The 56,618-nt window shown below is 73.9% G+C and carries 62 protein-coding genes (2 of these 62 cut by a window edge); 20 read left to right on the top strand and 42 right to left on the bottom strand.

Annotated features, from left to right (window positions below; translation table 11 throughout):
* The 5 genes in view from RM445_RS16025 to RM445_RS16005 are tightly spaced (at most 32 nt apart) and all read left to right on the top strand, a layout consistent with a single transcriptional unit that may run on beyond the window.
* Positions 1-95 carry the end of a DUF427 domain-containing protein gene (locus tag RM445_RS16025; RefSeq protein ID WP_311557148.1) on the top strand. 679 nt of this gene lie to the left of the window's left edge, so 95 of the gene's 774 nt are visible here — the last part of the coding sequence; the start codon falls outside the window, past its left edge; it ends in the stop codon at positions 93-95.
* A 32-nt stretch (positions 96-127) separates the two neighbouring features.
* Complete coding sequence (locus RM445_RS16020) at positions 128-592, top strand: RidA family protein (RefSeq protein ID WP_311557146.1); 465 nt, start codon at positions 128-130, stop codon at positions 590-592.
* Between the two features lie 4 nt (positions 593-596).
* Positions 597-1,796 carry an FAD-dependent monooxygenase gene (locus tag RM445_RS16015; RefSeq protein WP_311557144.1) on the top strand — a complete coding sequence of 400 codons (1,200 nt, stop codon included), beginning with the start codon at positions 597-599 and terminating at the stop codon, positions 1,794-1,796.
* 27 nt (positions 1,797-1,823) lie between these two features.
* The gene (locus RM445_RS16010) at positions 1,824-2,378 is read left to right on the top strand and encodes a toxin-antitoxin system HicB family antitoxin (RefSeq protein ID WP_311557143.1); all 555 of its coding nucleotides are present in this window, start codon (positions 1,824-1,826) and stop codon (positions 2,376-2,378) included.
* 24 nt (positions 2,379-2,402) lie between these two features.
* Complete coding sequence (locus RM445_RS16005; RefSeq protein ID WP_311557142.1) at positions 2,403-3,365, top strand: DUF4097 family beta strand repeat-containing protein; 963 nt, start codon at positions 2,403-2,405, stop codon at positions 3,363-3,365.
* A 7-nt stretch (positions 3,366-3,372) separates the two neighbouring features.
* Here the strand turns inward: RM445_RS16005 and RM445_RS16000 are convergent, their stop codons facing one another.
* Positions 3,373-4,638, bottom strand: coding sequence for a winged helix-turn-helix domain-containing protein (locus RM445_RS16000; protein WP_397469320.1), 1,266 nt, complete (start codon positions 4,636-4,638; stop codon positions 3,373-3,375).
* A 27-nt stretch (positions 4,639-4,665) separates the two neighbouring features.
* Entirely contained in the window at positions 4,666-5,535 is an 870-nt protein-coding gene (locus RM445_RS15995) for an AraC family transcriptional regulator (RefSeq protein WP_311557139.1), read from the bottom strand.
* Positions 5,536-5,561: 26 nt separating this feature from the next.
* Here RM445_RS15995 and RM445_RS15990 point away from each other — a divergent pair, with 26 nt between their 5' ends.
* Positions 5,562-6,029, top strand: coding sequence for a VOC family protein (locus RM445_RS15990; RefSeq protein WP_311557138.1), 468 nt, complete (start codon positions 5,562-5,564; stop codon positions 6,027-6,029).
* 9 nt (positions 6,030-6,038) lie between these two features.
* On the opposite strand, the gene RM445_RS15985 is transcribed toward RM445_RS15990, so the two are convergent.
* Positions 6,039-6,974, bottom strand: a complete 936-nt coding sequence (locus RM445_RS15985; RefSeq protein ID WP_311557136.1) for an EamA family transporter — start codon at positions 6,972-6,974, stop codon at positions 6,039-6,041.
* Positions 6,975-7,060: 86 nt separating this feature from the next.
* On the opposite strand from RM445_RS15985, the gene RM445_RS15980 reads away from it, so the two are divergent.
* Positions 7,061-7,597 carry a GNAT family N-acetyltransferase gene (locus RM445_RS15980; RefSeq protein WP_311557135.1) on the top strand — a complete coding sequence of 179 codons (537 nt, stop codon included), beginning with the start codon at positions 7,061-7,063 and terminating at the stop codon, positions 7,595-7,597.
* A 12-nt stretch (positions 7,598-7,609) separates the two neighbouring features.
* Here the strand turns inward: RM445_RS15980 and RM445_RS15975 are convergent, their stop codons facing one another.
* The 18 genes from RM445_RS15975 to rimP form a co-directional block, all read right to left on the bottom strand.
* Entirely contained in the window at positions 7,610-8,194 is a 585-nt protein-coding gene (locus RM445_RS15975; RefSeq protein WP_311557134.1) for a TIGR03086 family metal-binding protein, read from the bottom strand.
* A gap of 42 nt (positions 8,195-8,236) precedes the next feature.
* Positions 8,237-8,992, bottom strand: coding sequence for a 4-hydroxy-tetrahydrodipicolinate reductase (gene dapB / locus RM445_RS15970; RefSeq protein WP_311557133.1), 756 nt, complete (start codon positions 8,990-8,992; stop codon positions 8,237-8,239).
* 14 nt (positions 8,993-9,006) lie between these two features.
* Positions 9,007-9,498: a DUF456 domain-containing protein gene (locus tag RM445_RS15965; protein WP_311557132.1), complete on the bottom strand. Its 492-nt coding sequence runs from the start codon at positions 9,496-9,498 to the stop codon at positions 9,007-9,009.
* A gap of 73 nt (positions 9,499-9,571) precedes the next feature.
* Complete coding sequence (locus RM445_RS15960) at positions 9,572-10,915, bottom strand: M16 family metallopeptidase (protein ID WP_311557130.1); 1,344 nt, start codon at positions 10,913-10,915, stop codon at positions 9,572-9,574.
* A complete protein-coding gene (locus tag RM445_RS15955) occupies positions 10,912-13,209 on the bottom strand; it encodes a polyribonucleotide nucleotidyltransferase (RefSeq protein WP_311557129.1) in 2,298 nt (765 codons plus the stop codon). Before RM445_RS15955 ends, RM445_RS15960 begins: the two co-directional genes overlap by 4 nt.
* Before the next feature lie 198 nt (positions 13,210-13,407).
* Complete coding sequence (gene rpsO / locus RM445_RS15950) at positions 13,408-13,677, bottom strand: 30S ribosomal protein S15 (protein ID WP_311557128.1); 270 nt, start codon at positions 13,675-13,677, stop codon at positions 13,408-13,410.
* A gap of 143 nt (positions 13,678-13,820) precedes the next feature.
* Positions 13,821-14,399: an XRE family transcriptional regulator gene (locus tag RM445_RS15945; protein WP_311557127.1), complete on the bottom strand. Its 579-nt coding sequence runs from the start codon at positions 14,397-14,399 to the stop codon at positions 13,821-13,823.
* Between the two features lie 50 nt (positions 14,400-14,449).
* Positions 14,450-15,385 (bottom strand): bifunctional riboflavin kinase/FAD synthetase, encoded by a 936-nt coding sequence (locus RM445_RS15940; RefSeq protein WP_311557126.1) that lies wholly within the window; start codon positions 15,383-15,385, stop codon positions 14,450-14,452.
* A gap of 20 nt (positions 15,386-15,405) precedes the next feature.
* Positions 15,406-16,290, bottom strand: a complete 885-nt coding sequence (gene truB, locus RM445_RS15935) for a tRNA pseudouridine(55) synthase TruB (protein WP_311557125.1) — start codon at positions 16,288-16,290, stop codon at positions 15,406-15,408.
* A 27-nt stretch (positions 16,291-16,317) separates the two neighbouring features.
* Positions 16,318-17,667, bottom strand: a complete 1,350-nt coding sequence (locus RM445_RS15930; protein ID WP_311557124.1) for an MATE family efflux transporter — start codon at positions 17,665-17,667, stop codon at positions 16,318-16,320.
* Positions 17,664-18,263, bottom strand: coding sequence for a class I SAM-dependent methyltransferase (locus RM445_RS15925; protein WP_397469330.1), 600 nt, complete (start codon positions 18,261-18,263; stop codon positions 17,664-17,666). Before RM445_RS15925 ends, RM445_RS15930 begins: the two co-directional genes overlap by 4 nt.
* A 167-nt stretch (positions 18,264-18,430) precedes the next feature.
* Positions 18,431-19,438: a DHH family phosphoesterase gene (locus RM445_RS15920; RefSeq protein WP_311557122.1), complete on the bottom strand. Its 1,008-nt coding sequence runs from the start codon at positions 19,436-19,438 to the stop codon at positions 18,431-18,433.
* Positions 19,435-19,884 carry a 30S ribosome-binding factor RbfA gene (gene rbfA, locus RM445_RS15915; RefSeq protein ID WP_311557121.1) on the bottom strand — a complete coding sequence of 150 codons (450 nt, stop codon included), beginning with the start codon at positions 19,882-19,884 and terminating at the stop codon, positions 19,435-19,437. The genes RM445_RS15920 and rbfA overlap by 4 nt, the downstream gene beginning before the upstream one ends.
* A gap of 81 nt (positions 19,885-19,965) precedes the next feature.
* Positions 19,966-20,262 carry a DUF503 domain-containing protein gene (locus tag RM445_RS15910; protein WP_311557120.1) on the bottom strand — a complete coding sequence of 99 codons (297 nt, stop codon included), beginning with the start codon at positions 20,260-20,262 and terminating at the stop codon, positions 19,966-19,968.
* A 129-nt stretch (positions 20,263-20,391) separates the two neighbouring features.
* A complete protein-coding gene (gene infB / locus RM445_RS15905) occupies positions 20,392-23,610 on the bottom strand; it encodes a translation initiation factor IF-2 (RefSeq protein ID WP_311557118.1) in 3,219 nt (1,072 codons plus the stop codon).
* A 167-nt stretch (positions 23,611-23,777) separates the two neighbouring features.
* On the bottom strand, positions 23,778-24,119 hold the full coding sequence (locus tag RM445_RS32395; RefSeq protein ID WP_397469329.1) for a YlxR family protein: 342 nt from the start codon (positions 24,117-24,119) through the stop codon (positions 23,778-23,780).
* Positions 24,116-25,189, bottom strand: a complete 1,074-nt coding sequence (gene nusA / locus RM445_RS15895) for a transcription termination factor NusA (protein ID WP_311557114.1) — start codon at positions 25,187-25,189, stop codon at positions 24,116-24,118. Before nusA ends, RM445_RS32395 begins: the two co-directional genes overlap by 4 nt.
* A complete protein-coding gene (gene rimP / locus RM445_RS15890; protein WP_311557113.1) occupies positions 25,186-25,878 on the bottom strand; it encodes a ribosome maturation factor RimP in 693 nt (230 codons plus the stop codon). Before rimP ends, nusA begins: the two co-directional genes overlap by 4 nt.
* Before the next feature lie 157 nt (positions 25,879-26,035).
* On the opposite strand from rimP, the gene RM445_RS15885 reads away from it, so the two are divergent.
* Together RM445_RS15885 and RM445_RS15880 are read left to right on the top strand one after the other, a co-directional pair.
* Positions 26,036-26,647, top strand: coding sequence for a hypothetical protein (locus RM445_RS15885; RefSeq protein ID WP_311557112.1), 612 nt, complete (start codon positions 26,036-26,038; stop codon positions 26,645-26,647).
* Positions 26,644-27,099: a ferritin-like domain-containing protein gene (locus tag RM445_RS15880; protein ID WP_311557111.1), complete on the top strand. Its 456-nt coding sequence runs from the start codon at positions 26,644-26,646 to the stop codon at positions 27,097-27,099. The genes RM445_RS15885 and RM445_RS15880 overlap by 4 nt, the downstream gene beginning before the upstream one ends.
* Positions 27,100-27,115: 16 nt before the next feature.
* Here RM445_RS15880 and RM445_RS15875 read toward each other — a convergent pair whose 3' ends face one another.
* Positions 27,116-28,195, bottom strand: a complete 1,080-nt coding sequence (locus RM445_RS15875) for an aminotransferase class V-fold PLP-dependent enzyme (RefSeq protein ID WP_311557110.1) — start codon at positions 28,193-28,195, stop codon at positions 27,116-27,118.
* 35 nt (positions 28,196-28,230) lie between these two features.
* On the opposite strand from RM445_RS15875, the gene RM445_RS15870 reads away from it, so the two are divergent.
* Both RM445_RS15870 and RM445_RS15865 read left to right on the top strand, forming a co-directional pair.
* Positions 28,231-28,641, top strand: coding sequence for a secondary thiamine-phosphate synthase enzyme YjbQ (locus tag RM445_RS15870; protein WP_311557109.1), 411 nt, complete (start codon positions 28,231-28,233; stop codon positions 28,639-28,641).
* Between the two features lie 51 nt (positions 28,642-28,692).
* Positions 28,693-29,547, top strand: coding sequence for a hypothetical protein (locus RM445_RS15865; RefSeq protein WP_311557107.1), 855 nt, complete (start codon positions 28,693-28,695; stop codon positions 29,545-29,547).
* A gap of 9 nt (positions 29,548-29,556) precedes the next feature.
* Here the strand turns inward: RM445_RS15865 and RM445_RS15860 are convergent, their stop codons facing one another.
* Complete coding sequence (locus tag RM445_RS15860) at positions 29,557-31,305, bottom strand: proline--tRNA ligase (protein ID WP_311557105.1); 1,749 nt, start codon at positions 31,303-31,305, stop codon at positions 29,557-29,559.
* 126 nt (positions 31,306-31,431) lie between these two features.
* On the opposite strand from RM445_RS15860, the gene RM445_RS15855 reads away from it, so the two are divergent.
* From RM445_RS15855 to RM445_RS15835, 5 genes are all read left to right on the top strand, one after another.
* Entirely contained in the window at positions 31,432-31,791 is a 360-nt protein-coding gene (locus RM445_RS15855; RefSeq protein ID WP_311557103.1) for a VOC family protein, read from the top strand.
* 52 nt (positions 31,792-31,843) lie between these two features.
* On the top strand, positions 31,844-32,278 hold the full coding sequence (locus RM445_RS15850; protein ID WP_311557101.1) for a PPOX class F420-dependent oxidoreductase: 435 nt from the start codon (positions 31,844-31,846) through the stop codon (positions 32,276-32,278).
* A 53-nt stretch (positions 32,279-32,331) separates the two neighbouring features.
* Positions 32,332-33,081: a peroxide stress protein YaaA gene (yaaA, locus tag RM445_RS15845; protein WP_311557099.1), complete on the top strand. Its 750-nt coding sequence runs from the start codon at positions 32,332-32,334 to the stop codon at positions 33,079-33,081.
* A gap of 290 nt (positions 33,082-33,371) precedes the next feature.
* Positions 33,372-34,343: an RIO1 family regulatory kinase/ATPase domain-containing protein gene (locus RM445_RS15840; RefSeq protein WP_311557097.1), complete on the top strand. Its 972-nt coding sequence runs from the start codon at positions 33,372-33,374 to the stop codon at positions 34,341-34,343.
* Positions 34,344-34,710: 367 nt separating this feature from the next.
* Positions 34,711-36,057 carry a DEAD/DEAH box helicase gene (locus tag RM445_RS15835; RefSeq protein WP_311557095.1) on the top strand — a complete coding sequence of 449 codons (1,347 nt, stop codon included), beginning with the start codon at positions 34,711-34,713 and terminating at the stop codon, positions 36,055-36,057.
* An 81-nt stretch (positions 36,058-36,138) separates the two neighbouring features.
* On the opposite strand, the gene RM445_RS15830 is transcribed toward RM445_RS15835, so the two are convergent.
* Genes RM445_RS15830 through RM445_RS15820 form a run of 3 tightly spaced genes read right to left on the bottom strand, consistent with a single transcriptional unit; the run spans position 36,139 to position 38,203 of the window.
* Positions 36,139-37,245, bottom strand: coding sequence for a class I tRNA ligase family protein (locus RM445_RS15830; protein WP_311557093.1), 1,107 nt, complete (start codon positions 37,243-37,245; stop codon positions 36,139-36,141).
* 2 nt (positions 37,246-37,247) lie between these two features.
* Positions 37,248-37,724: a LapA family protein gene (locus tag RM445_RS15825; RefSeq protein WP_311557091.1), complete on the bottom strand. Its 477-nt coding sequence runs from the start codon at positions 37,722-37,724 to the stop codon at positions 37,248-37,250.
* Complete coding sequence (locus RM445_RS15820) at positions 37,721-38,203, bottom strand: GNAT family N-acetyltransferase (protein ID WP_311557089.1); 483 nt, start codon at positions 38,201-38,203, stop codon at positions 37,721-37,723. Before RM445_RS15820 ends, RM445_RS15825 begins: the two co-directional genes overlap by 4 nt.
* Before the next feature lie 24 nt (positions 38,204-38,227).
* Here RM445_RS15820 and RM445_RS15815 point away from each other — a divergent pair, with 24 nt between their 5' ends.
* On the top strand, positions 38,228-39,592 hold the full coding sequence (locus RM445_RS15815) for a mycothione reductase (protein ID WP_311557088.1): 1,365 nt from the start codon (positions 38,228-38,230) through the stop codon (positions 39,590-39,592).
* A gap of 13 nt (positions 39,593-39,605) precedes the next feature.
* Here RM445_RS15815 and RM445_RS15810 read toward each other — a convergent pair whose 3' ends face one another.
* From RM445_RS15810 to RM445_RS15785, 6 genes are all read right to left on the bottom strand, one after another.
* Positions 39,606-40,409 (bottom strand): lysophospholipid acyltransferase family protein, encoded by an 804-nt coding sequence (locus RM445_RS15810; protein WP_311557087.1) that lies wholly within the window; start codon positions 40,407-40,409, stop codon positions 39,606-39,608.
* 76 nt (positions 40,410-40,485) lie between these two features.
* Positions 40,486-41,061 (bottom strand): pyridoxamine 5'-phosphate oxidase family protein, encoded by a 576-nt coding sequence (locus RM445_RS15805; protein WP_311557085.1) that lies wholly within the window; start codon positions 41,059-41,061, stop codon positions 40,486-40,488.
* 25 nt (positions 41,062-41,086) lie between these two features.
* A complete protein-coding gene (gene map, locus RM445_RS15800) occupies positions 41,087-41,944 on the bottom strand; it encodes a type I methionyl aminopeptidase (protein ID WP_311557083.1) in 858 nt (285 codons plus the stop codon).
* 60 nt (positions 41,945-42,004) lie between these two features.
* Entirely contained in the window at positions 42,005-42,394 is a 390-nt protein-coding gene (locus RM445_RS15795) for a DUF3054 domain-containing protein (protein WP_311557082.1), read from the bottom strand.
* Positions 42,395-42,481: 87 nt separating this feature from the next.
* On the bottom strand, positions 42,482-44,287 hold the full coding sequence (locus tag RM445_RS15790) for a penicillin-binding transpeptidase domain-containing protein (RefSeq protein ID WP_311557080.1): 1,806 nt from the start codon (positions 44,285-44,287) through the stop codon (positions 42,482-42,484).
* 115 nt (positions 44,288-44,402) lie between these two features.
* The gene (locus tag RM445_RS15785; RefSeq protein WP_311557078.1) at positions 44,403-45,236 is read right to left on the bottom strand and encodes a GNAT family N-acetyltransferase; all 834 of its coding nucleotides are present in this window, start codon (positions 45,234-45,236) and stop codon (positions 44,403-44,405) included.
* Positions 45,237-45,380: 144 nt separating this feature from the next.
* Between RM445_RS15785 and RM445_RS15780 the strand changes: the two genes are divergently transcribed.
* Entirely contained in the window at positions 45,381-46,772 is a 1,392-nt protein-coding gene (locus tag RM445_RS15780; RefSeq protein ID WP_311557076.1) for an FUSC family protein, read from the top strand.
* Here RM445_RS15780 and ispG read toward each other — a convergent pair.
* The 5 genes from ispG to dxr form a co-directional block, all read right to left on the bottom strand.
* Complete coding sequence (gene ispG / locus RM445_RS15775; protein ID WP_311557074.1) at positions 46,759-47,904, bottom strand: flavodoxin-dependent (E)-4-hydroxy-3-methylbut-2-enyl-diphosphate synthase; 1,146 nt, start codon at positions 47,902-47,904, stop codon at positions 46,759-46,761. The two genes, RM445_RS15780 and ispG, sit on opposite strands and share 14 nt — an antisense overlap.
* A gap of 69 nt (positions 47,905-47,973) precedes the next feature.
* Complete coding sequence (locus RM445_RS15770) at positions 47,974-48,390, bottom strand: hypothetical protein (RefSeq protein WP_311557072.1); 417 nt, start codon at positions 48,388-48,390, stop codon at positions 47,974-47,976.
* 102 nt (positions 48,391-48,492) lie between these two features.
* Positions 48,493-48,990 (bottom strand): phosphatase domain-containing protein, encoded by a 498-nt coding sequence (locus tag RM445_RS15765; RefSeq protein WP_311557070.1) that lies wholly within the window; start codon positions 48,988-48,990, stop codon positions 48,493-48,495.
* A complete protein-coding gene (locus RM445_RS15760; protein ID WP_311557068.1) occupies positions 48,987-50,177 on the bottom strand; it encodes a M50 family metallopeptidase in 1,191 nt (396 codons plus the stop codon). The genes RM445_RS15765 and RM445_RS15760 overlap by 4 nt, the downstream gene beginning before the upstream one ends.
* A gap of 64 nt (positions 50,178-50,241) precedes the next feature.
* Positions 50,242-51,444 (bottom strand): 1-deoxy-D-xylulose-5-phosphate reductoisomerase, encoded by a 1,203-nt coding sequence (gene dxr, locus RM445_RS15755; protein WP_311557066.1) that lies wholly within the window; start codon positions 51,442-51,444, stop codon positions 50,242-50,244.
* Between the two features lie 103 nt (positions 51,445-51,547).
* On the opposite strand from dxr, the gene RM445_RS15750 reads away from it, so the two are divergent.
* Both RM445_RS15750 and ligD read left to right on the top strand, forming a co-directional pair.
* Complete coding sequence (locus tag RM445_RS15750) at positions 51,548-51,808, top strand: DUF2631 domain-containing protein (protein WP_311557064.1); 261 nt, start codon at positions 51,548-51,550, stop codon at positions 51,806-51,808.
* Positions 51,809-51,815: 7 nt separating this feature from the next.
* On the top strand, positions 51,816-52,790 hold the full coding sequence (ligD, locus tag RM445_RS15745; RefSeq protein ID WP_311557063.1) for a non-homologous end-joining DNA ligase: 975 nt from the start codon (positions 51,816-51,818) through the stop codon (positions 52,788-52,790).
* A gap of 30 nt (positions 52,791-52,820) precedes the next feature.
* Here ligD and mug read toward each other — a convergent pair whose 3' ends face one another.
* The 5 genes from mug to RM445_RS15720 all read right to left on the bottom strand — a co-directional run.
* Positions 52,821-53,378, bottom strand: coding sequence for a G/U mismatch-specific DNA glycosylase (mug, locus tag RM445_RS15740; RefSeq protein WP_311557062.1), 558 nt, complete (start codon positions 53,376-53,378; stop codon positions 52,821-52,823).
* A 6-nt stretch (positions 53,379-53,384) separates the two neighbouring features.
* Entirely contained in the window at positions 53,385-54,452 is a 1,068-nt protein-coding gene (locus tag RM445_RS15735; RefSeq protein WP_311557060.1) for an ATP-dependent DNA ligase, read from the bottom strand.
* A 42-nt stretch (positions 54,453-54,494) separates the two neighbouring features.
* A complete protein-coding gene (gene rlmN / locus RM445_RS15730) occupies positions 54,495-55,601 on the bottom strand; it encodes a 23S rRNA (adenine(2503)-C(2))-methyltransferase RlmN (protein WP_311557059.1) in 1,107 nt (368 codons plus the stop codon).
* A gap of 48 nt (positions 55,602-55,649) precedes the next feature.
* Positions 55,650-56,207, bottom strand: coding sequence for a hypothetical protein (locus RM445_RS15725; protein ID WP_311557058.1), 558 nt, complete (start codon positions 56,205-56,207; stop codon positions 55,650-55,652).
* Between the two features lie 82 nt (positions 56,208-56,289).
* On the bottom strand, positions 56,290-56,618 hold the 3' end of the coding sequence (locus RM445_RS15720; RefSeq protein ID WP_311557056.1) for a class I SAM-dependent methyltransferase. The gene runs 409 nt beyond the window's last position; the window shows 329 of its 738 coding nt (coding positions 410-738); the start codon falls outside the window, past its right edge; its stop codon occupies positions 56,290-56,292.

Genomic DNA, 56,618 nt, shown 5'->3' with positions numbered 1-56,618 from the left:
TCGATCTCGTCGTCGACGGCGTCGCGCAGCCGCGGACGGTGTCGCCGTGGTCCGACGGGACGGCGGACGCGATGGACCAGGCGGCGGACCGATGAGCGAGCTGGCGAGCGAATCAATGTCCGAATCAGTGTCTCAGCGCCCCGCCGGGCGCCACGTCACGCTGCCCGAACCACTGCAGCCGTTCGGGCTCTACGTCCCCGCGGTCCGCACCGGGAACCTCGTGTTCCTCTCCGGCGCAGGCCCGGTGCGCTCCGACGGGACCCTGGTCACGGGTCGGGTCGGCACCGGCGGGGGCGACCTCTCACCCGCTCTGGCCCGCGACGCCGCCCGGCTCGCCGGCCTGCGGCTCCTCGCCGCGCTGCGCGCCGAGCTCGGCGACCTGGACCGCGTCGAGCGGGTGGTCAAGCTCCTCGGGTTCGTGCGGTGCACCCCGGACTTCGCCGGCCAGCCCGCCGTCGTCGACGGATGCTCGGAGCTGCTCGTCGAGGTCCTGGGCGAGGCCGGCCGCGGGGCGCGGTCGGCGGTCGGGGTGGCCGCGCTGCCGTTCGGCATCCCGGTCGAGATCGAGGCCGTCGTGCAGGTCGGGGAGTGACGACGTGGCGCCGTCGGTCGCCGTCGTCGGCGGCGGCATCGGAGGGCTGACCGCCGCAGTGGCGCTGCTGCGGGCCGGGCTCGACGTCCGGGTGTACGAGCAGGCACGCACGCTGCCGGCGGTCGGTGCGGGAATCCAGCTGGCCCCGAACTGCACACGGATCCTGGGCCGGCTCGGGCTGCTCCCCGCCGTCGCGCGGGTGGCGGTGCGGCCCACCGCCTTCGAGTTCCGGCGGTGGGACGACGGCCGCGTGCTGTCCCGGACGCCGCTGGGCGACTCGGTCGAGACCGCGTACGGGGCGCCCTACCTCCACGCCCACCGCGGTGACCTCGTCGCGCTCCTGGCCGACGCCGTGCCGGCGGATCGTGTGGAGGTCGGGCGGCGCTGCGTCGGTGTCGAGCCGCGCGGGGAGCGGGCGGAGGTCGTGTTCGCCGACGGGTCCCGGACGGCCGCGGACGTGGTGGTCGGCGCCGACGGCATCCATTCGGCCGTCCGGCAGTCGCTGTTCGGTGTCGACCGGCCACGGTTCACCGGTCACGTGGCCTACCGCGGCCTCATCCCGGCCGACCGACTGGCGCACCTGGGCCTGGAGCCCCGCTGCACCGTCCGGCTGGGGCCCGGAGCGCACGTCGTCCACTACTTCGTGAGCGCCGGTCGGCTGGTGAACGTGGTGTGCGTGACCGAGGAGAACGCGTGGCGACGGGAGTCGTGGACCGACCGGGGCGACGTCGCCGAACTCCGCGCGACCTTCCACGGATGGCACCCGGTCGTCCGGGAGATCGTCGGCGCACTCGACGCCCCGCTCAAGTGGGCCCTGTTCGACCGCGACCCGCTGCGGTGCTGGAGTCGCGGACCCGTCGCGCTCCTCGGCGACGCCTGCCATCCCATGCTGCCGTACGGGGCGCAGGGGTACGCGCAGGCCGTGGAGGACGCGGCCGTGCTCGCGGCCTGCCTGGCCGTACGCGCGGTGCGGGACATCCCGGCCGCCTTGGCCCGCTACGCCGCACTGCGTCGCGACCGGGCCGCCCGGGTGCAGGCGATCTCGCGCGGGAACGGTGTGCGGTTCCACCTCCCGGACGGGCCGGAGCAGCAGACGCGGGACGCGGCGATGGCGGCGAGCTTCGGGCTCGCCCCGGAGATCGACTGGCTGTACGGGCACGATTCGTCGGCGAGCCTGAGTGACATCACAGTGGCAGTTGACTGACGTCGTCAGTGACGCCACAGTGGTGTCATGGACATCGGTCGATATGTCGCCCAACTGCGCGACGACCTCACTGCCGCCGCGGCGGCCGGCGACGAGCAGACGCAGCGCACCGCGGCCCTCCTGGGTGCCGCCATCGAGCCCGCTGCCCGTCTGGCCCTGATGAACGCCTTCGCCGACCTCGCCGCGGAGATCACCACCGAGCTGGGCGACCGGACGGTCGAGGTGCGCCTCGACGGCCGCGACATCCGCGTCGCGGTCGGCCCGGAGCACGTCACCGATGCCACGCCTCCACCCCCGCCGCCGCGCGGCCCGGGTATGGACACGGGCGACATCAGCCGGATCACCCTGCGGCTCGTCGAGCAGATCAAGGGGCAGGCCGAGCAGGCGGCGGCCTCACAAGGTGTGTCGCTCAACTCGTGGGTGGCCCAGGCGGTGCAGGGAGCGTTGTCCGGACAGCGCAACCGCGGGCCCCGCGGGCCGTGGGGCGGCCGGCCGGGAGGCGGCGGGCAGGAGGGTCGCGAGTCCGACCGGCCCCACGGTCCGGACGACGGGCGTCACCTGCGCGGTTGGGTCGAGGGCTGAGCCGTGGGCGACATGGAGGATCTGGTGCGACAGGAGAGCCGGACGGTCGCCGGCCCGGCGGACCTGGACGTGGCGGTCGACGTCGGCCGGGTGGAGGTGCACCTCGAGGACGCCGGGACGAACGACGCCGGCGGGGGCGAAACCGGGACGAACGCGCCCGGTGAGCTGGAGATCCGCGTCGAGGTGCGGCACGACCCGGCCGCGGCGGGCGGATGGGCCCAGCGCCTGGGTGAGGTGGCGTCGTGGCTCGGCTCCGTCGGCGCCGCACCCGACACCGATGCCGGCGACGGGCCGGTCTCGGCCGGCGCGGACGCGGTGCGCGCGACCGACATCACCTGGTCCGCGCCCGGCGCAGGCGGTGAGGCGCCGACGCTGACGGTGCGGTCGACGACCGAGCTGCCGTTGCGGATGGTGCCCCTGGTCGTGACGGTCTGGGCGCCCGCCGGATCGCGCGTGACGGCCCGGACGGGAGCCGGCGACGTCGCGGTGGCGGGGCGGGCCGGGCGGGCCACCGTCCGGACCGGCGCGGGCACCGCGACCACCGCGGACGTGGACGGCGACGCCGAGGTCACCACGGGCTCGGGCGACGTCGTGCTGGGCGCGGTCGGAGGGCGGGCCCGGATCCGTACCGGCTCGGGGACCGTCCGCGTGGGCGCCGTCGCCGGGTCGACGGACATCAAGGCCGGCAACGGCGACGTGGCCATCGGCGAGGTGCGCGCGGACGTCGGTGTGCGCACGGGAACCGGTGCGGTCTCCGTGGCCGACGCGCTGGCCGGGCGGATGGATCTCACCACCGGGTCGGGCGGGCTGACGATCGGCGTCCACGCCGGGGTGCTGGCGGAGCTGGACCTGTCGTCGGGGTCCGGGCGCGCCCGCAGCGAGCTGGACGTGCGGCAGACGGCCCCGGCCGGTGAGCCGGTGCTGTGGCTCCGCGGGCGTACCGCGAGCGGCGACGTGCTCGTCACCCGCGCCGCGACGCCGGTCTGAGCCGTACTCAGATCTCCTGGGCGAGCGGGGCGGCGAGGTCGCCCCGCTCGCCGATCACCACCCCGTCGAGCTTCTGCCACGCCGCCATCTCCCGCAGGGCCGTGGCGAGCTCGGCCACGACGCGCGGCCGGTCCGCGGCCGGTACCGACGACTCGACCGGCTCGGCGAAGGCACCCGGCACGCGCAGGACGCCGGCCGCCCGGTCCGCCTTGAGGTCGACCCGGGCGACCAGGGCGTCGTCGAGCAGGAACGGGAAGACGTAGTAGCCGTACTCCCGCTGGGGCTCGGGCACGTAGATCTCGATGCGGTAGCGGAAGCCGAAGATCCGCTCCGTGCGGGCGCGCTCCCAGATCAACGGGTCGAACGGCGACAGCAGCGCCCGCGCCGAGACCCGGCGCGGGATCCGGGCACCGGGCAGCCGGTAGGCGGGATGGCGCCAGCCGCGGACGACGACCGGCTCCAGCGCACCGTCGTCCACCAGTTCCGCGACCGCCCGCTGCGACTGCGCCGGCCCGAGGCGGTAGTAGTCGCGCAGATCCGGCTCCGTCGCCACCCCCAGCGCGCCGGCCGCCTGCAGGACGAGCGTTCGCGCGGAGGTCTCAGGATCCGCCGGGTGCGTGGCGAGCACCTCGGGCGGGAGCACCCGCTCGGGAAGGTCGTAGAGCCGCTGGAAGTGCACGCGCGCCCCGGTGGTCAGCGCGCCGACGCCGAACAGGTACTCGCAGATCCGCTTGACGTCCGACCGCGCCCACCAGCTGGCCCCCTTGGGCCGCACCGCGCCCGCACCCAGCACCGTCTCCAGCGTGCCGGCGCCCACCGGGCCCAGCTCCTTGACCGCGGCCAGCAGCTCGTCGACCAGCCCCGGCTCGCGCGCGGTGAGCGTCTCGTAGTGCCGCCACCAGCCGGCCCGCTTGGCGCCCGAGAGCAGCAGCGGCCAGTCGACGACCGGGAGCAGGCTCGCCTCGTGCGCCCAGTACTCCACCAGCAGCCGGGGCCTGCGGGCCGAGTGCGTCCAGGCGGCGTCGTCGACCAGCCCGGGGTCGTAGGGCCCGAGCCGGCTGTAGACGGGCATGTAGTGGGCGCGGACCGCGACGTTCACGGAGTCGAGCTGCAGGAGCCGGATCCGGTCGAGCAGCCGGGCGAGGTGCCGCCGGGTGACCGGGCCGGACGGCCGCGCGTCCGCGAACCCCTGTGCCGCGAGAGCGGCGCGGCGGGCGGCGGCGGGGCCGATCACGTCGACGGTGTCCACGGCGGTGATGCTGCCATCCCCCACCGACGATTTCGGGTCGCGGACCGCTGCTCAGCGGGCGGCCGACGCGTACCGGGCCGGCGTGGTGCCCAGCATCCGGCGGAAGTCGTTGGTGAAGTGCGCCTGGTCGTGCCAGCCGAGCCGGATCGACAGCTCGGCGAGGTTCACCGCGGGGTCACGCTCCAGCTCGACGGCGGCCTCCTGCAGGCGGAACCGGGCGAGCACCCACTTCGCCGACACCCCGACCCTCGTCCGGAAGTGCCGCTGCAGGGTTCGCGGGCTCCAGCCGACCAGCTCGGGCAGCTGCTCGACGCGGACCAGGCCGGGATCGTCCCGCATCCGGTCGATCAGGTCGCGCAGGCGCAGGTAGTCGGCGTCCGGCTCGGGCGCGGGCCGCTCGAGCAGCTCCCGTAGAACGGCCTGACGCGCGGCGGTGTCGTCGGCGGTGAGTCCGGGGTGGTCGAGCACCGCCTCGCCGAGCCCGTCCAGCCCCAGCGGGCCCAGCACCGGGCCCGCGGCGACGACACGATCGGTCACCCGGGACGCGTCGAGGCCCGACCAGGCTGCCCACCCGCCGGGGTGGAACTTGATCCCCGACGCCCAGCCGGCCCCCTCCAGGGTGATGTGGAAGGTCCGGGTCACCACCCCGTGCAGGAGCGTTGCAGGCAGCGGATGACCGTGGCGCAGCTCCCCCGGCACTCCCGACTCGACGGTCAGGTTGACCGACGGGAACGGGATCGTCCGGCTGCTCCGCGGCGGCCCCCCGCGGCGGTCCCACCGGACCTCCCAGAGGTGCTGGGCGAACGGCTGCAGGACCGGGCCGACCTCGCCGCGGACGAGGTCGAAGAGGTCGCCGGTGGCTCCGCGGTGGACGATGCCCCGTTCGACCGCCGAGGATGGCGCGGAAGTCCAAGACGCCATGGACGAAGGATAGGCAGGGTGGCGGCATGGATGTCGCTCCCGTCCCTCCCGGCTACACCAGCCTCACCCCGTTCCTGGTCGTCGACGGCGCCCGTGCCGCGATCGAGTTCTACACCTCCGTGTTCGGGGCGGAGGTCGTCGACGTGATGGACGGCCCCGACGGCACCGTCGCGCACGCCGAGCTCGACTTCGGCAACGGCCGCCTGCAGCTGTCGGACCCGAACCCGAAGTTCGACCTCGTCGCCGCACCCGGCGGCACGGCCGTCAGCCACTCGATCTGCCTGTACTGCGACGACGTCGACGCCGTCGTGGCGCGCGCAAAGGAACAGGGCGCCCTGATCCGCGAGGAGGTGTCGACCTTCGTCACCGGCGACCGGTTCGGCTCCGTCGTCGACCCGTTCGGTCAGCGGTGGTCGGTGATGACGCGGGTGGAGGACGTCAGCAAGGAGGAGGCCGACCGGCGGCTCGCCGCATGGGCGAGCGAGAACCTCTGACGTCGGCCATCACCCGCACTCGACCGGTGCGCGGGCGGAGCGCTCGGCGGCGATCACCATCACGACCGCGAGCAACACGATCGCACCCCCGACGAGCTGCATGATCGAGAACCGCTCCCCCGCCACCACGACGCCGAGCAGCACGGCGATCACCGGATTCACGTAGGCGTAGGTCGCGACCGTCGAGACCGGCAGGGTCGACAGCGCGTAGGCGTACGCGCTGAACGCCCCCAGCGAGACGAACAGCGACATGTACAGCCACGCCCACCACGACACCGGGGCGACGGCGGCCGGGTGCAGCCGCTCGCCGACCGCCGTGCCGACGACGACGAGCGTCGTGCCGCCGATGAGCTGCTGGACGGTCGCGAGAGCGAAGGGGTTCGCGGGCACGGCCATGCGGGAGGCCGCGAACGTGCCCGTCGCCCAGCCCGCCCCGGCGAGCAGCACGAGCGGCGGCCCCCACCAGGCGCTGCCGGACACCCCGCCCGATCCCCCCGACGGCCCGACCAGCACGAGCAGCGCCAGCCCCACCGCTCCGACCAGCACACCCAGCACCGTCGCCCGGCGGGGACGGTCGCCGGTCAGGGCCCGCAGCACGGCGATGTAGAGCGGCACCGACGCGATCAGCAGCGCCGTGAGCCCGGAGGCGACCTGGCTCTGCGCGACGATCACCAGGCCGTTGCCCCACGCCGGGAGCAACAGCCCGGACAGGGCCGCGGTGCCGAACTGGGCGCGGCTCATCCCGAACGCCCGCGGGCCGGCGAACACCATTACCAGCAGCCCGAGCAGAACACCGCCTGTCATGAACCGGAATCCGCTGGCGAGCAGCGGCGGCATCGAGACGATGATGTAGCGGTTGGCGAGGTAGGTCGACCCCCACAGCACGTACACCACACCGAGCGCGATCCACGGCAGATTGCGGCGGGGCTGATCGACTTCTGTCACGTCCGCGACGTTGCCATACGCAACGTCGTCTGTCGGCCCGGTTCACCGCCCGAGCTCGCAGCGGGACAGGTCCCTAGAGTGCGCACATGGCCCTCGCCACCGTGCGCCGCGCCGTCGACGCGGACGTCGACGCGCTGCTCCGCATCCAGTCCGACACCTGGCGGGCCGCCTACGCGGAACTCGTGCCGGCCGAGGCGCTCGCGCAGCTCACCACGCCCGCGGCCCGCGAGGCGTGGCGGGCGGCGGTCGGTGCTGGTGGGGGGCACCACGTGTTCGTCGCCGTCGAGGGCGAGTGGACCGTCGGGTTCTGCGCGGTCGCCCACTACGGCGGGGAGAACGGTGCCGCGATCGCGGAGGTGAGCACGCTGCTCGTCGAGCCGCGGTGGGGGCGGCGCGGCCACGGCGGTCGGCTGCTGGCCGCCGCGGCCGACGCCCTGCGCGGGCACGGCGCCGAGATGGGCTGGGCGTGGGTGCCGGAGGCCGACGCCGTGTCGCGCGCCTTCTACGGGCACGCGGGCTGGGAGGCGGACGGGGCGGTGCGCGGCCTGGACACGGGCGCGGGCCTGCTGCGGGAGGTCCGGCTGTCGGGCCCGCTGGACCTGCGCCTGCGCGAACCGCACTGACCGATCCCGGGGTCAGCCGCCGGTCGGCGCCGGCGCCCGCCAGGCGGGGTCACGACCGCTGAGCCCGAGCGCGCGGTGGAACGCCGGCGCGTCGTCGGGCACAGGAACGGTGGGCCCGAAGAGCCCCGGTACGCCCTGGCCGGAACCGAACTCCTCGAGGAACGGCATGATCGCCGAGACGTCCGCGGGGTCCGGGTCGTAGGGCTGCCCGGTCGCCCGGGCCAGGTCCCAGCCGTGGATCACGAGCTCGTCGAGCGTCACGGCCGCGGCGGCGGTCGCGGGCAGCTCCACGCTGCCCGCGCTCGTCATCCCCTCACCCGCACCCGGCTCGCGCCAGGCGGCGACCAGGGCGTCGAGCCGACCGGGCAGGATCGCGCGCCAGTCCGGGTCGAGATGCTCCGCGGACGCCTGCGGGGCCTCGGTGGGCTCCTTCCGCGCCGACGCCCGCAGGCCCACGGTGAGCCCCATGATGTGGTCGAGCAGCACGGCGACCGAGCTGTCCGAGCAGGGGGTCGGGGCGTCGAGGGCGGAGTCGGGCACGCCGTCGAGCAGCGCGGCGAGGCGGCGGGCGGCGGGTTCGAGGTCGGGAACGGTCATGGTGTGCCGACCGTCGCGTCGCCGGAACTCATCGGTCTCGGGTCAGTCACCGAGACCCAGCAGCGGTTCGAGGCCGACCGTCAGCCCCTCGCGCTCCCGGACGTTCCGCACCGCCAGCAGCACTCCGGGCATGAAGGAGCTGCGGTTCATCGAGTCGTGCCGGATCGTCAGGATCTCGCCGTCCGTGCCGAGCACGACCTCCTGGTGCGCGACCAGGCCCGGCAGCCGGACCGCGTGCACCCGGATGCCGTCGACGTCCGCGCCGCGCGCACCGGGCAGTTCCTGGGTGGTGGCGTCCGGCGGCGCACCGAGCCCGGCCTCGCGACGCGCCTGCCCGAGCAGGGCCGCGGTGCGGACGGCGGTGCCCGACGGGGCGTCGACCTTGCCGGCGTGGTGCAGCTCGATCACCTCGACGGAGTCGAAGAACCGGGCGGCCTGGCGGGCGAACTGCATGGCGAGCACGGCGCCGACGCCGAAGTTGGGTGCGACGAGCACGTGGCCGGGGCGCTCGGCGAGCCACCCGCGGACCGTGTCGAGCCGGGCGGCATCGAAACCGCTGGTGCCGACGACCGCGGCGATGCCGTGGTCGAGGGCGAACCGCACGTGGTCCAGCGCGGCACCGGGGTGCGTGACGTCGACGACGACCTGCACACCGGCGTGGGTCAGCGCGGTCAGCGCGTCGCCCCGGTTGACCTCGGCCACCAGTTCCAGATCCGGCGCGTCACCGACGGCCCGACAGATCTCGGTGCCCATCCGGCCGCGGGCCCCCAGCACGCCGACCCTGATCGTCTCGCCCACGGTCGGCAGCCTAGCTACGCCAGGACCAGCGCCCCGATCCAGACCGCCGTCGCCAGCAGCCCGGCCGCCAGCTCGATGAGGATGCTCCAGCCGACCGCGGTCAGGGCGTGGCGGGCGGACGGCCACGCGCGGGCGCGTCCGACGCGGCCCAGCTCGGCGAGGTACACCCCGAGCACGAACCCGAGGAGGAGCCCGACGACCGGCACGACGAAGAACCCGACGATGCCGAGGACCCCACCCAGCACCAGGGTCCGGCCCGGCACCCCGGCGTCACGCATCTTGCGCCCCGGGAGCAAGTACTTGAGCACGGCGCCGATGGCGACGAGGGCGACGGCGATCCCCAGCACGGTCCAGCCGACGACGTCGTTGCGGGGGACGGCCCACACCGCGATCCCGGCGAGGATCAGGACCGGCCCGGGAAGCACCGGGACGAGGATCCCCGCCAGCCCGACGACCACCAGGAGCGCAGCGACCAGGGTGACCGCGACGCTGCCGGTGAGGGGCACCCCGTCACCGTAGCCATCGCCCCGCGGCAGCGTCCCGGCGCCTCGCGGGCCGGAGCGTCACGCGCAGGGAGGGTCAGCCCCGCACCGAGGCCGGCAGCGCGTCCTCGTCGTCGAACGGGCCCACCACCGCCGTGGCCGTGGGCTGCTCCAGCAGCTCACGCGCGAGCGCGGCGACCTGCTCACCGGTGACCGCGGAGATCCGGTCCAGGCTCTGGCCGATCGTGCGCTGGTGGCCGTGGTCGATCTCGAAGCTCCCGATGCGGTTCATCCGCGACGGGGTGTCTTCGCTGCCCAGCACCAGGCCGCCGCGCAACGATCCGCGCGCCCGGACCAGCTCGGCGTCGGTCAGGCCGTTCGCGGCGACGTCCGCGAGCACGCCGCGGACCACCGTCGCGACCTCGCCGAGCCGCTCGGGGCCGCAGCCGGCGTAGACGGAGAAGCTGCCGGCGTCGGCGTACCCCGCTGTGGACGAGTACACCGAGTAGGCCAGCCCCCGCTCCTCGCGGACCTGCTGGAACAGCCGCGAGCTGGGACCACCGCCGAGCGCGGTGCTGAGCACCGCGAGCGCGGGGCGGCGGGGGTCGTGCCGGGAGATGCCGGGCACGCCGATCATGAGGTGCGCCTGCTCGCTGTCGTCCGGCAGCAGGGCCAGCCGGACGCCGGTGGGCGCGGGCGGATCGGCGGGACGCAGCGGCGCGGGCTCGGCGCCGCGTCCGACCTGCGACGCGGCGCGGTCGAGCGCCGCCGCGACGAGGTCGACGACGTGCTCGTGGTGCAGGTTGCCTGCGGCCGCGACGACCATCCGGGGAGTGGTGTAGCGGCTCCGCCAGAACTCGTGCAGCACGGCCCGGTCCATCGCCCGCACCGAGTCCTCGGAGCCCACGATCGGCCGGCCGAGCGGGTGGTCGCCGAACAGCATCTCGTCGAACAGCTCGCCGAGCAGGTCTTCGGGGTCGTCGTCGCGGATCGCGATCTCCTCGAGGACGACGTTGCGCTCCAGCTCGACGTGCGCCGGCTCGAGCACGGCGTCCGTGACGACGTCCGCGAGCACGTCGACGGCCATCGGCAGATCCGTGTCGAGGACGTGCGCGTAGAAGCAGGTGTGCTCCTTCGCGGTGAACGCGTTCAGCTCGCCGCCGACGGCGTCGAACACCTCGGCGATCTCCGCGGCGGTGCGGCTGCGGGTGCCCTTGAACAGCAGGTGCTCGAGGTAGTGCGCGGCACCGGCCTGCGCCGGCGTCTCGTCGCGCGACCCGACGGCCACCCAGATCCCGAGCGACACCGAGCGGACGCCCGGCACCGTCTCGGTGAGCACCCGCAGCCCGCCGGGCAACAAGGTCCGGGAGACACCGCCGGGGGCGGCGGGCGCGGTGAGATCCCCGCTACCCGCCGCCCCCGGCGTGATGACATCGGTCAAGAGGTCGTGACCTCGACCGGCACGTCGGCCGGCGTCGGGTCTTCGGCCGGAGCCGCGCCGTCCTCCTGCACCGGGACCAGGCTGATCTTGCCGCGGTTGTCGATGTCGGTGACTTCGACGCGAATCTTGTCGCCGACCTTGACGACGTCTTCGACCTTGGCGATCCGCTTGCCGCTGCCCAGCTTGCTGATGTGCACCAGCCCGTCCTTGCCCGGCACCAGCGAGACGAAGGCGCCGAAGGCCGCGGTCTTGACGACCGTGCCCAGGAATCGCTCGCCGATCTTCGGCAGCTGCGGGTTGGCGATCGCGTTGATCATGCCGATCGCCTCCTCCGCGGAGGGGCCGTCGGCGGCACCGACGTAGATCGTGCCGTCGTCCTCGATCGAGATGTCCGCGCCGGTCTTCTCGGTGATCGAGTTGATCATCTTGCCCTTCGGGCCGATGACCTCACCGATCTTGTCGATGGGCACCTTGATCGCGGTGACCCGCGGTGCGTAGGTGCTCATCTCGTCCGGGCGGTCGATCGCCTCGCCGATCACCTCGAGGATGGTCAGCCGGGCGTCCTTGGCCTGCGCCAACGCGGCGGCGAGCACCTCGGACGGAATGCCGTCCAGCTTGGTGTCGAGCTGCAGCGCCGTGACGAACTCGGCGGTGCCGGCGACCTTGAAGTCCATGTCGCCGAAGGCGTCTTCGGCACCGAGGATGTCGGTCAGCGCGACGTAGCGGGTCGCGCCGTCGACCTCGTCGGACACCAGGCCCATCGCGATGCCCGCGACCGGCGCCTTGAGCGGCACACCGGCGTTGAGCAGCGACATCGTGGAGGCGCAGACCGAGCCCATCGACGTGGAGCCGTTGGAACCCAGCGCCTCCGACACCTGCCGGATCGCGTACGGGAACTCCTCGCGCGTGGGCAGCACGGGCAGCAGAGCCCGCTCGGCCAGCGCGCCGTGGCCGATCTCGCGGCGCTTCGGCGACCCCACCCGGCCGGTCTCACCGGTCGAGTACGGCGGGAAGTTGTAGTGGTGCAGGTAGCGCTTCTTGGTCTCCGGGCCGAGCTGGTCGATCTGCTGCTCCATGCGCAGCATGTTCAGCGTGGTGACGCCCAGGATCTGGGTCTCACCGCGCTCGAACAGCGCCGAGCCGTGCGCCCGCGGGACGACCTCGACCTCGGCCGAGAGCGGCCGGATGTCGGTGAGCCCACGGCCGTCGATGCGGATCTGGTCGGTCAGGATCCGGCGGCGGACCAGGTTCTTGTTCAGCGACCGGAAGGCGGCGCCGATCTCCTTCTCGCGGCCCTCGAACTGCGGGGCCACCTTGTCCAGGACCGCGACCTTGACCTCGTCGAGGCGCGACTCGCGCTCCTGCTTGCCGGCGATCGCCAGCGCCTGCGCGAGGTCGTCCGTCGCGAGGTTGGACACGGCCTCGAAGACATCCGGCTGGTAGGCCGGGAACGTCGGGTAGGTCCGGGTCGGCTTCGCGGCGACGTCGGCCAGCTGCTGCTGGGCGATGCACAGCGTGCGGATGAACGGCTTCGCGGCCTCGAGGCCTGCGGCCACGACGTCTTCGGTGGGCGCCTGAGCGCCCTCGGCGACCAGGTTGATCGTCTCGGTGGTGGCCTCGGCCTCCACCATCATGATCGCGACGTCCTCGTCGCCCCGAATGCCTCCAGGGCCGGCGGGCCCGGCCACGACGCGACCGGCGACGACCATGTCGAAGACGGCGCGCTCGAGCTGCTCCCAGGTCGGGAAGGCGACCCAGGTGCCCCCCGAACCGTCTTCCTCGCTGATCAGCGCGACGCGCACGCCACCGATGGGGCCGCTGAACGGCAGTCCGGCGAGCTGCGTCGAGGCCGACGCGGCGTTGATCGCGACGACGTCGTACGGGTCCTGCGGGTTGAGCGACATGACCGTGACGACGACCTGGATCTCGTTGCGGAGACCGTCGACGAACGACGGGCGCAGCGGACGGTCGATCAGCCGGCAGGTCAGGATCGCGTCCGTACCCGGACGGCCCTCACGGCGGAAGAACGAGCCGGGGATGCGGCCCGCGGCGTACATGCGCTCCTCGACGTCCACCGTGAGGGGGAAGAAGTCGAAGTGCTCCTTGGGGTGCTTGGACGCCGTGGTGGCGGACAGCAGCATGGTCTCGTCGTCGAGGTAGGCGACGACGGAGCCGGCCGCCTGCCGGGCGAGGCGCCCGGTCTCGAACCGGATGGTGCGGGTGCCGAAGCTCCCGTTGTCGAGCACCGCGGTGGTCTCGTGCACACCGTCGGTGTCGTTGTGGGGATCGGTCATGGAGGTGGGAATCTCCCTCTGTCGAGAGTTCGCCACGTCCCGCGAGAATCCTCGGTCGAGCCGGTCTTCGATCGAAGCCCCCGGAGCTACTCCGGGAGCCACTACCGAGGACCGGCGGATGGTCTCGCCGGGGTGGCAGTCGGATTGAGTTGTTCGTGCTGAACGGCCCCGGGAGCTGGGCTCCCGGGGCCGTCGAGGTCAGCGGCGGAGGCCGAGCCGCTCGATGAGCGACCGGTAGCGCGCCACGTCGACCGAGGCCAGGTACTTCAGCAGCCGGCGACGCCGCCCCACCAGCAGCAGCAGGCCGCGGCGGGAGTGGTGGTCGTGCTTGTGCTGCTTCAGGTGTTCGGTGAGGTCAGCGATGCGCTTGGTGAGCAGCGCGACCTGCGCCTCCGGCGACCCGGTGTCGCCCTCGTGGACACCGTAGGTGTCCAGGATGGTCTTCTTCTGTGCGGCGTCCAGGGCCACTGGATCTCCTTCATAGTGATGTGCCGTGAAGCCGGCGCCACCGGCGGACTGAGCCGCGCTCGGGCTCGGCCGGGGAGCCGGAAGTCGGTCGCGGCCGCCACGGACTGCAGCCGGACCCGACACTCAGGTTACCAGCACCGATCTCAGCCCCGTCGGAGCCGCGCTGCAGCGGTGCCGCGCGGGTGGGCCGCGGCCTGGCGGAGCACCCGGGCCAGCTCGGGGAAGGCGGGCGCCAGCGCCGCGGCGGCGGCGGCCAGACGTGCGGGTGAGGCCACGGCGCGCAGCGCGTCCGCGGGCGTGGACCGGGCGGCGGAGTGCGGGCCGGTGGCAGGCCGGCGGGCGATCTCCGGGGCGGCTCCGGGACCGTCGGCTCCGGTCCACTGCAGCTGCGCGCCGGCCACCTCCGCCAGGAGCGCGTCGACGGCCACCCGCCCCCGGGGCGGCCCCGCGGCGCATCGGCGGTCCAGCAGCTGGAGCCGGGCGAGCACCGCCGGATCGCCGATCTTCACCCGCCGGGCACTCGCGAGCTGGCTGAGCATGGCCGGGCTGAGGCCGAGGGTCTGTGCGAGCCGGCACTGGGTGATGCCGAGCTCCCCGGTCAGCCGCCGCAGCCGGTCGCCGAGGGGCGCCCCGTAGAGCTCACGCTGGCGGCCGCGGTTGCGGGCGATGCGGTGGCGCAATGCCGCCGCACCGGCGTCGGGCGCGTCGTGGACGGGCGGCATGTCCGGATGCTCGCACCGGGAGTGCCGTCGCCGTGGGCGAACGGAGAAACTCAGACGCCCAGCACGATCCGGGTGCGGGCCACGTCGTTCTCGATCGCGGCGACCAGCGCGCCGAGGTCGTCGTAGCGCTCCTGCCCGCGCAGGCGCGCGATCAGGTCGACACCGACCTCGTGGCCGTAGAAGTCTTCGTCGACGTCGAGCACGTACGCCTCGACGGTGCGCACGGTCCCGGAGAACGTCGGGTTCGAGCCCACCGACACCGCGGCCGGCAGGTGCCGGCCGCCGATCACGAACCGCCCGGCGTAGACACCGTCCGCCGGCAGCGCCGTGTAGGGCGGGCTGGCGATGTTCGCGGTGGGGAACCCGAGCTCGCGGCCGCGGCGGTAGCCGTGCACCACCACACCCTCGACGCGGTGCGGGCGGCCGAGCGCGGCGGCCGCCGCCTCGACGTCGCCGGCGTCGATGCAGGCGCGGACGTAGGTCGAGGAGAACGTGATGTGGTCGCGGGCGTTGTCCGTGGTCAGCTCCACGCCCTCGACCGTGAACCCGAAGCGGCCGCCGAACTCGGTGAGCATCGCGACATTCCCCGCGGCCCTGTGCCCGAAGGTGAAGTTGCGGCCGACCAGCACCGCAGCGGCGTGCAGGCGCTCGACCAGCACCTCGTGGGCGAACTCCGCGGGCGTCATGCGGGCGAGCTCGGCGGTGAATGGCAGCACGAGGAACGCGTCGACGCCGAGCTCGGCCACGAGGTCCGCACGCCGCGGCAGGCTGGTGAGGCGGGCCGGGTGGCTGCCCGGGCGCACGACCTCGGCGGGGTGCGGGTCGAAGGTGATCAGCACGGTGGGCAGCCCCCGCGCGCGCCCCGCAGCGACCGCCGCGCCGATCAGCTGCTGGTGGCCGCGGTGCACACCGTCGAACACCCCGACGGTGACGACGCTGCGCCCCCACCCGGACGGCACCGCGTCCAGCCCCCGCCACCGCTGCACGAGCCCGAGCCTACGGGCAGTCAGCCGGACGCCGGCGCCAGCACCACGACGGGCCGGGCGGCGCCGTCGCGCTCGGCCACCAGCGCGAGCACCCGGCCGTCCGGGGCGAACACGCCGTAGGTCCCCGGCAACCCGGCGCCCGGCAGCGGGCGGCCGTGCGAGACGTCGGTGGCCGCGTCGGCGTCGACGTCGCGCCGCGCGAAGGCCACCGCCACGGCGTCGGCCAGCGGCAGGGAGAGCTCCGGCGACTCCTCCAGGTCGGGCAGTGTCCGCGCGTGCTCGAGGTGGAACGGACCGACCCGGGTGCGCCGCAGTGCCGTCAGGTGCCCGCCCACCGCCAGACCTGCACCGAGGTCACGGGCGAGCGCCCGCACGTAGGTCCCGGACGAGCACTCGACCACGACGTCCAGGTCGGGCCCGCGTCGGTCGAGCAGCGTGAAGGCCGAGACGGTGACCGGGCGCGGGGGCAGGTCGACCTGCTCGCCGGCCCGGACCCTCGCGTAGGCCCGCTTGCCGTCGATCTTGATCGCGCTGACCGAACTCGGCACCTGCAGGATCGGGCCCGTCAGCGCCGCGATTCCGGCGGCGATCGCCTCGTCCGTGACCGCCGACGGGTCGGCCGTCGTGACGATCTCGCCCTCGGCGTCGTCCGTGGTCGTCGCCGCACCGAGCCGGATCGTGGCGGTGTAGGCCTTCGAATCCGGCGCGGAGTCGAGCGCCAGGTGGCCGAGCAGCTTGGTACCGCGGCCGACCCCGCAGACGAGCACGCCGGTGGCCATCGGGTCGAGCGTGCCGGCGTGCCCGACCTTGCGGGTGCGCAGGATCCGCCGCAGCCGCGCCACCACGTCGTGGGAGGTGAGCCCGGCAGGCTTGTCGACGACCACGAGGCCGGACCCGTCTTCCATGCGGGCATCCTCCCCGACCTGCACAGGTCAGGTGCGGACCGCCCCTGCCACCGCCCAGCCGCCGGAGCGCACCCGCAGCAGCACCGCCACCAGGCGCAGGACGACGAAGAGCAGCAGGCCCGTCCAGATGCCCACCAGCCCCCAGCCGAACGCCAGCGACGCCCAGACCAGCGGCAGGAAGCCGCCTCCGGCCGCCACGAGCGTCCAGGTGCGCAGGTAGGCGGCGTCGCCCGCACCCATCAGCACGCCGTCCAGGGCGAAGACCACCCCGGCGAGCGGCTGCATCCCGGCGAAGAACCACCAGGCCGCCGGCACCGCCGCCAGCACGGCCGGATCGTGGGTGAAAACCCGCGGCAGGACGCCGGCCAGCGCGGCGAACAGCACGCCGAAGGCGGTCCCCAGTACCAGCCCGTAGCCGCCGACCTGCCGGGCCAGCGCCCGGGCCCGCGGCACGTCGCCGCCGCCCAGCGCGGCCCCGACGAGCGACTGCGCGGCGATGGCCACGGCGTCGAGCACCAGCGCCATGAAGAACCACAGCTGCAGGACGACCTGGTGGGCAGCCACCGTCGCGGCGCCGAACCGCGCAGCCACCGCGGCCGCGGACAGGAAACACGCCTGGAAGGCGAGACTCCGGACGAGCAGGTCGCGGCCCATGGCGAGCTGCGCCCGCAGGAGCGCGGGCACCGGACGCAGCGACACCGGCTCGTCGACCGGGGCAACGGCCCGCTCGCGGTGCAGGGCGAGCAGGAACAGGCCGGCCCCCACCGTCTGGCCCACGAGGTTGGCCGCGGCGGACCCGACGAGCCCCAGGCCCGTGAACGCCCCGAGACCGTGCACGAGCGGCGCACAGAGCACCGCCGAGAGGGCGTTGCCCGCCAGCACGTACCGCAGAGGCCGGGCGGTGTCCTGCACACCGCGCATCCACCCGTTGCCGGCGAGCGTCACCAGCACCAGCGGCGCCCCGAACAGAGCCACCCGCAACCACGACTCCGCCGCGGCCGCGACCGCTCCCCCGTCGCCGAGCACCCGCGCCACCGGCCCGGCGACGAGCTGCCCGACGCCCAGGACCAGCAGCCCCACCGCGAGTGCCAACCACGTGGCCTGCACGCCTTCGCCTACAGCCGCCGCACGGCGGCCCGCGCCGTGCAGGCGGGCCGCGCGGGCGGTGGTGCCGTAGGACAGGAAGTTGAGCTGCCCGGTGACCTGGGCGAACAGCACGGCGGCGATGGCCAGGCCCGCCAGCGGGACGGCACCCAACCTCCCGACGACTGCCGTGTCGACCAGCAGGTAGAGCGGTTCCGCGGCCAGCACGGGCAGCGCGGGTCCGGCCAGGCGCGCGATCTCACGCAGCGGCACGCGGCCCGCGCCGCCGGTCACAGGGTGCGCGGACGCCGGCAGACGTAGACGAACGCCGGCGGCATGTTCCGCCAGACCGTCGGGGTGAGCACCACCTCGTCGAAGGTCGCGTGCAGCGTCCGGCGGAACCGGCGCGCCGCCGCCAGCGCCATGCCGGTGCGGTAGGCGAAGGTCGCGAACACCCCGTCCGGCTCGATCACCGCAGCGACCTGGGCGAGGATCGACACCTGCGTGGCGTCGTCGAACAGGGCCCAGGGCAGCCCGCTCAGGACCGCGTCCGCCTGCTCGATCCCGCGCTCCGCGAGCAGCGCCTGGAGCTTCACGGCGTCGCCCTCCACGACCTCCAGCCCGGGGTGCGCCTGCCGCAGGAACCCGACCATCCGCGGGTCCAGCTCGATGGCCAGGTGGCGCGCTCCGGGCGCCAGCCGCCCCTCGATCGCGGTGGTCATCGCGCCCGTGCCGGGGCCGAGCTCGACGACGACCGGCGCCTCCGTGGTCGGCGCGACCGACGCGATCACGGCAGCCAGGGAGGGCGAGCTGGGTGCCAGGGCACCGAACTGCCCGGGGTTGCGCAGTGCGGCGGCGAGGAACGCGCGTCGCGCGCCTCGTCTGCCCACCCGCGCCACGCCCGGATCACGCTCGGCCGGATACGCCTCTTCCGACGTCACGGGACCTCCTACTTTCCGGCCGTCGATCTCACGGCCCTCCATTCCGCGGTGATTCCGCGAACAGCTCTGAGTGCCCGGTGTCCGCCCGTCCACACCAGTCGTGCACCACACCGGTCCTACAGCACGGCGCGCAACGCCGCGACCGCCTCCCCCGCCGTGCCCTCCAGCGTCACACCGGCCGCCGTCGGATGCCCCCCGCCGCCGAGCGCCTTCGCCGCCTCGGCGACGTCCACCCGGCCGCGCGACCGCAGCGAGATCGTCCACCGGGTCCGCCCGACCTGCTTGAGCACGGCGGCCACCTCGGCCTCCGCTGCGGTGCGCAGGGTGTCGACGACGCCGTCGACCTCCTCCTGGCGGAACCGCGCCACGTGGTCCGCGTGGATGACGGTGTGCACCAGGCCGAACCCGCCGGCCGCCGCCGGATCGAGCTCGGCGTCGCCGAGCAGCTCCGCCAGGACGGCGAGCCACGGGAAGGGGTGGGTGTCCATGATCGGGGTGACCAGGCTGTGCGGGTCCGCGCCCGTCTCGATCAGCTCGGCGGCGAGCCGGTGCGCGCCCGGACCGGCGTCGCGGAAGTTGCGGGTGTCGGTGACGAGCCCGGCGTAGAGGCAGCGGGCCATGTCGGCGTCGACGACCGCGTTCATCTCCTTCAGCAGGCGGTGCACGAGCACCACGGTGGCTTCGACGCGCGGGTCGAGGATCCGCAGGTCACCGAAGCCGGGGTTGGTGACGTGGTGGTCGAGCATGATCGTGGTGCCTGCCGTCGCCAGCCGCCCGGCGAGCGCGCCGAGCCGGGCGGGTTCGTTGACGTCGCAGGTCACGAGCAGTGCGGGCGCGGGGTCGACCTGCGCCGCGGGTACGCACAGGCGGAGCACGTCGAGCGGCCGCAGCGTCTCCGGCACGTGGTCCGGCGCCCCGAACGAGACCTGCACCCGCGCGCCGCGCCGGTACAGGGCGATCCCCAGCGCGAGTGCGCTGCCGAGCGCGTCGGCATCGGGCCGGACGTGCGCGAGCAGGGTGACGTCCTCGGCGGCAGTCAGGAGCGCGGCCGCGGCTGCGGTCGTCTGCCGGATGTCCGCCGGGACGGCAGCGTCCTCGTCCGCTGTGTCGACGAGAGCGGTCACTCGTCGGCGGCCGCCTCGCGCGGCGCGCGGTACGGATCGGGATCGCCCGCGGGATGCGCGCCGACCGCGCGTCGGGCCAGCTCCGCGTCCGACTCTCGTGTGCGGGCGAGCAGCTCCTCCATCCGGCGGGCCTCGTCGGGCACCGCGTCCTGCACGAACGTCAGGGTGGGGGTGAAGCGGACGCCGGTACCCGCGCCGACCTTCGACCGGAGGACGCCGGTCGCGCTGGCGAGCGCGGCGGCGGCGCCGGCGGTGTCCGGGACGTCGTCGACGGAGCGGCCGATCACCGTGTAGTACACGGTGGCGTCACGCAGGTCGCCCGTCACGCGGGTGTCCGTGATCGTCACCATCGTCAGCCGCGGGTCCTTGACCTCGTGCTCCAGGGCCGAGGCGACGATCTGGGAGATCCGCTTGGCGAGCCGACGGGCCCGTGCCTGATCCACCATGACTGCGCTCCTTCCCTGACGCGATCACCTGTCGCGTACCCGACCTTGCCGAACCTCATGCCTACCTGCGGATCGGCACCGCTAGTCGTCCTCCGGGCCGATCATTCGGCGCCGCGCCGAGAGCAGCTCCAGCTCAGGACGCGCCGCCACGAGACGCTCGCAGCGGTCGAGCACGTCGGTCACGTGCCCCGCGTCGGCGGCGACGAGGGACACGCCGACCAACGCCCGACGGTGCAGGTCCAGGTGCCCGGCTTCGGCGGCGGCCACCTCGAAACGGCGGCGCAGCTCCGCGATCACGGGCCGCACCATCGACCGCTTCTCCTTCAACGAGTGCACGTCCCCGAGCAGGACGTCCAGCTCCAGCGCTCCGATGTACATCGTTCTCCGTAGAGGGGAACGGGCCGCCGAGGTCCTACCGCAGGTCTGAGATCGGAGAACCTGTGCGCGACCTTCCGGTTGCGCATCGGGCTCCGATCTCAGACCCCCGTCCCAACGGCCCGTCTCCGATCAGGTGCGGGCCTTCTCCCTCATCTCGAAGGTCTCGACCACGTCGCCCACCTTGATGTCGCTGTAGTTCCCGAGCGTGAAACCGCACTCGAAGCCGTCGCGGACCTCGACCACGTCGTCCTTGAACCGCCGCAGCGAGCTGATCGGCAGGTTCTCGGCGATGACCACGCTGTCGCGCAGCAGCCGGCCCCGGGCGTTGCGCCGGATGACCCCGCTCATCACGAGGCAACCGGCGATCGTGCCGACCCGGGAGGACTTGAAGACCTCGCGGACCTCGGCCCGCCCCAGCTCGACCTCCTCGAACTCCGGCTTGAGCATGCCCTGGAGGGCCTTCTCGATCTCCTCGATGGCCTGGTAGATCACCGAGTAGTAGCGGATCTCGACGCCCTCGCGGTTCGCCAGCTCCGTGGCCTTGCCCTCGGCCCGGACGTTGAAGCCCAGGACGATGACGTTGTCCGCGATGGCGAGGTTGATGTCGCCCTCGGTGATGCCACCGACGCCGCGGTGGATGACCCGCAGCTCGACGTCGTCGCCGACCTCGATCTTCATGAGCGCGTCCTCGAGGGCCTCGACGGTACCCGAGTTGTCACCCTTGATGATCAGGTTGAGGGTGTTCGTCTCCTTCAGCGCGGCGTCCAGGTCTTCCAGGCTGACGCGCTTGCGACGGCTCGCGAGCTCGGCGTTGCGCTCACGCGCACGCCGCCGGTCCGCGATCTGGCGGGCCACCCGGTCCTCGTCGACGACGAGGAAGGTGTCGCCCGCGCCGGGCACCGAGGTGAACCCGATGACCTGCACCGGACGCGAGGGGTAGGCCTCGACGATGTCGCCGCCGTGCTCGTCGAACATCCGCCGGACGCGCCCGGAGGCGTCGCCCGCGACGATCGAGTCGCCGACCCGCAGCGTGCCGCGCTGCACCAGCACCGTGGCCACCGGACCGCGACCGCGGTCCAGGTGGGCCTCGATCGCGATGCCCTGGGCCTCCATGTTCGGGTTGGCCCGCAGGTCCAGCGACGCGTCCGCGGTGAGCAGGATCGCCTCGAGCAGCTGGTCGATGTTCGTGCCCTGCTTGGCGGAGATGTCGACGAACATCGTGTCGCCGCCGTACTCCTCGGCCACGAGGTTGTACTCGGTCAGCTGCTGACGGATCTTGGCGGGGTTGGCCCCCTCCTTGTCGATCTTGTTCACCGCCACCACGACCGGGACCTGCGCCGCCTGGGCGTGGTTGATCGCCTCCACCGTCTGCGGCATCACGCCGTCGTCCGCCGCGACCACGATGACCGCGATGTCCGTCGACTTGGCGCCGCGGGCACGCATGGCGGTGAACGCCTCGTGGCCCGGGGTGTCGATGAAGGTGATGGGCCGCTCGTAGCCCTCCAGCTCGGTGACCACCTGGTACGCGCCGATGTGCTGGGTGATGCCGCCGGCCTCGCCCTCGCGGACGTTGGCGTGGCGGATCGTGTCCAGCAGGCGCGTCTTGCCGTGGTCGACGTGACCCATGACGGTGACGACCGGCGGCCGGAACACGAGGTCGTCCTCGTCGCCGGCGTTCTCGCCGTAGGAGATGGAGAAGCTGTCAAGCAGCTCGCGGTCCTCCTCCTCCGGGCTGACGACCTGCACCTGGTAGTTCATCTCGGAGCCGAGCAGCTCGAGGATCTCGTCGGAGACCGACTGCGTCGAGGTGACCATCTCACCGAGGTGGAACAGCACCTGCACCAGCGAGGCGGGGTTCGCGTTGATCTTGTCCGCGAAGTCCGTCAGCGACGCACCGCGGGCGAGCTTGACGATCTCGCCGCGGCCCTTCGGCAGGCGGACGCCGCCGACCGAGGGAGCCTGCATCGAGTCGAACTCCTGGCGCTTCTGCCGCTTCGACTTGCGACCCTTGCGGGCCGGTCCGCCGGGACGGCCGAACGCACCCGCGGCGCCGCCGCGACCACGACCGCCGCCACCACCGGGACGGCCACCGCCGCCACCACCGGGACGGAAACCGCCACCGGCCGGGGCACCGCCGCCACCGGGACCGCCGCCACCGGGACGGAAACCGCCACCGGCACCGCCGCCACCACCGGGACGGAAACCGCCGCCACCGGGACGACCTGCACCGCCGCCGGGACCGCCAGGACGACCGCCGCCGGGACCGCCGGGACGACCGCCGCCGGGACCGCCGGGACGACCGCCGCCGCCCTGGGGGCGGGTGGGCATCATGCCGGGGTTCGGCCGCGGGGGCATGTTCCCCGGCGACGGCCGCGGGCCACCGCGTCCGGCCTCACCCGGACGTGCGGCCGGCGGACGCGGGCCACCGGGACGGGAGCCACCGCCCTGCGCGGGAGTACCACCCTGCGCGGGGGCACCGCCCTGGCCGGCCGTGGGGCCCGCGGGCGGGCCCGGCCGGGGACCGGGACGGGGAGGGGCGCCGGAACCGACGCCGAAGGGGTTGTTGCCGACACGCGGGGTGCGCGGGCCGGGACGCGGTGCGGCAGTCCGGGGCGGTACGACCGACGATCCGGCGTCCGCGGCGATGTCGCCGGAACGCGCGGGTCGGTCGGCGGACCGGGACACCTGGCCGGGCTGGCCCGTGCGGGGACCCGAGGGCTGTGCCGGCTGAGCCGGCTGTGCTGGCTGTGCTGGCGTCGTCGGCGCGGCGGGCTGGGCCGGTGCGGCTGCGGCAGGCGCGACGGGCTCAGGCGCAGCAGGCTCCTGGCGCACGGGCGGGCCGGGACGCGGCCCCGGCCGGACTCCACTGGATCGCGGCGTGTCGACGCCACCTGCGGGAGTGGCCGGGCTCGACGCTGCCGGGGCGGCGGGCGCCGCCGGGGCGGACGGTGCAGCCGACGCGGCCGCGGCGGCGGGCGCCGCAGCAGGACCCGGGGCGGTCGGGCCGGGCCGGACGTCCGGCGCCGACGGTTGCCCGGCGGGCGGGGTGGCCCGGGGCGGGCCGGGGACGGCACCGCCCGGTCGGGGCGCGCCGGGCCGCGGAGCGCCGGCGGACGGGCCCGGCACCGGAGCACCGGACGGGCGCGGACGGGCGCCGGGGCGGGGACGGGAGCCACCGTTGGAGTCGCCACCCGACACGGACTCGCGCAACCGCCGTGCGACGGGAGCCTCGACCGTGGACGAGGGGGACTTCACGTACTCACCGAGATCCTGCAGTTTGCTGAGGACCTGCTTGCTACTGATGCCGAGCTCCTTAGCGAGCTCATGCACGCGGGCCTTGCCTGCCACTGCTCTCCTATTTACTCGGAGGCCGGCGGCGTGTCCCGCTCGACCTCGAACCTAGCGTCGAAGCACGTTCATGGTGCGATCTTCACGACTGGCTCATGACGGGTCGACCTGGCTTTCGTGGTTTGGCGGGTCCGGGAAGATCCCGGGCCCCAGGGTGGTGCGCGTGCTCAGGTGTGCTGCAGGAAGGACCGTACCTGATCGACGTCGAGCGGGCCCGGGACGCGTAGCGCCCGCGGAAACGCAGAACGACGCTCGGCACGGGAGAGGCACTCCGGGAGGGGGTGCAGCCATGCACCCCGACCGGGGAGCCGACGCCGCGGGTCCGGGATGACCATCCCGTCCACCGCGACGACCCGCAGCAGGTCGTCGGCCACTGCCCGGGTACGGCACCCGACACACGTCCGGACCGGACCCTGATCAGCTGGAGGCTGGTCGGGGAGGGGGGCCTGCCGTGCACGATCCCGGCCCGGGCGACGGACCGATCTCCAGTGTACCGCGTCGCCGGTCAGCGGGGCTCCGCACCGGGGGTGCTGGCCGCTCCGGCATGGTCGCCCGCCGGGGCCGTGGCCACGCCGGGCGTGCCGCCCTCGCCGGTCACCCGGGGATCGGCGTCGCTGCGGATGTCGATGCGCCACCCGGTGAGCCGTGCGGCGAGCCGGGCGTTCTGCCCCTCCTTGCCGATGGCGAGCGACAGCTGGAAGTCGGGCACGATCACGCGGGCCGTCCGGGTGCGCGCGTCGAGCACGCTCACCGAGACGACCTTCGACGGGGACAGGGCGTTGCCGACGAACGTGGCGGGGTCGTCCGACCAGTCGATGATGTCGATCTTCTCGCCGGCCAGCTCACTCATCACTCCGCGCACGCGGGAGCCCATCGGCCCGATGCACGCGCCCTTCGGGTTCACCCCCGGCACCGTCGACCGGACGGCGATCTTGGTGCGGTGCCCGGCCTCCCGGGCGACCGCGACGATCTCCACGGACCCGTCGACGAGCTCAGGGACCTCCAGGGCGAACAGCTTGCGCACCAGGTTGGGGTGGGTGCGGGAGAGCGTGATCTGGGTGCCGCGCATGCCCCGGGTGACGCCGACCACGTAGCAGCGCAGCCGCTCGCCGTGGACGTACCGCTCCCCCGGCACCTGCTCGGCCTGCGGCAGCACGCCTTCGGTGCCGCCGCCCAAGGCGACGACCACCACGCCGCGGGCGTTCGCGCGGGCGTCCCGCTGCACGACCCCGGCGACGATCTCGCCCTCCTTGGCGGCGAACTCGCCGTAGGTGCGCTCGTGCTCGGCGTCGCGCAGGCGCTGGACGATCACCTGCCGGGCCGTGGTGGCCGCGATCCGCCCGAACCCCTCGGGGGTGTCGTCCCACTCGGGACCGGGCTCGTCGCCGGAGCCCTCCTCGTGGGCCAGCACGCGCACGACCCCGGTCTTGCGGTCGATGTCCACCCGCGCGTGGACCTGGTGGCCCTCGGTGTGCTTGTAGGCCGTGAGCAGGGCGGTCTCGATGGCCTCGAGCACGGTCTCGAACGGGATGTCCTTGTCGCGCTCGATGGCGCGCAGGGCCGCGATGTCGACGTTCACTGTGAGTCCTCCACCGAGTCGTCCGCTGCATCCGGCCGATCCGAACCGTCGTGCATCGCGTCCTCCTCGATCGCGCCGGGGTCGAGCAGGGCGATCTCCTTCGTCGGCGGCGGGGCGAACTCGACCTCGACGGCCGCGTGCGCGACGTCGGCGTAGCGCACCTCACGCAGCCGCCCGTCGACCAGCAGCGTCACGGACGTGTCGCCCGCCGCACCGACCCGCCCCGCGAAGACCGCGTCGCCCAGCGGTGAGCCGGGCTGCGGGCGGACCGTCACCAGGCGCAGGTGGGCACGCCGCCAGTGCCGCGGAAGGGTCAGCGGCCGGTCGACGCCCGGCGAGGTGACCTCCAGCGTGTAGGACCCGCCGACGAGGTGCTCGTTGCTGTCGAGGGCGTCGGACGCCGCGCGGCTGAGCCGCGCGATGGCGTCCAGGCCCGCTCCGGAGTCCGAGTCGACCACCATCCGGACCGTGTGCCGGCGGCCGGCGCTGCGGACGTCGAGCGCATCGAGCTCGAACCCGGCGTCGGTGACGAACGGCTCGAGCAGTTCGCGCAGCTCGTCGGACGAGGTCCCGGGCCGGCTCGGGGCCTTCCCCGCCCGACCTTCCTGGGCCGGCCCACCGTCCTGCGGTGCCCCGCGATCCTGGGCCGATCGGGCCGTGGACCGGGTCCGGGGGCGTGGCGGGGACATCGTGGGCACTCCTGGTCTGTCCGCGCGGCAGGATCGCCGTGCAGGCGGTGGAACGGTCGGGCGGGCGAGGGCGGATCGGAAACCGCCCGAACCGGGCCTTCGGGTCCGCCAGGGTATCGCGCCGGGGGTGGCGACCGGCCTGGCAGGATGAGCCGCCGTGAGCGAGGCGACGGCGGGGCGGCGCCAGGCGGGGTCGGCGGTGGGGCAACCGACCGGGCCCGGCGCGACGGGGCCGGCCCTGGACCGCCGCCGGGTGCTCCGGCTGGCGCTGGCCCTGCCCGCCGCGGCCGCGCTCGTGGGCGGCTGCAGCGGTGTCACGCCCCGGCGGAAGGAGCCCGATCCGCTGGTCGCGCTCGCCGACGCCGCCCGGGCGGACGCCGCGCTGGCCGCCGCGGCCGTCGCGGCGGATCCGGGGCTGTCCGCGCGGATCGAGCCGCTGCGCGCGGCGCGGGCGGAGCACGCGGCGGCGCTGGACGCCGAGGTCGTCCGGGTCGGCGGGGCACCGGGTGCCGCGGCCCCCACGAGCGTCGGCCCCACGGCGGCCCCGGCCGCACCACCCGCCGGGTCGGCGCAGGATTCGGCCGCGGCAGGAACCTCTCCCCCGGCATCGGTCACGCCACGGGTCGTCACTCTCGCCCAGGTGCGGGACGCCGTCGCGGCGTCGCAGCGTGGTGCCGCGGATCTGGTGCCGGGTCTGCCGGCCGAGCGCGTCGGTCTCGTCGCGTCGGTCGCCGCCTGCTGCGCGGCCTACGCGGTGGTGCTCGCATGAGCGGCGGCAACGTCCGTCTCGACGACGTGGCGGTCGGCTCCTTGCAGGACGTCCTGGGCACCGAGCACGCGGCGCTGTGGAGCTACGCCCTCGCGATCGCCTTCCTGAAACCGGAGCAGGTCACCACGGCCCGCGCGGACGCCGCGGCGCACCGCGAGCTACGGGGCCAGATCGAGGCCACGCTGACCCAGCTCGGGCAGCGCCCGGTCTCCGCCCAGCCCGCGTACGCCACCCCGCAACCCGTCACGGACGCGGCGTCGGCGGCCGGGCTGCTGGTGACGGCGGAGACGGACGCGGCAGCCGCCTGGCGCTCCGTGCTGGAGCGCAGCACGGACCGCTCCCTGCGCCGGGCGGGCCTCAGGGCGCTGACCGACACGGCCGTCCGGGGCGCCCGGTGGCGTGCGGTGGTCGGCACCCGGCCCGCCGTGCCGGTCTTTCCCGGCCGTTCCTGAACGGGAGACGCAGCAGTCAGGCGAGGGCGTCGAGGACGCGGTCCACGTCGCCGGCCGTGTTGTAGAGGTGGAACGAGAGGCGGACCGCACCGGCACGCAGGCTCCCGGCGACCCCCGCCGCAGCGAGCCGGTCGGGGGCGCCGGGACGGTCGACCGCCACGATCGCCGACCCCGCCGCCGGCAGCCCGAGGCCGCCACGGACGGCGTCGGCCAGCCCGACGCAGTGCTCGCGGACCGCACCGCGGTCCAGGCCGGCGAGCCACGGCAGCACCGCGCCGGCACCGACGTGCGAGAACCACGCCGGGGACGCGTCGAAGCGGCGGGCGGAGTCGGCGAGCCGCAGCGGCAGGCCGTAGATGCTGCCCCAGACGTCGCCACCGGCGTACCAGCAGGCGTGGTGCGGCAGGACGCGGAATCCGTCCAGGGCACGCCCGTAGCCGTCCCGCTGCGGATCCCCACCGTCCGGGGCGGCGAGGTCCGGGCCCAGCGCGAGCCACGCCACCCCGCGGGGGCACAGCAGCCACTTGTAGCCGACGCAGGCGACCGCGTCGGCCCAGCCGAGGTCCGCCGGCAGCCACCCGAGCGACTGCGTCGCGTCGAGCACCACCCGGGTGCCGGCTGTCCGAGCGGCCCGCAGGGCGTCGAGGTCGACCGTCCGGCCGTCGGCGGACTGGACCACGCTCACCGCGACCAGGTCGAACTCCGGCGCCCGCGTGCCGATCATCTCCAGGGGGCACTCGACCACGCTCACGCCCCGCGCCGTCTGCGCGGCGAACGGGAACGAGACGCTGGTGAACTCCCCCTCGGCCACCAGCACCCGCGCTCCCGCGGGCAACGCGGCCGCGACGAGCCCGATCAGCGCCGACACCGACGCGCCGATCGCGACCCGCTCCGCCGGAACGCCGACAAGGTCCGCGAAGGCGGCCCGCCCGGCGGTGACGGCCGGGTCGAAGTCCGGGGCCCGGGCCGTGCCCCGGCGCCAGCTCTCGACCGCGGCGGCCACCGCGTCGGCGGCGCAGGTCGGCGGGACACCGATGCTCGCGGTGTTGAGGTAGCCGTCGGGGACGTCGAATTCTCGACCGAACGCGGTGTGCACGGCGCCCGACGCTAGCCCCGCATTAGAGTCCGCTCGTGGACAGCACCGTGGTGGAGATCCGGACCGGGGACCGCGAGGCGGTCGTCGACCTCGGCGGCGAGATCGTCGACTTCCTGCGATCCGTGGGTGCCGGCGAGGGCCTGCTCAACGTCTGGGTGCCGCACGCCACCGCGGGCCTGGCGGTCATCGAGACCGGCGCGGGCAGCGACACCGACCTGCTCGCCGCGCTGCGCGACCTGCTTCCGGCGGACGACCGCTGGCGCCACCGGCACGGCAGCCGCGGGCACGGCCGCGACCACGTGCTGCCGGGGATCGTCGCGCCGTCGGTGTCGGTCCCGGTGCTCGAGGGGCGGATGGCGCTGGGCACCTGGCAGTCGATCTGCCTGGTCGACACGAACGGCGACAACCCCGTGCGCTCGGTGCGGCTGTCGTTCCTGCCGGGCTGAATTCTCCGGAACCGCCACGCGGGACACGGGCCCGGAGCTAGCCTCCGGGCCGTGGAGGGTCGCGGGGCATCCGGACGTACGGGGGTCGAGGCGCGGCCTTCTCCGGCCGGCTCGGTGCCGCCGTGGTGGCCGGATCGGCCGGGGCCGGCCGCCGCAGGTGCGGATCCGGCGCTGCCGTGGCTGACCGCCGACGCGACACCGGCGCGCAGTGCCGTGCGCAGTGCTCGACGACGCCCCGTCCGACGCTCTGCCCGACGCCTCGTGGTGCTCGCCGTCGCGGTGGTCGTCGCGGTGGTCGTCGCCGCTGTGGCTCTCCTCGCCACCGTCGGCGTGCGGGCGGAGCACAGCTCCCGGACGGCCGGGACCACTCTGACGACACCCTTCCTGTCCTACGCACCACCGGTCGGCTGGAGCGCCCCGCCGCCCGATCTCGGCGCCGGGACGGACGCGCCGGCGCTGACCGGCGTCGTGCACGGGCCGAGGTACGAGTGCGGCGGCCAGAGCTTCCTCCGGGGCTTCGCCGCCGCAGCGCTGCTGCCCACCGGCGCGGAGGTGGGTCCGGCCGAGCTCGCGGAGCGCCTCGCCCGGTGGTTCGCCGCCACGTCGTACGCGGCGCCCGGCGGCGCACCACCGGACGTGACCATCACCCTGCCGCGCCCGGTTGCCGTCGACGGGTCGGACGGAACGGTCGCCGGCACCGTCGTCGAGGTCTCCGTGCACACGCCGGCCGGTCCGGCCGGGTGTTCCGCAGGAGGCACCGTCCTCGCGCTCGGCGCGCCGGTCAGCGGCGGGGCCGCCCTGCTCCTGGTCGCGGGCGACTCCGCGGGCGGGCCGACCGAGCCGGCTGCGCCGGACCGGTCGACGCTGGACGCGGTGCTCGCCAGCGTCCGGCTCGGCCCGCCGTGACCGGTGGCGTCAGCGCTTGCCGGTCAGCTCCACCAGGTGCTCGACGGCCGAGGCCAGGGCGACCTCCGTCCGTTCCCCCGTTTCCCGGTCCTTGACCTCGATCACCCCGGAGGCCAGCCCGCGGCCGACCACCACGATCGTCGGCACGCCGACCAGCTCGGCGTCGGCGAACTTCACCCCCGGAGAAGCGGTGCGGTCGTCGAGCAGCACCCGCAACCCGGCCGCGTCGAGCTGTTCGGCCAGTTTCTCCGCGCCCTCACGGATCTCCGCCTGCTTGCCGGCCACGACCAGGTGCACGTCGAACGGCGTCACCGATCGCGGCCACACCAGGCCGTGCTCGTCGTGGCTCTGCTCGGCGATCGCGGCGACCAGGCGCGAGACCCCGATGCCGTAGGAGCCCATCGTGATCCGGACCGGCTTGGAGTCGGGCCCCAGCGCGTCGAGCGAGAAGGCGTCGGCGTACTTGCGGCCGAGCTGGAAGATGTGCCCGATCTCGATGCCGCGCGCCGCCTCCAGGACCCCCTGGCCGTCGGGCGACGGATCGCCCGCGCGCACCTCGGCGGCCTCGATCGTCCCGTCCGGGGTGAAGTCGCGGCCCACGACCAGATCGACGACGTGGTGGTCCGGCTTGTCCGCGCCCGTCACCCACGCCGTGCCCGTCACGATCCGGGGATCGACGAGGAAACGCACGCCGTTCGCCGCGAGCGCTCCCGGCCCGATGTAGCCCTTCACCAGGAACGGGCGCGCCGCGAAGTCGGCCTCCTCCAGCAGGGCGACCTCGGCGGGCTCGAGCGCCGCCCCGAGGCGCTTCATGTCGACCTCGCGGTCGCCGGGTACGCCGACGGCGAGCAGCTCCCAGCCGTCCGCGCCGGGCAGGCGGGTCTTGACCAGCACGTTCTTCAACGTGTCCGCCGCCGTGAACGTCCGGCCGAGGCCGGCGGAGTTGAGGAAGGCGACCAGCGTGTCGATCGTCGGCGTGTCCGGTGTGTGGTGCACCTGGGCGGGGGGCTTGTCGTCGACCGGCTGCGCGGGAGGCGCGGGGGTGGTGACGGCCTCGACGTTCGCGGCGTAGCCGCCGGGCCCGCGGACGAAGGTGTCCTCCCCTGTCTCGGACTCGGCGAGGAACTCCTCGCTGGCCGAGCCGCCCATCGCCCCGGACATCGCCGAGACGATCACGTACCGCAGCCCGAGCCGGTCGAAGATCTTGATGTACGCGTCGCGGTGCTTCGCGTACGACTCGGCCAGGCCCTCGTCGGTCAGGTCGAACGAGTAGGAGTCCTTCATGAGGAACTCGCGGCCGCGCAGGATGCCCGCGCGGGGGCGCTCCTCGTCGCGGTACTTGGTCTGGATCTGGTAGAGGACGACCGGGTAGTCCTTGTACGAGGCGAACTCGCCCTTCACCGTGAGGGTGAACAGCTCCTCGTGCGTGGGACCGAGCAGATAGTCGCCACCCTTGCGGTCCTTGAGCCGGAAGATGTTCGGGCCGTACTCGGTCCACCGGTTCGTGGCCTCGTAGGGCTCGCGGGGCAGCAGCGCGGGGAACTGGATCTCCTGGGCGCCCATGGCGTCCATCTCCTCGCGCACCACCTGCTCGACGGCACGGAGCACCCGGAGCCCCAGCGGCAGCCAGGAGTAGATCCCCGGCGCGATCCGGCGGACGTAGCCGGCGCGGACGAGCAGCTTGTGGCTCGGCACCTCCGCGTCGGCCGGGTCCTCGCGCAGGGTCCGCAGGAACAGCGACGACATCCTGGTCAGCACCTGGGGAAGGGTAGCGACGACCCCCGACGGCCGTCGCCTCGGTTCCGGCTCACCTCGGCGGCCGGTTTCTGTCGGTGGTCGCCGCTAGCGTCCGTCGCGACGGAGGACACCAGGAGGAGGCTCGACATGGCACTGGCGATCGGCATGGTCACCACGGACAGCGCGGACCCGAAGGCACTGGCCGGGTTCTGGGCCGCGGCGCTGCGCACGGACGTCTCGGGCAACTACGGCGAGTTCGTCATGCTCGCCCCGTCGTCGGCGGGCGGTCCGGTGCTCGGCTTCCAGAAGGTCCCGGAGGAGCGCGCGGGTAAGAACCGGTTGCACCTCGACCTGGTGGCGCCGGTCGGTGAGCGCCACGCGGAGGTGGAGCGGCTGGTCGGGCTCGGCGCCACGGTGCTCGGCGAGCGCGGCGGCGACGCGGAGGGCTTCGTCTGGACCACGCTGACGGACCCGGAGGGCAACGAGTTCTGCGTCGCGGAGCACTGACCGCACGACGGAGAGTCGGAATGCGGGCGGCAGCCGGGCCGTTGCGCGGTCTGTGACCACGCTCACCGAGTTCGACCCGCACGCGCTGATCGCCGAGGCCCGGCTGGGGGTGCTCGCCACGATCAAGTCCGACGGCCGCCCGCAGCTGTCGCCGGTCACGCCGTTCTACGACCGCGAGGCCGGCGTGCTCTACGTCTCGATGACGGAGGGCCGCGCCAAGACGGCGAACCTCCGCCGCGACCCTCGCGCCGCGCTGGAGGTGACGAGCAGCGACGGCTGGTCGTGGGCCACGGCCGAGGGCAGCGTGACGCTCACCGGGCCCGGGACGGATCCGGACGGTCCCGAGGTCCAGGCGCTCGTCGACTACTACCGGGCGGCCGCGGGCGAGCACCCCGACTGGGCCGAGTACCGCGCCGTGATGGTGGCGGACCGCCGCGTGCTGATGGCGATGCGGGTGGAGCGGGCGTACGGCGCGAAGGTCCGCTGAGCACACCGGTCGCCCGGACGGGCGGCTGATCCGCGGCGGCTACCGTGGATGCCGTGCTCGTCCTGCTGCCGCCGTCGGAGACCAAGCACGCGGGAGGCGACGGCCCGCCCCTCGCGGCGGCGGCGCTCTCCTTCCCCGAGCTGGACCCGCTCCGCAAGGAACTGGTCGACGAGCTGGTCGAGCTCGCGGGCGACGTCCCCGCGAGCCGGGCGGCGCTGGGGCTCTCGCCGCGGCAGGACGTCGAGGTGAGCCGCAATGCCACGCTGTGGAGCGCACCGACGTTGCCGGCGCTGCGCCGCTACACCGGCGTGCTCTACGACGCGCTCGACGCCGGCTCGCTGCGGGGTGCCGCGGCAGCGCGGGCGGGCGCGCGGCTGATGGTCGGGTCGTCGCTGTTCGGGCTGCTGCGGGCCACCGACCCGGTGCCCGCCTACCGGCTGTCCGCCGGCTCGGCGCTACCCGGCCGGCCGACGCTCGCCGCCCGATGGCGGCCGCTGCTCGACCCCGTGCTCGCCGAACTCGCGGCCACCCAGACCGTGGTCGACCTGCGCTCCGGCTCGTACGCCGCGCTCGGCCGGGTGACGGGTGCGGTCACGGTGAACGTGTTGTCCGAGCGCCCGGACCGCAGCCGGAGCGTCGTCAGCCACTTCAACAAGGCGCACAAGGGCCGGCTGGCCCGGGCGCTCGCGGTCACGCGGGCGGAGCCGTCGGACGCCGCCGGCGTGGCGGCGGTGGCCCGGCGCGCCGGAATGCGCGTCGAGCGCTCCGGTGCGACGCACCTCGACGTGATCGTCGCCGCCTGACGGCCGACCGGCCGGAGTCGGGCGGCACACCGGTCAACGGGGCGAGCACCCGTTCCACGGTGGTGCCACCTTGCACGTGCGCCTGCACGGAAACCTCGTTGCGCGACACCGGGAGCCTGAGCAGAGTGAGATCCGTCGAGCCGGATCACCGGCGGAGAACGAGGAGACGCCGCATGTCGACCGCCGCCCGGGGCGTGGTCTGCACCCGTCCCCCTGCTCCGCCCGCCGTCTAAGGCCGCCTTTCTCGGAACCGCGCGGCCGGCGGGCACCCCTCTTCTGGAGAACCCGCGTTGCGCGAGCACGACCTCGACCGTCCCCCTGTCAAGTTCCGCCGTCGCCGCTTCGACGACGACGAACCCGTCACCTTCCGCCGCCGTGGCGGACCGGCACCCGTCGACCTCGACGGCCGTGCTGGCGTCGACATCGACGGCCCACCCACCGGCGACCGCTGGTCGACCTGGACCGGTGCGATGCACGGTCCGCGGCCGCGGCCGCCGTGGGTGATCACCGATCACGCCGCCATCGACACCGAGCTCGGTGTCCTCAAGACCGGCAAGGAGGCCGACGTCCACCTCCTCGAGCGCGCCGTACCGGACGACGACCGCCGGGTGCTGCTCGCGGCGAAGCGCTACCGCAGCGCCGAGCACCGGATGTTCCACCGCGACGCCGGATACACCGAGGGCCGGCGGGTGCGCAGTTCCCGCGAGATGCGGGCCATGGCGCGACGCACGGAGTTCGGCCGTGACCTGCTCGCCGGGCAGTGGGCGGCCGCGGAGTTCGCGGCGCTCGCCCGGCTGTGGGCCGACGGCGTGGCCGTGCCCTACCCGGTGCAGCTGGACGGAACCGAGCTGCTGATCGAGTTCGTCGGCTCGCCCGACGGGTCGGCCGCCCCGCGCCTGGCCCAGCTGCGGCCCGACCCGGCCCTGCTCGCCGACCTGTGGCGGCAGCTGTCCGTCGCACTCCGCGGGCTGGCCCGGCACGGCCTGACCCACGGCGACCTGTCGGCCTACAACCTGCTCGTGCACAGCCCGGACGGGGTGGCGAGCCGGCTCGTGGTGATCGACCTGCCGCAGGTGGTCGACGTGATCGGGAACCCGCAGGGACCGGCGTTCCTCGCGCGGGACGTGGCCCGGGTCGCCGAGTGGTTCGCCGCACGCGGGCTGCCCGACGCGCCGGGTGAGGCCGGCGCGTTGCTCGAGGAGTTGTGCGCCGACCTGCGCATTCCGCCGGAGTCCGTCTCCCGCACGACGTCACACCCCTGACAAGGTCACACCGCCGTGTGGCGGTACCGGCGCGACCGACGGCCGGGCCTCGCGTATGCTTGATCACGAGCGCCCGGCCGTTCCGGCCTAGGAAGTCCGTCGTAGCGGGCGCCACCCGCACCACTCATCAGGGCGTCACGCACGCCCGGGCTCGTCCGGAGTGATCATCGGTGCCGCCATCTCGGTGCCGCCACCTCCTCGCGCGACGTGCCACGTCCCGGAGGTTCGTTTGTCTTCCCCCTTCGCTCGCCGTGCCCCGCGCACGTCGAACGCCTCGTCGTCGCGTCGCCCCTCGGGCGGCGGTCGACCCCGCTCGTCCCGCGGACCCCGCGGCACCGGCGGCCCCTCCCCGGTCCTCGCCACGGCGATGCCGCCGGAGGTCCTGTGGACCGTCCCCGAAGCCGGGATGCCGTCCTTCGCCGAACTCGGTCTGCCCGAGCCCGTGCTGCGGGCGCTGACGGCGGGCGGCTTCACCGCGCCGTTCCCCATCCAGGCGGCCACCCTCCCCGAGACCCTCGCCGGGCACGACCTGCTCGGCCGCGGTCAGACCGGCTCGGGCAAGACCCTGGCCTTCGGCCTCGCACTGCTGTCGCGCCTCGCCGGCGACCGGGCCCAGGCCCGTCGTCCGCGCGGCCTCGTCCTCGTCCCGACCCGCGAGCTCGCGCAGCAGGTCGTCGATGCGGTGATGCCGTACGCCAAGGCGCTGGGCCTGACCGTCACCTCGGTGGTGGGCGGCATGTCGTTCAACCGGCAGGCCGCTGAGCTGCAGCGCGGGATCGACCTGCTGGTCGCCACCCCGGGCCGCCTCACCGACCACACCAACCAGCGCACCTGCGACCTGTCGGCGATCGAGGTCACCGCGATCGACGAGGCCGACCGCATGGCCGACATGGGGTTCCTGCCCCAGGTCCGCGCCATCCTCGACCTCACCCCGGCCGACGGCCAGCGGCTGCTGTTCTCCGCGACGCTGGACGGCGAGGTCGCGACGCTGGTCCGCCGTTACCTGCACGACCCGGTGACCCGCGCGGTCGCCTCGGCCACGGCCCAGGTCTCGACCATGGAGCACCACCTGCTCGTCGTCGACACCTCCGCCAAGCCCCGTGTGGTCACGGAGATCGCCGCCCGCGACGGGCGAACCATCCTCTTCGTCCGCACGAAGCACGGCGTGGACCGGCTGGTGAAGACCCTGCGCCGCGACGGGATCACCGCGGTCGCCCTGCACGGCGGTAAGGCGCAGAACGCCCGCAACCGCGCGATCGCGGAGTTCAAGGAGGGCCAGGCACCGGTGCTGGTCGCCACGGACGTCGCTGCCCGCGGTATCCACGTCGACGACGTCAGCCTCGTCGTGCACGTCGACCCGCCCGCCGACCCCAAGGACTACCTGCACCGCGCCGGCCGTACGGCGCGGGCCGGCGAGTCGGGCACGGTCGTCACCATGGTGACCCCGCCCGAGCGCCGTGAGGTGGACCGGCTGACCCGGCTCGCCGGGGTGCGCGCTACCAGCACCGAGGTCGGCCCCGGTGACGCGTCTCTCGGCCGGATCACCGGAGCCCGCACGCCGAGCGGTGTGCCCGTGGCGGAGGCGCCGAAGCCGGCACCCACGCCTCGTCGCCGCGCCGCCCCCGGCGCCGGTCGCCCCGGTTCCGGCCGGTCGGTCGGCGGGCGCTCGAGTGGCGGTCGCAGCGGGGCCGGGCGTCCGCGTCGCGCCGCCTGATCCTCCGCTTCGTCTTCGGTAGGAAAGCCACGTTCATGCGGCAGGACCGCGTGAACGTGGCTTTTCTGCCTCGGCCGCCGGTCAGCTCAGGCCGAGCACCGAGAGCGCCAGCCGGGCCGCCGCTCCGCCGTCCGTCTCCGCGACGGCGAGAGCAGCCGGCACGTCCAGGTTCGCCGACAGCGCGATGGTGACGGCACGGGCCGCCGACGGCGAGCCGTCCGTCCCGCGGGCCGCCGCCGCGTAGAGCCGCTCCAGCCGGGCCGCGGCGCGGTCCAGGGAGCCGGGTTCGAAGTCCCACGGCCGCGCCCACGGCCGGTCGATCAGCAACAGCCGCAGCACGGCCGGCGGGTAGCGCTCGACGACCTCGCTCACGAGGACGAGGTTGCCGGCCGACTTGGCCATCTTCTCCCCGTCGACCTGCACGGTCCCGACGTGCAACCACGCCCGGGCGAAGGGCCTGACCCCCGTGACGGCCTCGGCCATCGCGGCCTCGTAGGCGTGGTGCGGGTAGCGCAGATCCGCGCCGCCGACGTGCAGGTCGAGGGCGGGGCCGAACGTCGTCAGCGCCATCGCCGCGCACTCCGCGTGCCATCCGGGCCGGCCCTCGCCCCACGGGCTCGGCCACGCCGGCTCGCTCGTCCCCGCTCCCGGGCCTGCCGCCCGCCAGACGGCGACGTCGGCCCACTCCTCGCGACCGTCGTCGAAGCGCTCGCCGAACTCGACGGCCAACCCCCGCGCGGTGACCCGGTCCAGGCCGGCGCGGGCGGTCACGTCGGCACCGCGGAACCAGACCGACCCGTCGCGTTCGTACGCGGCACCGGCCTCGAGCAGCGCCTCGGCCAGCGCGACGACGTGCTCGACATAGTTGTGCGCCCGGGGCTCGTGCGTCGGCCTGCGGACACCGAGCGCGGCCATGTCGCGGTCGAACCGGAACTGCTGCACGGCCGCGAAGCTGTCGAACCGGGACCCCGCCTGCGCTGCGGCCGCGTCGAGGACGTCGTCGACGTCGGTGACGTTGCGGCACACCTCGACGTCCACGCCCGCGTGCCGCAGCACCCGCGCGGCGACGTCACCCCAGACGAAGGTCGAGGCGTGGCCCAGGTGCGTGGTGTCGTAGGGGGTGATCCCGCAGACGTACACCCGCGCCCGGCCGACCACCGGGACCGGGCGACCCTCCAACCGCAGCACCGTCAGCGCTCCGGGCGGGCCTGCCGCCGTGCGACGCGCCGCAGTTGCAGGATGCGCACACTCCCGGGAATGGCGACGAGCAGGATGCCCGCGATCGCCGCGAGCAGGAGCGCGACACCGGTGGGCAGCACGCCCTCGAGGGCGAAGAACGAGATCTGCACCGGGTCGCCGTTCTGCAGGATGAACACCAGCAGGAACAGCAGGACCAGCGCAGAGAGGATCAGGCCCACCCACAGGCCACCGCTACGCGAATGCCGCACGGCGGGAGCGGTGCCGGTGGCTGGAGCGGCGCCGGTGGCCGGAGCGGTACCGGTGGCCGGGCCGGACGGGGGCAGCGCGACCGGGCCGGTCGTCCGGTCCGCCGGAACGGGGATCCGCATGCCGGGATCGGTCGCCGGGTCCGCAGTCGGGTCGACCGGCCCCGCGCTGCCGTGTGCCCGCGAGCCACCGAGGCTTCCGCGCCCCGCGTCGTCGCTCATGTCCCGATGTCCTCTTCTCTGGAAACCGTGGGCCCGGCACTCCCGGACGGGCGTCGCATGGGCACGTGCGGAACCCCGTCCCAGTCGTAGCCGGGCCCGCTCGGCACGAAACCGAATCCACCGTACAGCCCAGTGAGATGCGCCTGGGCGTCGAGCACGCACGGCGCGTCGCCCACCTCCCGCAGTGCCTCCACGAGCAGACGCCGGCTCGATCCTCGCCCGCGGGCCGCCGCTGCCGTGCACACGCGCCCGATCCGCCGCTCCCCACCGGGTTCGGTGAGAAGCCGCAGGTACGCCTCCGGCGCCTCGGCAGGCCCGATCACGAGATGCACGGTGCCCGCGTCGAGATCGCGCCCGTCCAGCTCGGCGTAGGCGCAGCGCTGCTCGACGACGAACACGTCCACCCGGAGGCGCAGCAGCCCGTGGAGCGCCGCCGTCGTCAGGTCGGGTCCTCGTGTCACCTGCACTGTGCCGTCCATGTGGGGACAACTTAACCTCGGAGCGTGCGGCACCACGACTTGATCGTCATCGGCTCCGGCTCCGGCAACTCGTTCCTCGACGCCCGGTTCGACAACCTCGACGTCGCGTTGGTCGAGCACGGGACGTTCGGCGGCACCTGCCTCAACGTCGGCTGCATCCCGACCAAGATGTTCGTGCACCCCGCCGACATCGCGCGTGCGGTGCGCCGGGCCGGCCATCTGGGTATCGACGCCTCGGTGGACAAGGTGCGCTGGAGCGACATCCGGGACCGCGTGTTCGGCCGGATCGACCCGATCTCCTCCGCAGGGCGCGACTACCGCGCCCACCGGTGCCGCAACATCACGCTGTACGAGGGGCACGCCCGGTTCACCGGCCCGAAGGAGCTGCACGTCGACGGACCGGACGTGGCGCTCACGGCCGACCGGATCGTGCTCGCGGCGGGCAGCCGGCCCATCGTTCCCGCCGTCGTCACCGAGTCGGGGGTGCCCTTCCACACCTCGGACACCGTGATGCGGCTCGAGACGCTGCCCGAACGCCTGATCATCCTCGGGGCGGGCTACATCGCCGCGGAGTTCGCCCACGTGTTCTCCGCGTTCGGCTGCGCGGTCTCGGTGGTCGGGCGCAGCAGCCCGATGCTGCGCGACCAGGACGAGACGGTGTCCGAGCGGTTCACCGCACTGGCCCGCGACCGGTGGGACGTGCACCTGGGCGCCGAGCCGGTCCGGGTCCGCGGTGACGCCTGCCAGATCGTGCTCGACCTCGCCGGCGGGACGTGCGTCCGTGGCGACGTGCTGCTCGTCGCCACCGGACGACGGCCCAACGGAGACGGGCTCGACCTACCGGCGGCGGGGATCCCGACCCGTCGCGACGGGAGGATCGTCGTCGACGAGTTCCAGCGCACTCCGGTCGACGGCGTGTTCGCGCTCGGGGACGCCAGTTCGCCGTACCAGCTCAAGCACGTCGCGAACCACGAGTCGAGGGTCGTGGCCCACAACCTGCTGCACCCCGACGAGCTGCAGCGGACGGACCACCGGTTCGTGCCGGCAGCGGTGTTCACCGACCCCCAGATCGCCGCGGTCGGGCGCACCGAGCAGGAGTGCCGCGACGCCGGCCTCGACTACGCGGTGCACGTGCAGGCCTACGGCGACGTGGCATACGGGTGGGCGATGGAGGACGACACCGGCTTCTGCAAGGTGCTCGCCGAGCGCGGCACCGGGCGGTTGCTGGGTGCCCACATCATGGGACCGGACGCCTCGGTGGTGATCCAGCCGCTGATCCAGGCCATGTCGTTCGGGCTGACCGCGAACGACATGGCCTGTGGGCAGTACTGGATCCACCCGGCGCTGCCCGAGCTGGTCGAGAACGCGCTGCTCGGCCTGCGGCTCTGAGCCTTCCCCGGCGTCAGCCGGCAGCTTGCGTGGGTGGCGGCGCCGTACGGACGGCGGCCGACGCCGGGTCGTAGGGCACGGGCGGCGACTCCTCGCCGCGCAGACCGGCGACGAGCGCCGTGATCTCGGACATGATCGCTCCGGTGGCGCCGTCCAGTGCGGTGCGGGTGCGCGGACCGCCGAGCCAGCGCGACAGGTCGACCGGCGGACCGGCCACGACCTTCACCGTCTTGCGCGGGAACGGGTGGGGGTGACGGTCCGGCGGCACCAGGTCCTGGGTGCCCCAGTTCGCGACCGGGATCACTGGCGTCCCGGTGACCAGTGCGATCCGTCCGATCCCGTTCTTCGCCTTCATCGGCCACTCGTCGGGATCCGCGGTCAGCGTGCCCTCCGGGTAGAAGACGACGACCTCGCCGCGGCGCAACGCCTCGATCGCCTCCTTGTAGGCGTCGGCGGCTCGGGTGGACGCCCGGTGCACCGGGATGTGGCGGCCGCCCGCCATCACCGAGCGCACGACCGGGATCCTCCACAGCTCGGCCTTCGCGAGGAACCGGGGCATCCGGCCGTGGGAGATGGCGAACGCGACGTCGTAGATGGGGTCGACGTCCGAGACGTGGTTGCACGCCAGCAGCGCCCCTCCCGATCGGGGCAGGTGCTCGCCGCCTGCGAACACCACGCGCGGGCCGAACATCGTGACCGGCCACAGCGCCGAGATCGCGAAGCCGAACCAGAACCCCGAGCCGCGACGGCGCCGTGTGAAGCTCAACGCCAGCACCTCGCGCACCCGCAGCGGCCGTGGCGGGACCGTCTCCGTCATGCCCGCTCCTCCCCCTCGCGGCCGATGATCACACGACCGGTCCGGGGTGGCACCGGCGGATCGGTGGACGGGGTGCTCACTCCCGCCCGGCGGGCGCGAGCCCCGGCAGTCCGTCGAGGCTCGTCGCGTTCCGCTCGGCGTGGTACCTCGCGATCCGCTCGTCGTCCCGGCTGCGCCACACCCGGTCCAGCGTCTCCCGCTCCTCCACCAGATCCATCCGCGGCACCGCGTAGCCGCAGGAGTCGGACACCCGCGCGACGTCGACGACGATCACCCCACGCAGGTAGGGCCTGCGGCTCGACCCGGCCTCGCCGAACGCGGCCAGCTCCGCCTCGAACGCGGGGTCGTCGACCAGGACCGCGCGCCCGATGCCGTGCAGGCGCACGACCGTCGGCCGCCTGTCGAACGAGCAGAACATCACGCAGACCCGGCCGTTCTCACGCAGGTGCGCGACGGTCTCGACACCGCTGCCGGTGATGTCGAGGTAGGCGAACGTGTGCGAGTCGACGACCCGGAAGGTTCCGCTCCCGCCCTTCGGCGAGAGGTTGACCAGGCCGTCGGCGGCGAGCGGCGCCGTCGCTACGAAGAACACCGGCTGGCGCCCGATCCACGCCGCCATGTCGGCGTCGATGCAGTCGTAGACCTTGGACACGGAGTTCCTCCGGCTTCTCGACCCCTCAGGGCAGGGTGAGGATCTCGGCGCCACCGCCGGTGACCACGATCGTGTGCTCGAACTGCGCGGTGCGCTTGCGGTCCTTGGTCAGCACCGTCCAGCCGTCGTCCCACATGTCGTACTCGGCGGTGCCGAGCGTGATCATCGGTTCGATGGTGAAGGTCATGCCCTCCTCCAGCACCGTGGCGACCTCCGGGTTGTCGTAGTGCAGCACCACGAGACCGGAGTGGAAGTCGCGGCCGATGCCGTGGCCGGTGAAGTCGCGGACCACCCCGTAGCCGAACCGGCGGGCGTAGCTCTCGATGACGCGGCCGACGACGTTCAGCGCGCGCCCCGGCCGCACCGCCTTGATCGCCCGCATCGTCGCCTCGTGGGTGCGCTCGACCAGCAGCCGGTCCTCCTCCGTCGCGTCGCCGGCGAGGAACGTGCCGTTCGTGTCGCCGTGGACGCCCCCGATGAACGCCGTGACGTCGATGTTGACGATGTCGCCGTCCTGGATCACCGTCGAGTCGGGGATTCCGTGGCAGATGACCTCGTTCAGGCTCGTGCAGCACGACTTCGGGAAGCCGCGGTAGCCCAGCGTCGACGGGTACGCGTCGTGGTCGACCAGGAACTCGTGGACGACACGGTCCACCTCGTCCGTCGTGACGCCCGGGGCGACGGCCGCGCCACCCGCCTGCAGCGCCTGCGCCCCGATCCGCCCGGCCACGCGCATGGCCTCGATGATCTCGGGCGGCTGCACCCAGGGGTCGGCACTCCTGGTCGGGCCCGGCTTGCCCACGTACTCCGGCCGCGGGATGTGCGCCGGGACCTCACGCCGGGGCGAGATCGTGCCGGGGGTCAGCAGTGTCCGGGTGGGCATGGCACCAGTCTAGAGACGCCGACCGACAGGTCCGACGGCTCGCGCCTTGGAACGGACGGGTCAGCGGGCGGCGCGGTGTGCGGTCCGCGACACGACCGCGGCCAGGCCGCGCCAACCGAGCAGCAGCACCGCGAGACTGATCGTCGCGACCACGGCGAAGCTCGGGGGAAGACGCCCGGTGAAGCCCGCCCGCAGCACCAGGCCGACGCCCACCGTGCAGACGACGGCCACGGCGCCGGCCCGCCAGGAGGCCGGGTCGCGCCGGACCACCGGCGTCGCCCACGCCGCCACCAGCCCGACGCCGCAGGGGGCCACCGTGCCGACGAGGCCGAGCAGGTCGTCGGCCTCGCCGTGGCTCAACCGGCCCACGGCGGCGAACACCACCACCGCGACGGCGTCCGCAGCGGCGGCCAGCAGAGTGATCCGCGAGGACCGCGCAGCAATGGCCATCGGACAAGAGTAGGCCCCACGGGCCCGGATGAAGCCCGTCCTGCGCGTTTCCATCCGGTTCCGCGTCGGTCGAACGCCCGACGGGTGCTATGCGGGCACCGCCGAGAGGAGCCGTCCGGCCGCCGCCACCGCGGGCTCGGACGTGCCGCCGTCGACCACCAGCACCGAGAACGCGAGGTCGCCCCGGTAGCCGACGAACCACCCGTGGGCACCGCTGCCGTCGTTCGTGAACTCCGCGGTGCCGGTCTTGCCGCGCACCTCGCCCAGGCCCTTCAGCGCCGTGGCGGTGCCCTCGGTGACCACCGCGCGCATCATCGTGCGCACCTGTTCCAGCGCTGCGGGGTCCGGCGCGGAGGCGGGTATGAGGACCTCGGTCGGGCGGCCGGTGATCAGTTGCGGCACCACCGGGGCGCCGTGCGCCACGGTGGCGCCGACGAGTGCCATGCCCAGCGGGCTGGCCAGCACCTGCCCCTGGCCGAACGCGTCTTCCGCTCGCTGGACGAGGTCCGGCGCGGCCGGAACCGCACCGGTGATCGTCGTCACGGCCGGCACCGCGTAGTCGGCCCCCAGGCCGAGCTGCAGCGCCGCGGTGGTCAGGCCGTCCGGAGCCAGGCCGGCCCCGACGGTGGCGAAGGTCGTGTTGCAGGACCTGGCGAACGCCCTGCTCAACGGCACGGTTCCGAGGTCGAACCGCTCGGCGTTCGGCACGGGGCGTCCACCGATCACGGTCTCGCTCGGGCACGCCACCGGTGAGTCGGCCGCCAGCCCGGACTGCTCGACCCCGGCCAGCGCCGTAACGATCTTGAAGGTCGACCCCGGAGGGAAGCGGCCGGTCAGGGCAAGCGCGCCTGCCGCGTCCGCGGCGCCGTTCTGGGCCACCGCGAGCAGCTGCCCCGTTGACGGCTGCACCGCGACGACCATCGCCTGCTGCGGGAGCGACTCGACGGCGTCCTCCGCGGCGGTCTGCATCCCCCGGTCCAGGCTGACGGCCGCCGTCGTCCCGGGCTTCGGAGCCTCCTCGACGAGCGTGGCGACCGTGCTGCCGCCGGCGTCGACCGCGGCGACCGACCAGCCGGGGATGCCGTCGAGCTGCGCCGCCAGGGCGGTGCGCACCGCCGGCAGGACCTGGCGCGCGAACCCCGCGTCGGGCGCCAGCAGCCGCTCGGAACTGGTGAACCGCACGCCCGGCAGGTCGTGGATCGCGTTCTTGACCGTCCGGTAGTCCGTGTCGCGCAGCACCGCCACGGTGTAGGCGCGGCCGTCCGGGGTGGCCGCGGCGCCGTCCGTGATCGTCTGCGCCGTGATCGACGGCTCGATCGGCGACAGCGCGGCGGCGAGCGATCCGGTGACGGCCGGCAGGTCGCCGGTCTGCAGCCGGTCGAGCAGCACCGAGACGACGGGCGTGGCGGCGAGCAGCGGCACTCCCGCGCGGTCCACTACCGGGGCGGGCTCGGCGGCGCCGGTGGTCAGCACGAGCCGCTGGCGGGCCGCCAGCTGCGGGTGCACCACCGTCGGCGCCCAGATCACGCGCCAGGCCGGGCCGTCGCCCGAGGCACGGCGCAGCCCCGCTTCGCCGTGGTAGCTCCAGATGCGGCCCTGCCCGAGGTCCCACCGCAGGTCCAGGGACGCCGTGGCCGTGTCCGACGCCGTGCGCACCTGGCCGACCTGCACGGCGAGCGCGGCCGGGGCCAGCGACCCGCGTACCGAGGTGAGCAGCGCCGTCGCCGCAGCCGGATCGTCCGTCAGCGCGGCCGCGGCACCGTCGTCGCCGCCCGCCCAGGCCGCGGCGAACGCCTGCACGGTCTCCTCGGGCCCGTCGCCGCCCAGCCCGCAACCGGCGACGGCCGTCAACAGCAGGGCCAGCGCGGCAGCCAGTACAGAAAGGCGGGACACGCCGCGAGTATGCCGACCTGCACCGACGAGAACATGGCCGCGCGCCACATCCGGGCGTGTCCCGCGACGCACGCGCCATCGGACGGGTGGTCGGGACGACCGTCCGGACAACCCGTCAGAACAGCACGGTGGCGAAGCTGCCGACCTGCCGGAAGCCGATCCGCGCGTACGCCCGGCGGGCCACGGTGTTGAATCCGTTCACGTACAGGCTCGACACCCGGCCCATCGCGGCGAGTCGCTCGGTCACGGCCGCGGTACCGATCGTGCCCAGGCCGTGGCCGCGGCGGTCCGGGTGCACCCAGACGCCCTGGATCTGCCCGACCTGGCGGCTCAGGGCCCCGATCTCGGCTTTGAAGACCACCTCGTCGCCCTCGAACCGGGCGAAGGCCCGGCCCGCCTGCACCAGCTCGGCGACCCGCGCCCGGTACCCGACTCCCCCGTCGCCCACCCGGGGATCGACCCCGACCTCCTCGGTGAACATCGCCACGGCCGCAGGCAGGTAGCGGTCGAGCTCCTCGAGGCGCACGGGCCGGACGTGCGGGTCCGGAGCGGTCGACGGCGACCCCGCCAGCACCATCAGCGGCTGGTCCGCCCGGACCTCCCGGGGCCGCGACCAGTGCCCGGACAGGTCCTGCCACAGGGGCAGGACGAGCTCGGCGCGACCCACGATCGACGAGCATCCCCGGCCGTTCCGCCGGGCGCGGTCGGCGAAGCTGCGCAGGGCCTGCTTGGTGCCGTGCAGGGGAACCAGGTTCGCTCCCGAGAAGCACAGCCCGTCGAGGCGTGACCCGAAGGCCCACATCTCGCCGCCGAGGCGCCAGGGATCGAGGCCTGCCAGCTCGACCCGTGCGCCGACCATGCAGGTCGCGACGGGGTCGGCGTCCAGGACGGCGCGTACGGCGCCGCGGTCCCGGTCGTCGAGCAGCCTCGCTCCCGCAAGCCTCAGCACGCTGTAACCGTGCCATATCCGCGGTCGGGTGTTCATGTCAGAGGTCGGAGAAGACCCGGTCCGGCGCCAATTCGGGGCCTCGGCGTCTCCTGGCCCCTCCCGGAGCGGCTGGCGGGACCGGCACGGCCGGACGACACTGCGGCCGTGCACGGGCGGTGGGCGGACCTGCGCACCGCTGTTGCGGGCGTCGACCCCGGGCTGGAGCGGCTCCGGCTCGCCGGGATCGGGTCCGCGTCGATGGTCCTCGCCGTGGTGGTGATGGCCGCGGTGCGCGCGCTCACCGGGCAGCCCGTCAGCCTACTGATCTTCGCCGCGGTGCTGGCGATGATCAGCAACCTCGCGGTGAACGAGCCGGACCTGTCGCGGCGGCGGGCGACGACCGCTCTCATAATCCTTCCGGCGGCCGTCGCGGTCACCGCCGGGACGCTGCTCGCGCCGCACCGCCTCGTCGCCGACGTCGTGTTGGTCGCGGTGACCATGGCTGCGGTGTACGTCCGCCGGTTCGGTCCGCGCGGCTTCGCGCTGGGCATGGCCGGGTTCATGCCGTACTTCTTCACCCAGTTCCTCCAGGCCCGTCCGGCGGAGCTGCCGTGGCTGCTGGTCGCGGCCGTCACCGGGCTGGGTGCGACGCTGCTCCTGCGCGGCTACGTGTTCGCCGAGCGGGACGACCGGACGCTGGCCCGGCTGCTACGCGCCTTCCACGCACACGTCCACGGCCTCGTCGTGGCGACCGCGGCACTGCTGGCGGCGGCCGGCGGACCGGCCGACCGGGTGGAGTCGGCGCTGCAGGACACACGGCGACGGCGCACGCGGCTCAACAGGACCGCTCTGCTGGTCGCCGACCGGCTCGACCGGCTGGCCCTGATGAATCCGGCGGCGCGGAATCCGGCGACGAGGAGTCCGGCGCCGCGGACCCGGACGGGCCCGGGCAACGGGTCCTGGATGTCGAGCGTGGTGCGGATCTCGCAGGCGCTGATGGCGTTCTGGGTCACCGCGGTGCTCGCACTTATGTACGGGCTGATCGGGCAGTTCAGCCTGGAGACGTTGGAGCTGCGCATCGAGGAGACGGCGGTCGGGGCGGTGATGGGCATGCTCGCCGCGTTCCTGGTGCTCCCACGCCGCACGCACGACGCCTACGACGAGGCCCACGACGACCTCGTGAGCACCACGGACGCCGTCCTCGTCGCGGCGACGGACCAGTTCCTCGGCCGGGTGCCGTCCGGCGGGCCGAACGAACTGGCCCGCGACATGGACGACGCGCTGAGCACGCTGCGCGACCGGACCGCCCCGTTGACCGGTCCGTGGCGCCGCGCCTCCGACGGCTACCGCGACGCGCTGCACGTGCTGCACCGCACCCGGGACCAGCCGGCTCCGGTCTCCGCCGAGGAGCTGATCGACGCGGCCGAGGCCTGGGCCGCGCGCTGCGTCGAGCGCGGGCGGCGGCACGACCTCCTGGAGGCGGCCCGCCTGCTGCGGCGGATCGACCAGAGCCTGCTGGTCCTCGCCGGCGTCCCGCCGACGCTCAGCCGACGGTGACGGTGGGCTCCTCGCCGGAGGGCTCCATCGTCTCGGCGATCTTCATCGCCTCCTCGATCAGGGTCTCGACGATCGCGTGCTCGGGGACCGTCTTGATCACTTGGCCGCGCACGAAGATCTGACCCTTGCCGTTGCCCGACGCCACGCCGAGATCGGCCTCGCGGGCCTCCCCCGGACCGTTCACCACGCAGCCCATCACCGCGACGCGCAGCGGTACCTCCAGGCCGTCGAGCCCGGCGGTGACCTCGTCGGCAAGCTTGTAGACGTCGACCTGCGCGCGCCCGCACGACGGGCACGACACGATCTCCAGCTTGCGCGGGCGCAGGTTCAGCGACTGCAGGATCTGCGTGCCGACCTTGATCTCCTCGACCGGCGGCGCCGACAGCGACACGCGGATGGTGTCGCCGATGCCCTTGCTCAACAGGGCTCCGAACGCGACGGCCGACTTGATGGTCCCCTGGAAGGCGGGGCCGGCCTCGGTGACGCCCAGGTGCAGGGGGTAGTCGCACTCCTGCGCGAGCAGCTCGTAGGCCCGGACCATGACCACCGGGTCGTTGTGCTTGACCGAGATCTTGATGTCGTGGAAGTCGTGCTCGGCGAACAGGCTCGCCTCCCACAGCGCGGATTCCACGAGGGCCTCCGGCGTGGCCTTGCCGTACTTCTCGAGCAGGCGCTTGTCGAGCGACCCGGCGTTGACCCCGATCCGGATCGGGGTGCCGTGGTCACGGGCCGCCGCCGCGATCTCCTTGACCTGGTCGTCGAACTTGCGGATGTTGCCCGGGTTCACCCGCACGGCCGCACAGCCGGCCTCGATGGCGGCGAACACGTACTTGGGCTGGAAGTGGATGTCGGCGATCACCGGGATCTGGCTCTTGCGGGCGATGGCCGGGAGCGCGTCGGCGTCGTCCTGGCTCGGGCAGGCGACGCGGACGATGTCGCAGCCCGACGCGGTGAGCTCCGCGATCTGCTGCAGCGTCGCGTTGATGTCGGAGGTCAGGGTCGTGGTCATCGACTGCACCGAGATCGGGTGCTCGCTGCCGACGCCCACCGCGCCCACCTGCAGTTGCCGGGTCTTCCGGCGGGGCGCCAGGGTGGGCGCGGGAAGGACGGGCATGCCGAGGGAGACGCTCACGTCTCCAGTATCCCCTGGCCCGATCACGCGCGCCGTGATCCCCGCGTCACGCTCCCCTGACGGGGCTGCCTAAGCCAGGAACAGGCGTAACACCTGGTGCTCGAACGCACTGCCCTGTTCGGGAGTGAACTCGAAGTTCGAGGTCAGGAGACCGGTCGTGCCGCTCAAGCGCCCCGTGCCGGTGAGATCCCACATCACCGATCCGCGCAGTGTGCCTTCTTCTGGCGACGGCTCGATCACTCCAGTTCCGACCGTCGTCACCCGCAGCCCGCCGTCGTCGACCGTGATCGTGCCGTCCTCGACGAAGGTCGTCTCGCCGGTCATCTGCACGTGCGTCTCGTAGGAGATCGCGGCCGGTACGCCCTGATCGTCACCGGAGAGCAGCGTCACCGTTCCCGGGCCGGACTTCACATCGAACGCCGGTGGATCCCCGCTCGGCGGGGTGGCTTGCGGCTGAAAGCTCACGAGCAGAATCTGCCGGCGCACGTCGACCTCCTCGTCCTACGTCACGATCCATGGCGCAGCGTCGCAGGGGTGTTCCGCCTCCGGATATACGTACATCTGCGTACAGCCGGGACACCCGTGGCGTCAGGTGCGTCCCTGCTGCTCCTGGGCGCTCTGCAGGGTCGACGAGTGCGGCAGCCAGGTAGCCAGCTCCACCGGCCAACCGTCCGCCTCCAGCGTCGCGACGACCGCGGGGTCGTCGTCGAGCACGGACGCGATGGTGCGGCTGCGGGCGAGGCGGCGCAGCGTCTCCCGCTTGACCCACCGGGCCGGGCGGTGGTCGTCGTCCGGCCGCATGTTCAGCGGGCCCGTGGGCAGGCCGTGCTGCGCCAGCCAGGCCTGCGTGAGCGCGCGGTTCCGCTCGGGACGACCGGTCAGGTAGACGACGTCGTGCTCGGCCTGGGCGGCGCGGAGGCGGGTGGCGCCCTCCTCGAGCAGCGGGTCGCGGTCCGCGGCGACGAAGAACGCGTTCCAGCGCTGGGGGCGGGCCTGCAGGTGGTGCAGGCGGTGCCGGACGTCGGCCAGCACCCCGTCGATGTCGAAGACGGCGAGCGGCCGCCGCCCGTTCTGCGAGCCCGTCACCCCAGACGGATGGGGTTGACGATGTCCGCGGCCAGCGTCAGCAGGCTCACCGCGCCCCCGACGAGGATGACGAAGTAGGTCAACGGCAGGAGGCGGGTGTAGTCCACCGGCGGCATCTTGGACTTGCCCAGCCGCGCCCGCACGATGTCGCGGACCCGCTCGTAGAGGTTGACGGCGATGTGCCCGCCGTCGAGCGGCAGCAGCGGCAGCAGATTGAACACGCCGACGAAGAAGTTCAGCAGGGCCAGCAGGAGGATGAAGTACTCCCACAGCCCGCGCTCGGCCGCATCGCCGCCGATGATCGACGCCCCGACGACGCTGACCGGCGTGTTCTCGTCGCGTTCCCCACCCGAGAGCGCCGTCCAGAGCGCCGGAATGCGCTCGGGGAACGACATGATGCCCTGCCCGACGTTCACGAACATCTGGCCGGTGAAGTCGAGCGTCGCGGGAACGGCCGTGAGCGGGTTGTACTCGAAGATCGCCTGCTGGCCGGCCCCGATCGCCCCGACGGTCGCGGCGGCACCGGCCGCGTCGAGCCGCGTGACGCGGGCGACGTCGACGGTCAGGCCGATCTCCTGCCCGCCGCGCTCGACCACCATCGGCGTGGGGCCGGTCGCCGCCCGGATGGCCGTGACGGCGTCCGGCCACGTCGGGGTGGGTGTCCCGGCGACCGAGACGAGCCTGTCGCCGGTCTGCAGCCCCGCGGCCTGGGCGGGTGCCGGGACGCCCGGCCCGCACGGCGCCAGCGCCGTGGGCGAGACCTGGTTCGCCGCGCAGCTCAGCTCGCCGACGACCGGGGTGTTGCGCAGGTTCGGCAGGCCCGCCGCCACCGCCAGCGCGTAGACCAGCACCATCCCGATGAGGAAGTGGGTGATCGAGCCGGCGGACAGCACGACGACGCGCTGCCAGGTGGGCTTGCGGAAGAAGGCCCGGGGCGCCTCGTCGGGCGTCACCTCGTCCAGCGCCGTCATGCCGGCGATGTCGCAGAAGCCGCCTGCCGGGATCGCCTTGAGCCCGTACTCGGTCTCGCCGCGGGTGAAGGAGAAGACCTTCGGGCCGAACCCGATGAAGTAGCGACGCACCCGCATGCCGAAGGCCTTGGCCGTCCACATGTGACCTGCCTCGTGCAGCGCGATCGAGACCGCGATGCCGAGCGCGAAGAGCACCACACCCAGCACGAACAACACGGCGTGAAACCTCCCGGTCACCGGGCCGCGGGATCCGCGGACCCCTCCACGCTATCCGAACCCGTCACCGCACGGCGGTGGCCACCCGCTCGCGGGCGTGTGCGCGGGCCCATTCCTCGGCCGCCGCGACGTCCGCCGAGGTGACCGGATCGGCACGCCACCCGTCGGCCGCGGCGAGCGTGTCCGCGACGACGTCGGTGAGCTCGGTGAAACGCAGCCCGCCCGCGACGAACGCGGCGACGGCCTCCTCGTTGGCCGCGTTGAGCACGGCGGGCAGGCAGCCGCCCGCCGTGCCGGCCTGGCGGGCGAGGCGCACGCCGGGGAACGCGTCGTCGTCCAGCGGCTCGAAGGTCCACGCCTGGGGTGCGTCCCAGGTGCACGGGGCGGCCGCCGCGGGCACCCGCTCCGGCCAGCCCAGCGCCAGCGCGATCGGCAGCCGCATGTCCGGTGGGCTGGCCTGCGCGATCGTCGAGCCGTCGGTGAACGTGACCATGGAGTGCACCACCGACTGCGGGTGCACGACGACGTCGATCCGGTCGTAGGGGACGTCGAACAGCAGATGCGCCTCGATCACCTCGAGACCCTTGTTGACCATGGTCGCGGAGTTGATGGTGACGACCGGCCCCATGGCCCAGGTCGGGTGGGCCAGTGCCTGCTCGACGGTCACGTCGGCCAGTTCGGCGCGCCGCCGCCCGCGGAACGGGCCACCGGACGCGGTGAGCACCAGCCGCGCGACCTCGTCCGCCCGGCCGCCGCGCAGGCACTGGGCGAGCGCGGAGTGCTCAGAGTCGACCGGGACGATCTGCCCGGGCCGCGCCGCGGCCGTCACCAGTGGGCCGCCCGCGACCAGCGACTCCTTGTTCGCCAGCGCGAGCGTCGCGCCCGTCGCCAGCGCCGCGAGCGTGGGGCCCAGGCCACGGGATCCGGTGATCCCGTTGAGGACGATGTCGGCGGGAGTCGTGGCGGTCAGCTCGGTTGCCGCATCCGGGCCGGCGAGCACCTCCACCCCGGGCAGCTCGCGGCGCAGGGCCGCGGCCGCGGCCGGGTCCGCCACGGCGACGCGCCGCACGCCGTAGGCCCGGGCCTGCGCCGCGAGCAACGCGACGTCCGCGCCGCCGGCGGCGAGGCCGGACACCCGGAACCGGTCCGGCCGGGACGCGACGACGTCCAGCGCCTGAGTGCCGATCGAGCCGGTGGAGCCGAGCACGACGATGCTCCGGGGCTCGTCGGCGATCGTTCCGGTGGTGGTCGTACCGGTGGTGGTCATCGCGGCCATTCTGCCCGTGCTGTGCGACCATGTGGCACCACAGGGCCGGTGCTGCACGATGACCGGCGGAAGAGGGTAGCCAGTGGAAGAGGGTGGTGTAGTCGTGGCGCGTACGTCCCGGAGGTCGGCACCGCGGGCCGGGGTGGACCCGCGCGACGAGCCGTCGGCCGAGTGGGGGTGGCACGGCTCGTTCCCCAACGCCACCCGGATCGCGGGCGTGGTCAGCGCCCTCATCCTGCTGGTGCTGCTGATCGGCCCGTACCAGACGCACCTGCAGGACTTCTGGATGATCCCGCTGGCCCTGGGGATGCTGGGGCTGATCGTCTACGGCACGGTCAAGCGGCGCAACGACTGGCGCAAGTAGTCCGTCCGTGGCGTCCAGCTCCCCGGCCGTCGACCTGCAGGTCGGCGACCGGACGGTGCGTCTGAGCAACCCGGACCGGGTCTACTTCCCCGCGCGCGGGGAGACCAAGCTGGATCTCGCGCGCTACTACCTGTCCGTCGCCGACGGCGTGGTCCGCGCGCTGCGCGGCCGCCCCTGCATGCTGCACCGCTTCCCGACCGGGGTGACCGGGGAGAAGGTGCACCAGAAGCGGCTGCCCCGCGGGGCGCCGGACTGGGTGCCCACCGTCCGTGTGCACTTCCCCCGCTGGAACCGGTACGCGGACGAGCTGTGCGTCGCGCACCCGGCCGACGTGATCTGGGCCGTGCAGATGTCGACGGTGGAGTTCCATCCGTGGAACTCGCGGGCCCCGGAGGTCGAGAAGCCCGACGAGTGGCGCATCGACTTGGACCCGATGCCGATGGCGACGTACGCGGACGTCCGGCGGGTCGCCCACGTCGCCCACGAGGTACTCGACGAGCTCGGCGCGACCGGCTGGCCGAAGACGTCCGGCGGCAAGGGCATGCACATCTATGTGCGCATCGCGCAGAACTGGGGCTGGGCGGACGTGCGGCGGGCGGCGCACGCGTTCGCCAAGGAGGTGGAGCGGCGCAGCGCGGGCCTTGTCGACCTCACGTGGTGGCGCAAGGACCGCGACCCGGCCTCGATCTTCGTCGACTGGAACCAGAACACACGCGACCACACCATCCGCTGCGCGTACTCGGTACGCGGCGCGCCGGAGGCGCCCGTGTCGACCCCGATCCGCTGGGACGAGATCGACGACGCCGACCCCGGCGACTTCACCATCGCCACGGTGCCCGCCCGCTTCGCCGAACTGGGCGACCTGCATGCCGGCATCGACGACGCGGTGTTCCTGCTCGACGAGCTGCTGGACTGGGCCGACCGCGATGCGCGTGAGGGCGCCGGGACGCCCGAGGAGGAGCCGCAGGACCTCGACACCTAGTGGGGTGCGCCGGGGTCTACGGCAACACCACTACGCGACAGTCGCGGCGCGGAGGCGGGCGAACTCGGCCGCAAGGTCGGGGAGCTGCCAGTGTGCGTTGAGACCGCTGGGGTTCGGCAGCAGCCAGATCCGGGTGTCGCCCACCGTGACGTCCTGCGGGCCGACGGTGGCACGGGGCGCGTCGAACGCCACCCGGTAGGCGGTGATCCCGACGACGGCCAGCCAGCGTGGCCGCAGGGCCGCCACGAGCTCGCGCAGCCGCACACCGCCCGCGCGCACCTCGTCGTCGGTCAGCTCGTCCGCCCGTGCCGTCGCACGCGCGACCATGTTGGTGATGCCCAGCCCCAGGCCACGTAGCTCGTCCTGCTCGGCGGGCAGCAGCAGGCGGGGCGTGAAGCCCGAGCGGTGCAGCGCGGGCCAGAAGCGGTTGCCAGGCCGGCCGAAGTGGTGCCCGGTGAGCGCGGTGACGAGGCCGGGGTTGATGCCGCAGAACAGCACGGCGCACGGCGGGTCGTCCGGGCCGGGCAGGACGTCGGGCACGGTGAGCGCCCTGGCGGCCTCCAGCTCGGCACGTGTCGGGCGGGGCACGCCGGGTCAGGCGCCGGTGAGGACGTCGGCGAGCCGGAAGTCGACCGGCCGTTCCAGCTGCGCGTACGTGCACGACGCCGGCTCGCGGTCCGGCCGCCACCGCACGAACTGTGCGGTGTGCCGGAACCGGACGCCCTCCATGTAGTCGTAGCGGACCTCGACGACCCGCTCGGGGCGCAGCGGGACGAACGAGAGGTCCTTCCCGGCGTTCCACCGGCTCGTCTCGTTCTTCCGCGGGGTGCGCTCCCCGCCCTCGTGCGCCGCCCAGTTCCACGGATGGCCCTCGAACGTGGTCACCAGCGGCTGCAGCTCGATCATCAGCTCCCGGCGCACGTCCATGGGAAAGGCCCCGATGACACCCACGGACGCCAGCACACCCCGGTCGTCGAACAGCCCGAGCAGCAGGGAGCCGATCGCGTCCGGGCCGGACTTGTGCACCCGGTACCCGGCGACGACGCAGTCGGCCGTCCGCTCGTGCTTGATCTTGGCCATGACCCGCTTGTCCGGTTGGTAGGTCAGGTCGAGCGGCTTGGCGATCAGGCCGTCGAGCCCGGCGCCCTCGAACATCTCGAACCAGCGCCGGGCCGTGTCGAGGTCGCGGGTCACCGGCGTGACGTGGACCGGCGGTTGCGCGGCGGCCAGACACTCCTCCAGCACCGCCCGGCGGCGTTCGAGGGGCTCGCCGGTGAGATCGTCGTCGCCGAGGGCGAGCAGGTCGAAGGCGATGAAGCTGGCCGGGGTCTGCTCGGCCAGCAGGTTCACCCGGCTCACCGCGGGGTGGATGCGTTGCTGGAGCGCCTCGAAGTCGAGGATGTTGCGGGCGGTGTCGGCCACGACGATCTCACCGTCGATCACCGCTCGTTCCGGGAAGTTCGCGAGGACGGCGGCGACGACCTCCGGGAAGTAGCGGGTCATCGGGCGCTCGTTCCGGCTGCCGATCTCGACCTCGTCGCCGTCGCGGAAGATGATCGAGCGGAACCCGTCCCACTTGGGCTCGTAGAGGCGACCCGGAGGGATGTCGGCGACCGGCTTCGCCAGCATCGGCTTGACGGGCGGCATGACGGGGAGCTTCACCGCGCCAGTCTGCCCCGTCGCCCCGCGCCCGGGAATCCCTCGTCAGCCGCCCGTGGCCGCGAGCTGACCGCAGGCCGCCGCAATCTCCTGACCACGGGTGTCGCGCACCGTGCACGCGACGCCGGCGTCCTGCACGCGGCGGACGAACTCGTCCTGCACGGGGCGCGGCGAGGCGTCCCACTTGCTGCCCGGGGTGGGGTTGAGCGGGATCAGGTTCACGTGCACCCGTCGGGTGCCGATCCGCTGCCGCAGGAGCTTCCCGAGCAGGTCAGCGCGCCACGGCTGGTCGTTCACGTCGCGGATCAGCGCGTACTCGATGGACACGCGCCGGCCCGTTGTGGTCGCGTACCGCCGTGCGGCGTCGACCACCTCGCCGACCTTCCAGCGGTTGTTGACCGGCACCAGCGTGTCGCGCAGCTCGTCGTCCGGGGCGTGCAGGGAGACCGCGAGGGTGACGGGCACCTCCTCGGCGATCAGCTTGTCGATCGCGGGGACGAGCCCGACCGTCGAGACCGTGACACCGCGCGCGGAGATCCCGAGGCCGTCCGGGGCGGGCTCGGTGATCCGCCGCACCGCCGCGATCACGCGCTTGTAGTTCGCGAGCGGCTCCCCCATGCCCATGAAGACGACGTTGGACAGCCGCATCGGCTCGCCCAGCGCCCCGTCGCGGGCGGCGGCGGCGGCCTGGCGCACCTGGTCGACGATCTCGCCCGTCGACAGGTTGCGCTGCAGCCCGCCCTGACCGGTGGCGCAGAAGGGGCAGGCCATCCCACAGCCGGCCTGGCTGGAGATGCACACCGTGGCCCGGTCCGGATAGCCCATGAGCACCGACTCGGCGAGCGTGCCGTCGTGCCCGCGCCACAGCGTCTTGCGGGTCATGCCGCCGTCGCAGGTCTGCTCCGTCACGGGGGTGACCAGCGCCGGCAGGAGGCCGGCGAGGCCCTCCCGGGCAGCCGCGGGCAGGTCGGTCATCGCGTCGAGATCCGCGGTGAGCCGGCCGAAGTAGTGGTGCGCGAGCTGGTCCGCGCGGAACCCGGGCAGGCCCAGCTCGCCGACGGCGGCCCGCCGGTCGGCGGGGTCGAGGTCGGCGAGGTGCCGCGGCGGGAGCGCGCGTTTCGGGGCGTCGAAGACGAGGGGCAGGGAGGTCATGTCCCCTCCAGTGTGCCAGCCGCTGCGGACCGGCCCTCGCGGACGGCGTCAGCGGCGGATGCGCTCGCGCAGCTCGTCGGCCAACCCGGCCTGCTGCGCAGCGGCCACCCACAGCAGCACGCCCCCGACGAGGCCCACGAACCCCTGCGACTCGGTGGTGCCTGCCGAGTTCAGCGCCAGCACCGCGCCTCCCGCACCCAGCAGCATCAGCCCCGCGCCGACCGCGAGCAGGGCACGCCGATCGAGCAAGGAGGCGAGCGGCAGCAGCAGCGCCCCGCACACCGCCACGGTGAGCGGCGCGGTCAGCTCGGCGCGGCCGGTCGCGCGCAGCAGCATGCTGCCGACCACCACCAGTCCGGCCCCGACCACCAGCAGGGAGATCACCCGACGACGTCGTTCACGGTCCAGCCGCGCCCCGCGGGCGGAACCGCCGGTGCGGGTGGCCCGCATCATCAGCCACACGGTGACCGCGATGCCGAGGGCGAGCACGACCGTGCCCGTTCCGCTCGGCAGGGCCGCCGAGCCCATCAGCCAGGCGGCACCGCCCGCGAGGGCCAGCACCGCCGATCCCGGAACCTCGACCTGCCTGCGCACGTACCGTCCCATCTCCGCCGACCGGGGCCACCGACGGTACCGGCCCAATTGCAGGGCGCGGCAAGAGGCCGGTTGCCACGGGGGTCGGCGCTGGTCACGGGGATGTGAGGGCGGGACGCACGTGCAGCCGGTATCCGACGGGGATCTCGAGCCCGAGGGTGGCTCGGATCGCGCGCTCGGCGACGTCACCGCTGAACTCGATGCGCAGCACCGCGTCGCGGGTCGCCCGGTCCGGGAAGCGCCACAGCGTCGGGATCCGGCGCAACGCGAAGCCCTGGCCGGCGAAGAACGCCTCGACGGCGGCGGGGTCGTAGCGCGGGATGTCGGCACGCATCCAGTCGCCGTACGGGGGCACGGTCGCGTCGAGGTCGACGACCGCGATCGCCCCGCCGGGCCGCAGGACCCGCTGCGCCTCGGCAAGGC

The organism is Pseudonocardia charpentierae (assembly GCF_031845345.1).
Classification (GTDB): domain Bacteria; phylum Actinomycetota; class Actinomycetes; order Mycobacteriales; family Pseudonocardiaceae; genus Pseudonocardia; species Pseudonocardia charpentierae.
Note: the sequence above shows the minus strand (reverse complement) of the source record. Positions and strands in the feature narration are given on the sequence as shown.

Excerpts from the sequence above, each read along its gene's own strand:
- RM445_RS16010 (WP_311557143.1), top strand. The coding sequence starts at position 1,824 with ATGGACATCGGTCGATATGTCGCCCAACTGCGCGACGACCTCACTGCC.
- RM445_RS15995 (WP_311557139.1), bottom strand. The coding sequence starts at position 5,535 with ATGGCGTCTTGGACTTCCGCGCCATCCTCGGCGGTCGAACGGGGCATC.
- RM445_RS15990 (WP_311557138.1), top strand. The coding sequence starts at position 5,562 with ATGGATGTCGCTCCCGTCCCTCCCGGCTACACCAGCCTCACCCCGTTC.
- RM445_RS15980 (WP_311557135.1), top strand. The coding sequence starts at position 7,061 with ATGGCCCTCGCCACCGTGCGCCGCGCCGTCGACGCGGACGTCGACGCG.
- RM445_RS15975 (WP_311557134.1), bottom strand. The coding sequence starts at position 8,194 with ATGACCGTTCCCGACCTCGAACCCGCCGCCCGCCGCCTCGCCGCGCTG.
- RM445_RS15955 (WP_311557129.1), bottom strand. The coding sequence starts at position 13,209 with ATGACCGATCCCCACAACGACACCGACGGTGTGCACGAGACCACCGCG.
- RM445_RS15945 (WP_311557127.1), bottom strand. The coding sequence starts at position 14,399 with ATGCCGCCCGTCCACGACGCGCCCGACGCCGGTGCGGCGGCATTGCGC.
- truB (WP_311557125.1), bottom strand. The coding sequence starts at position 16,290 with ATGGAAGACGGGTCCGGCCTCGTGGTCGTCGACAAGCCTGCCGGGCTC.
- rbfA (WP_311557121.1), bottom strand. The coding sequence starts at position 19,884 with ATGGTGGATCAGGCACGGGCCCGTCGGCTCGCCAAGCGGATCTCCCAG.
- RM445_RS15910 (WP_311557120.1), bottom strand. The coding sequence starts at position 20,262 with ATGTACATCGGAGCGCTGGAGCTGGACGTCCTGCTCGGGGACGTGCAC.
- rimP (WP_311557113.1), bottom strand. The coding sequence starts at position 25,878 with ATGTCCCCGCCACGCCCCCGGACCCGGTCCACGGCCCGATCGGCCCAG.
- RM445_RS15880 (WP_311557111.1), top strand. The coding sequence starts at position 26,644 with ATGAGCGGCGGCAACGTCCGTCTCGACGACGTGGCGGTCGGCTCCTTG.
- RM445_RS15855 (WP_311557103.1), top strand. The coding sequence starts at position 31,432 with ATGGCACTGGCGATCGGCATGGTCACCACGGACAGCGCGGACCCGAAG.
- RM445_RS15835 (WP_311557095.1), top strand. The coding sequence starts at position 34,711 with ATGCCGCCGGAGGTCCTGTGGACCGTCCCCGAAGCCGGGATGCCGTCC.
- RM445_RS15825 (WP_311557091.1), bottom strand. The coding sequence starts at position 37,724 with ATGAGCGACGACGCGGGGCGCGGAAGCCTCGGTGGCTCGCGGGCACAC.
- RM445_RS15820 (WP_311557089.1), bottom strand. The coding sequence starts at position 38,203 with ATGGACGGCACAGTGCAGGTGACACGAGGACCCGACCTGACGACGGCG.
- RM445_RS15810 (WP_311557087.1), bottom strand. The coding sequence starts at position 40,409 with ATGACGGAGACGGTCCCGCCACGGCCGCTGCGGGTGCGCGAGGTGCTG.
- map (WP_311557083.1), bottom strand. The coding sequence starts at position 41,944 with ATGCCCACCCGGACACTGCTGACCCCCGGCACGATCTCGCCCCGGCGT.
- RM445_RS15795 (WP_311557082.1), bottom strand. The coding sequence starts at position 42,394 with ATGGCCATTGCTGCGCGGTCCTCGCGGATCACTCTGCTGGCCGCCGCT.
- dxr (WP_311557066.1), bottom strand. The coding sequence starts at position 51,444 with ATGACCACCACCGGTACGACCACCACCGGAACGATCGCCGACGAGCCC.
- rlmN (WP_311557059.1), bottom strand. The coding sequence starts at position 55,601 with ATGACCTCCCTGCCCCTCGTCTTCGACGCCCCGAAACGCGCGCTCCCG.
- RM445_RS15725 (WP_311557058.1), bottom strand. The coding sequence starts at position 56,207 with ATGGGACGGTACGTGCGCAGGCAGGTCGAGGTTCCGGGATCGGCGGTG.